The organism is Yokenella regensburgei ATCC 49455 (assembly GCF_000735455.1).
Lineage (GTDB): Bacteria > Pseudomonadota > Gammaproteobacteria > Enterobacterales > Enterobacteriaceae > Yokenella > Yokenella regensburgei.
This window is the reverse complement of record NZ_JMPS01000007.1, coordinates 1-57,671: the sequence shown is the minus strand read 5'-3', so window position 1 is coordinate 57,671 and position 57,671 is coordinate 1. Positions and strand designations below refer to the sequence as shown.

Annotated in this window: 50 protein-coding genes; 34 read left to right on the top strand and 16 right to left on the bottom strand. The window is 55.0% G+C overall.

Annotated features, from left to right (window positions below):
- The first annotated feature begins 42 nt into the window (after positions 1-42).
- From hrpB to fhuB, 6 genes are all read left to right on the top strand, one after another.
- A complete protein-coding gene (gene hrpB / locus GYRE_RS00320) occupies positions 43-2,472 on the top strand; it encodes an ATP-dependent helicase HrpB (RefSeq protein ID WP_038252127.1) in 2,430 nt (809 codons plus the stop codon).
- A gap of 87 nt (positions 2,473-2,559) precedes the next feature.
- Complete coding sequence (gene mrcB / locus GYRE_RS00315; protein ID WP_006817195.1) at positions 2,560-5,088, top strand: bifunctional glycosyl transferase/transpeptidase; 2,529 nt, start codon at positions 2,560-2,562, stop codon at positions 5,086-5,088.
- A 221-nt stretch (positions 5,089-5,309) separates the two neighbouring features.
- Positions 5,310-7,511: a ferrichrome porin FhuA gene (gene fhuA, locus GYRE_RS00310; RefSeq protein WP_006817196.1), complete on the top strand. Its 2,202-nt coding sequence runs from the start codon at positions 5,310-5,312 to the stop codon at positions 7,509-7,511.
- 48 nt (positions 7,512-7,559) lie between these two features.
- Positions 7,560-8,357 carry a Fe3+-hydroxamate ABC transporter ATP-binding protein FhuC gene (gene fhuC, locus GYRE_RS00305; RefSeq protein ID WP_038252102.1) on the top strand — a complete coding sequence of 266 codons (798 nt, stop codon included), beginning with the start codon at positions 7,560-7,562 and terminating at the stop codon, positions 8,355-8,357.
- Positions 8,357-9,247, top strand: a complete 891-nt coding sequence (gene fhuD, locus GYRE_RS00300; protein WP_038252101.1) for a Fe(3+)-hydroxamate ABC transporter substrate-binding protein FhuD — start codon at positions 8,357-8,359, stop codon at positions 9,245-9,247. The genes fhuC and fhuD overlap by 1 nt, the downstream gene beginning before the upstream one ends.
- On the top strand, positions 9,244-11,226 hold the full coding sequence (fhuB, locus tag GYRE_RS00295) for a Fe(3+)-hydroxamate ABC transporter permease FhuB (RefSeq protein WP_038252100.1): 1,983 nt from the start codon (positions 9,244-9,246) through the stop codon (positions 11,224-11,226). Before fhuD ends, fhuB begins: the two co-directional genes overlap by 4 nt.
- A gap of 50 nt (positions 11,227-11,276) precedes the next feature.
- Here fhuB and hemL read toward each other — a convergent pair whose 3' ends face one another.
- On the bottom strand, positions 11,277-12,557 hold the full coding sequence (gene hemL / locus GYRE_RS00290) for a glutamate-1-semialdehyde 2,1-aminomutase (RefSeq protein ID WP_038252099.1): 1,281 nt from the start codon (positions 12,555-12,557) through the stop codon (positions 11,277-11,279).
- 177 nt (positions 12,558-12,734) lie between these two features.
- On the opposite strand from hemL, the gene clcA reads away from it, so the two are divergent.
- Together clcA and erpA are read left to right on the top strand one after the other, a co-directional pair.
- Positions 12,735-14,153, top strand: coding sequence for a H(+)/Cl(-) exchange transporter ClcA (gene clcA, locus GYRE_RS00285; RefSeq protein WP_038252098.1), 1,419 nt, complete (start codon positions 12,735-12,737; stop codon positions 14,151-14,153).
- Positions 14,154-14,227: 74 nt separating this feature from the next.
- Complete coding sequence (gene erpA, locus GYRE_RS00280) at positions 14,228-14,575, top strand: iron-sulfur cluster insertion protein ErpA (RefSeq protein ID WP_038252097.1); 348 nt, start codon at positions 14,228-14,230, stop codon at positions 14,573-14,575.
- Between the two features lie 65 nt (positions 14,576-14,640).
- Here the strand turns inward: erpA and GYRE_RS00275 are convergent, their stop codons facing one another.
- Genes GYRE_RS00275 through mtnN form a run of 3 tightly spaced genes read right to left on the bottom strand, consistent with a single transcriptional unit; the run spans position 14,641 to position 16,779 of the window.
- Positions 14,641-15,273 (bottom strand): TRIC cation channel family protein, encoded by a 633-nt coding sequence (locus GYRE_RS00275; RefSeq protein ID WP_006817204.1) that lies wholly within the window; start codon positions 15,271-15,273, stop codon positions 14,641-14,643.
- Between the two features lie 2 nt (positions 15,274-15,275).
- On the bottom strand, positions 15,276-16,088 hold the full coding sequence (gene btuF, locus GYRE_RS00270; protein WP_006817205.1) for a vitamin B12 ABC transporter substrate-binding protein BtuF: 813 nt from the start codon (positions 16,086-16,088) through the stop codon (positions 15,276-15,278).
- Entirely contained in the window at positions 16,081-16,779 is a 699-nt protein-coding gene (gene mtnN / locus GYRE_RS00265; RefSeq protein ID WP_006817206.1) for a 5'-methylthioadenosine/S-adenosylhomocysteine nucleosidase, read from the bottom strand. Before mtnN ends, btuF begins: the two co-directional genes overlap by 8 nt.
- Positions 16,780-16,861: 82 nt before the next feature.
- Here mtnN and dgt point away from each other — a divergent pair, with 82 nt between their 5' ends.
- Positions 16,862-18,376, top strand: a complete 1,515-nt coding sequence (gene dgt, locus GYRE_RS00260; protein ID WP_038252096.1) for a dGTPase — start codon at positions 16,862-16,864, stop codon at positions 18,374-18,376.
- Between the two features lie 135 nt (positions 18,377-18,511).
- Positions 18,512-19,948, top strand: coding sequence for a serine endoprotease DegP (gene degP / locus GYRE_RS00255; protein WP_038252094.1), 1,437 nt, complete (start codon positions 18,512-18,514; stop codon positions 19,946-19,948).
- Positions 19,949-20,007: 59 nt separating this feature from the next.
- On the opposite strand, the gene GYRE_RS00250 is transcribed toward degP, so the two are convergent.
- The 4 genes from GYRE_RS00250 to map all read right to left on the bottom strand — a co-directional run bounded on the left by GYRE_RS00250 (position 20,008) and on the right by map (position 24,862).
- Entirely contained in the window at positions 20,008-20,397 is a 390-nt protein-coding gene (locus GYRE_RS00250) for a DUF3461 family protein (RefSeq protein WP_006817209.1), read from the bottom strand.
- 110 nt (positions 20,398-20,507) lie between these two features.
- On the bottom strand, positions 20,508-21,332 hold the full coding sequence (gene dapD, locus GYRE_RS00245; RefSeq protein WP_006817210.1) for a 2,3,4,5-tetrahydropyridine-2,6-dicarboxylate N-succinyltransferase: 825 nt from the start codon (positions 21,330-21,332) through the stop codon (positions 20,508-20,510).
- A gap of 30 nt (positions 21,333-21,362) precedes the next feature.
- The gene (glnD, locus tag GYRE_RS00240; RefSeq protein ID WP_038252093.1) at positions 21,363-24,026 is read right to left on the bottom strand and encodes a bifunctional uridylyltransferase/uridylyl-removing protein GlnD; all 2,664 of its coding nucleotides are present in this window, start codon (positions 24,024-24,026) and stop codon (positions 21,363-21,365) included.
- 41 nt (positions 24,027-24,067) lie between these two features.
- Positions 24,068-24,862: a type I methionyl aminopeptidase gene (gene map / locus GYRE_RS00235; protein ID WP_006817212.1), complete on the bottom strand. Its 795-nt coding sequence runs from the start codon at positions 24,860-24,862 to the stop codon at positions 24,068-24,070.
- Positions 24,863-25,183: 321 nt separating this feature from the next.
- On the opposite strand from map, the gene rpsB reads away from it, so the two are divergent.
- The 20 genes from rpsB to tilS all read left to right on the top strand — a co-directional run bounded on the left by rpsB (position 25,184) and on the right by tilS (position 48,772).
- A complete protein-coding gene (rpsB, locus tag GYRE_RS00230) occupies positions 25,184-25,909 on the top strand; it encodes a 30S ribosomal protein S2 (protein WP_006817214.1) in 726 nt (241 codons plus the stop codon).
- A 127-nt stretch (positions 25,910-26,036) separates the two neighbouring features.
- On the top strand, positions 26,037-26,888 hold the full coding sequence (tsf, locus tag GYRE_RS00225) for a translation elongation factor Ts (RefSeq protein ID WP_006817215.1): 852 nt from the start codon (positions 26,037-26,039) through the stop codon (positions 26,886-26,888).
- A gap of 147 nt (positions 26,889-27,035) precedes the next feature.
- On the top strand, positions 27,036-27,761 hold the full coding sequence (gene pyrH / locus GYRE_RS00220) for a UMP kinase (RefSeq protein ID WP_006817216.1): 726 nt from the start codon (positions 27,036-27,038) through the stop codon (positions 27,759-27,761).
- A 268-nt stretch (positions 27,762-28,029) separates the two neighbouring features.
- The gene (frr, locus tag GYRE_RS00215; protein WP_038252091.1) at positions 28,030-28,587 is read left to right on the top strand and encodes a ribosome recycling factor; all 558 of its coding nucleotides are present in this window, start codon (positions 28,030-28,032) and stop codon (positions 28,585-28,587) included.
- Positions 28,588-28,689: 102 nt separating this feature from the next.
- On the top strand, positions 28,690-29,886 hold the full coding sequence (gene ispC, locus GYRE_RS00210; RefSeq protein WP_038252090.1) for a 1-deoxy-D-xylulose-5-phosphate reductoisomerase: 1,197 nt from the start codon (positions 28,690-28,692) through the stop codon (positions 29,884-29,886).
- 165 nt (positions 29,887-30,051) lie between these two features.
- Positions 30,052-30,810, top strand: coding sequence for a (2E,6E)-farnesyl-diphosphate-specific ditrans,polycis-undecaprenyl-diphosphate synthase (gene ispU / locus GYRE_RS00205; protein WP_006817220.1), 759 nt, complete (start codon positions 30,052-30,054; stop codon positions 30,808-30,810).
- Positions 30,811-30,822: 12 nt separating this feature from the next.
- Positions 30,823-31,680: a phosphatidate cytidylyltransferase gene (gene cdsA, locus GYRE_RS00200; protein ID WP_006817221.1), complete on the top strand. Its 858-nt coding sequence runs from the start codon at positions 30,823-30,825 to the stop codon at positions 31,678-31,680.
- A gap of 11 nt (positions 31,681-31,691) precedes the next feature.
- Positions 31,692-33,044 carry a sigma E protease regulator RseP gene (gene rseP / locus GYRE_RS00195; RefSeq protein ID WP_006817222.1) on the top strand — a complete coding sequence of 451 codons (1,353 nt, stop codon included), beginning with the start codon at positions 31,692-31,694 and terminating at the stop codon, positions 33,042-33,044.
- Between the two features lie 31 nt (positions 33,045-33,075).
- Positions 33,076-35,490: an outer membrane protein assembly factor BamA gene (gene bamA, locus GYRE_RS00190; protein WP_006817223.1), complete on the top strand. Its 2,415-nt coding sequence runs from the start codon at positions 33,076-33,078 to the stop codon at positions 35,488-35,490.
- 121 nt (positions 35,491-35,611) lie between these two features.
- Positions 35,612-36,106 carry a molecular chaperone Skp gene (gene skp, locus GYRE_RS00185; RefSeq protein WP_038252089.1) on the top strand — a complete coding sequence of 165 codons (495 nt, stop codon included), beginning with the start codon at positions 35,612-35,614 and terminating at the stop codon, positions 36,104-36,106.
- Between the two features lie 3 nt (positions 36,107-36,109).
- Entirely contained in the window at positions 36,110-37,135 is a 1,026-nt protein-coding gene (gene lpxD / locus GYRE_RS00180) for a UDP-3-O-(3-hydroxymyristoyl)glucosamine N-acyltransferase (protein ID WP_006817226.1), read from the top strand.
- Between the two features lie 106 nt (positions 37,136-37,241).
- Positions 37,242-37,697 (top strand): 3-hydroxyacyl-ACP dehydratase FabZ, encoded by a 456-nt coding sequence (fabZ, locus tag GYRE_RS00175; protein WP_006817227.1) that lies wholly within the window; start codon positions 37,242-37,244, stop codon positions 37,695-37,697.
- Positions 37,698-37,700: 3 nt separating this feature from the next.
- Positions 37,701-38,489, top strand: coding sequence for an acyl-ACP--UDP-N-acetylglucosamine O-acyltransferase (gene lpxA, locus GYRE_RS00170; protein WP_006817228.1), 789 nt, complete (start codon positions 37,701-37,703; stop codon positions 38,487-38,489).
- Entirely contained in the window at positions 38,489-39,637 is a 1,149-nt protein-coding gene (gene lpxB / locus GYRE_RS00165) for a lipid-A-disaccharide synthase (protein WP_038252088.1), read from the top strand. The genes lpxA and lpxB overlap by 1 nt, the downstream gene beginning before the upstream one ends.
- A complete protein-coding gene (gene rnhB / locus GYRE_RS00160; protein ID WP_006817230.1) occupies positions 39,634-40,230 on the top strand; it encodes a ribonuclease HII in 597 nt (198 codons plus the stop codon). The genes lpxB and rnhB overlap by 4 nt, the downstream gene beginning before the upstream one ends.
- 33 nt (positions 40,231-40,263) lie before the next feature.
- Complete coding sequence (gene dnaE, locus GYRE_RS00155; RefSeq protein WP_006817231.1) at positions 40,264-43,746, top strand: DNA polymerase III subunit alpha; 3,483 nt, start codon at positions 40,264-40,266, stop codon at positions 43,744-43,746.
- A gap of 12 nt (positions 43,747-43,758) precedes the next feature.
- The gene (gene accA / locus GYRE_RS00150) at positions 43,759-44,718 is read left to right on the top strand and encodes an acetyl-CoA carboxylase carboxyl transferase subunit alpha (protein ID WP_006817232.1); all 960 of its coding nucleotides are present in this window, start codon (positions 43,759-43,761) and stop codon (positions 44,716-44,718) included.
- A 98-nt stretch (positions 44,719-44,816) separates the two neighbouring features.
- Complete coding sequence (locus GYRE_RS00145; RefSeq protein WP_038252087.1) at positions 44,817-46,955, top strand: lysine decarboxylase LdcC; 2,139 nt, start codon at positions 44,817-44,819, stop codon at positions 46,953-46,955.
- Between the two features lie 61 nt (positions 46,956-47,016).
- Positions 47,017-47,406 (top strand): VOC family protein, encoded by a 390-nt coding sequence (locus tag GYRE_RS00140; RefSeq protein WP_006817234.1) that lies wholly within the window; start codon positions 47,017-47,019, stop codon positions 47,404-47,406.
- Between the two features lie 64 nt (positions 47,407-47,470).
- Positions 47,471-48,772: a tRNA lysidine(34) synthetase TilS gene (gene tilS, locus GYRE_RS00135; RefSeq protein ID WP_038252086.1), complete on the top strand. Its 1,302-nt coding sequence runs from the start codon at positions 47,471-47,473 to the stop codon at positions 48,770-48,772.
- Between the two features lie 20 nt (positions 48,773-48,792).
- Here tilS and rof read toward each other — a convergent pair whose 3' ends face one another.
- Both rof and GYRE_RS00125 read right to left on the bottom strand, forming a co-directional pair.
- Positions 48,793-49,053: a Rho-binding antiterminator gene (rof, locus tag GYRE_RS00130; RefSeq protein WP_038252085.1), complete on the bottom strand. Its 261-nt coding sequence runs from the start codon at positions 49,051-49,053 to the stop codon at positions 48,793-48,795.
- Positions 49,040-49,240, bottom strand: coding sequence for a YaeP family protein (locus tag GYRE_RS00125; protein WP_006817237.1), 201 nt, complete (start codon positions 49,238-49,240; stop codon positions 49,040-49,042). The genes rof and GYRE_RS00125 overlap by 14 nt, the downstream gene beginning before the upstream one ends.
- 197 nt (positions 49,241-49,437) lie before the next feature.
- Between GYRE_RS00125 and GYRE_RS00120 the strand changes: the two genes are divergently transcribed.
- From GYRE_RS00120 to nlpE, 3 genes are read left to right on the top strand one after another with little or no spacing between them, the layout of a single operon-like run.
- The gene (locus GYRE_RS00120) at positions 49,438-49,983 is read left to right on the top strand and encodes a YaeQ family protein (RefSeq protein WP_038252083.1); all 546 of its coding nucleotides are present in this window, start codon (positions 49,438-49,440) and stop codon (positions 49,981-49,983) included.
- Positions 49,980-50,396 (top strand): alternative ribosome rescue aminoacyl-tRNA hydrolase ArfB, encoded by a 417-nt coding sequence (gene arfB / locus GYRE_RS00115; protein ID WP_006817239.1) that lies wholly within the window; start codon positions 49,980-49,982, stop codon positions 50,394-50,396. The genes GYRE_RS00120 and arfB overlap by 4 nt, the downstream gene beginning before the upstream one ends.
- Before the next feature lie 39 nt (positions 50,397-50,435).
- Complete coding sequence (gene nlpE / locus GYRE_RS00110; protein WP_038252082.1) at positions 50,436-51,134, top strand: envelope stress response activation lipoprotein NlpE; 699 nt, start codon at positions 50,436-50,438, stop codon at positions 51,132-51,134.
- A gap of 48 nt (positions 51,135-51,182) precedes the next feature.
- Here nlpE and proS read toward each other — a convergent pair whose 3' ends face one another.
- The 6 genes from proS to metN all read right to left on the bottom strand — a co-directional run bounded on the left by proS (position 51,183) and on the right by metN (position 56,754).
- Positions 51,183-52,901 (bottom strand): proline--tRNA ligase, encoded by a 1,719-nt coding sequence (gene proS, locus GYRE_RS00105; protein WP_038252081.1) that lies wholly within the window; start codon positions 52,899-52,901, stop codon positions 51,183-51,185.
- Between the two features lie 111 nt (positions 52,902-53,012).
- Entirely contained in the window at positions 53,013-53,720 is a 708-nt protein-coding gene (tsaA, locus tag GYRE_RS00100; protein ID WP_038252080.1) for a tRNA (N6-threonylcarbamoyladenosine(37)-N6)-methyltransferase TrmO, read from the bottom strand.
- Positions 53,717-54,121: an Rcs stress response system protein RcsF gene (gene rcsF / locus GYRE_RS00095; protein WP_038252079.1), complete on the bottom strand. Its 405-nt coding sequence runs from the start codon at positions 54,119-54,121 to the stop codon at positions 53,717-53,719. Before rcsF ends, tsaA begins: the two co-directional genes overlap by 4 nt.
- 107 nt (positions 54,122-54,228) lie before the next feature.
- The gene (gene metQ / locus GYRE_RS00090) at positions 54,229-55,044 is read right to left on the bottom strand and encodes a methionine ABC transporter substrate-binding lipoprotein MetQ (protein WP_006817244.1); all 816 of its coding nucleotides are present in this window, start codon (positions 55,042-55,044) and stop codon (positions 54,229-54,231) included.
- A 32-nt stretch (positions 55,045-55,076) separates the two neighbouring features.
- The gene (locus GYRE_RS00085) at positions 55,077-55,730 is read right to left on the bottom strand and encodes a methionine ABC transporter permease MetI (protein WP_006817245.1); all 654 of its coding nucleotides are present in this window, start codon (positions 55,728-55,730) and stop codon (positions 55,077-55,079) included.
- Positions 55,723-56,754, bottom strand: a complete 1,032-nt coding sequence (metN, locus tag GYRE_RS00080) for a methionine ABC transporter ATP-binding protein MetN (RefSeq protein ID WP_038252078.1) — start codon at positions 56,752-56,754, stop codon at positions 55,723-55,725. Before metN ends, GYRE_RS00085 begins: the two co-directional genes overlap by 8 nt.
- A gap of 185 nt (positions 56,755-56,939) precedes the next feature.
- On the opposite strand from metN, the gene gmhB reads away from it, so the two are divergent.
- The gene (gene gmhB, locus GYRE_RS00075; protein ID WP_038252077.1) at positions 56,940-57,512 is read left to right on the top strand and encodes a D-glycero-beta-D-manno-heptose 1,7-bisphosphate 7-phosphatase; all 573 of its coding nucleotides are present in this window, start codon (positions 56,940-56,942) and stop codon (positions 57,510-57,512) included.
- Positions 57,513-57,671 lie beyond the last annotated feature (159 nt).

Below are 57,671 nucleotides of genomic sequence, written 5' to 3'. Positions count from 1 at the left end.
CTACAATGCATGACCCTGAATGTTAACTCTTCGGAGCGTTTTGTGTCCCTGTTACCGGTTGCTACAGTCCTTCCCGAACTTCTTCAGGCGCTGAGTCATGCGCCGCAGGTCTTGCTCAACGCGCCCACCGGCGCGGGGAAATCGACGTGGCTGCCGCTGCAAATTCTGGCTCAGGGCAACATTCAAGGTAAAATTATCCTCCTTGAGCCACGTCGGCTGGCGGCGCGTAACGTCGCGGAGCGGCTGGCAGAACAGCTCGGTGAAAAAACCGGACAAACCATCGGCTACCGGATGCGTGCCGAGAGCTGCACTGGCCCGGATACCCGCCTTGAAGTGGTAACGGAGGGGATCCTGACGCGCATGTTGCAGCACGATCCAGAGCTGAACGGCGTGGGGCTTGTGATCCTCGATGAGTTCCACGAGCGTAGCCTGCAGGCAGATCTCGCGCTGGCGCTGCTGCTCGACGTTCAGCAGGGGCTGCGGGACACGCTTAAGCTGCTCATCATGTCGGCGACGCTCGATAACGATCGTCTGCAGCAGCTGCTGCCAGAGGCGCCGACCATTATCTCCGAGGGGCGAAGCTACCCGGTGGAGCGCCGCTATCAACCACTGGCGGCGCATCAGCGCGCCGACGAGGCGATTGCTATCGCCACGGCCGAACTATTACGTCATGAATCCGGATCTCTGCTGCTGTTTTTACCGGGAGTAGGGGAAATTCTGCGCGTGCAGGAACAGCTCGCCTCACGCATTGCCGACGATACATTACTGTGCCCGCTGTACGGTGCTTTGCCGCTCAGCGAGCAGCGGAAAGCGATTCTGCCTGCACCTGCCGGTAAGCGTAAAGTGGTGCTGGCGACCAACATTGCGGAAACCAGCCTGACGATTGAAGGTATTCGCCTGATTGTCGACAGTGCGCAGGAACGGGTGGCACGTTTTGATGTGCGCACCGGGCTGACGCGGCTGGTCACGCAGCGCATCAGCCAGGCTTCGATGACCCAGCGCGCCGGGCGTGCCGGGCGCCTGGAGCCGGGTGTTTGTCTGCACCTGATAGCCAAAGAGCAGGCCGAGCGGGCGGCGGCGCAAAGCGAGCCGGAGATCCTGCAAAGCGATCTCTCCGGGCTGCTGCTGGAGCTTTTACAGTGGGGCTGTCAGGAACCGTCACAGCTCAGCTGGCTCGATCTTCCTCCGGCGGTCAACCTTGCGGCGGCGCGCCGACTGCTGGCGCAGCTACAGGCGCTGGAAGGCGAACGTCTGTCTGCGAAAGGCCGAAAGATGGCCGAGCAGGGTAACGATCCGCGTCTGGCGGCGATGCTGGTAGCGGCAGAGGGAGCCGATGAAATCGCCACGGCGGCGAAGGCGGTGGCGATCCTCGAAGAACCGCCGCGAAACGCCAGCACGGATCTTGCTCATGCCTTTTCCCGCAACCAGCCTAACTGGCAGCAGCGCGCCCGGCAGCTCGCGAAACGGCGTGGTGGATCGCCGGGTGAGGCGGATATTGAGCTGCTTCCGGCACTGCTGGCGCGGGCGTTTCCCGACCGTATTGCCCGTCGTCGGGGGCAGGAAGGTCGTTACCAGCTTGCAAACGGTATGGGGGCAATGCTCGACGCCGACGACGCGCTGGGCCGCCATGAATGGTTGATTGCGCCACTGCTGCTGCAGGGCAGCCAGTCGGCGGATGCCCGTATTCTGCAGGCGCTACCGGTAGAAGTTGATGTGCTGATCGCACGTTGTCCGTGGCTGTTAAGCCAGTCTGATACCGTTGAGTGGGACGACGAGCGCGGTACGTTAAAAGCCTGGCGCCGCCTGCGAATTGGTGAGTTAACCGTGAAGACTCAGGCGCTGGCAAAACCTTCGGAAGAGGAGCTGCACCAGGCGATGCTTAACGGCATCCGCGACAAAGGGCTCTCGGTGCTGAACTGGACGCCGGAGGCAGAGCAATTCCGTCTGCGTTTGATGAACGCGGCAAAATGGCTGCCGGAAGAGGAGTGGCCTGCGGTTGACGACGCGTCGTTACTGGCTTCGCTTGAGCGCTGGCTTCTGCCGCAGCTGACCGGGGTTCACTCGCTGCGGGCGCTTAAGGCGGTGAATATTCATGAAGCGTTACATAATCTGCTGCCATGGTCTTTACGTCAGCGGCTGGTGACTTCGCTTCCCACGCATTACACTGTGCCCACCGGAAGCCGAATCGTAATACGTTATCATGAGGATAATCCTCCGGCTCTGGCGGTGCGCATGCAGGAAATGTTTGGTGAAGCCACGACCCCAACGATAGCCGAGGGGCGTGTGGCGCTGGTGCTTGAGCTGTTATCGCCGGCACAGCGTCCGCTGCAGGTCACCCGCGATCTCAGCGCGTTCTGGAAAGGGTCTTATCGCGACGTTCAGAAAGAGATGAAAGGTCGTTACCCGAAGCATGTATGGCCCGACGATCCTGCAAATACTGCGCCCACCCGGCGCACAAAGAAATATTCATAGGCGAAAAATTGAGAGATTTCTTCTGGTTCGCCGAAATGAAAGAGATGAGAATCAGGCGGTTATGCCTGGAAAATGCGGAGAAAAAGCATGGCGGGGAATGACCGCGAGCCGATTGGACGGAAAGGAAAACCTTCACGTCCGGCGAAACAAAAGATAAGCCGTCGTCGGCTCAGAGATGAAGAGTATGACGACGAGTACGATGATGACGATGAGGATGAAGAGCCGATGCCGCGTAAGGGGAAAGGCAAAGGGCGTAAGCCTCGTGGTAAGCGCGGATGGTTCTGGTTCCTGGTGAAGCTTGGCATCGTCTTTGCGGTGCTTATCGCCATTTACGGTGTTTACCTCGACCAGAAAATTCGTAGCCGTATTGACGGTAAAGTGTGGCAGTTACCTGCCGCCGTATATGGCCGCATGGTTAACCTCGAGCCGGATATGCCGGTCAGTAAAAACGAGATGGTGCGTCTGCTGACGGCCTCCCAGTACCGCCAGGTGAGCGCGATGACGCGCCCGGGCGAGTTTACGGTGCAGGCTAACAGCATTGAGATGATCCGCCGTCCGTTTGACTTCCCGGACAGTAAAGAAGGGCAGGTGCGTGCGCGTCTGGACTTCGATAGCGATCATCTGGAAAGTATCACCAACATGGATAACAACCGCCAGTTCGGGTTCTTCCGACTCGATCCGCGATTGATAACCATGATGTCCTCGCCGAACGGCGAGCAGCGCCTGTTCGTGCCGCGCAGCGGGTTCCCGGACCTGCTGGTCGATACGCTTATCGCCACCGAAGACCGTCATTTCTATGAGCACGACGGTATCAGCCTGTACTCCATCGGGCGAGCGGTGCTGGCGAACGTGACCGCAGGGCGCACGGTGCAAGGGGCGAGTACCCTGACGCAGCAGCTGGTGAAGAACCTGTTCCTCTCCAGTGAACGCTCCTACTGGCGTAAGGCCAACGAAGCGTACATGGCGGTTATCATGGATGCCCGCTACAGCAAAGACCGGATCCTTGAGCTGTATATGAACGAGGTGTACCTCGGTCAGAGTGGCGATAACGAGATCCGCGGCTTCCCGCTGGCGAGCCTGTACTACTTTGGTCGTCCGGTGGAAGAGCTGAGCCTCGATCAGCAGGCGCTGCTGGTGGGCATGGTGAAAGGGGCATCAATTTACAACCCGTGGCGTAATCCGAAGCTGGCGCTCGAACGTCGTAACCTGGTACTGCGCCTGCTGCAGCAGCAGAAGGTGATTGACCAGGAGCTGTACGACATGCTCAGCGCCCGCCCGCTTGGCGTGCAGCCGCGCGGTGGGGTTATCTCACCACAGCCAGCCTTTATGCAGATGGTTCGCCAGGAGCTGCAGGCGAAGCTTGGCGATAAAGTGAAAGATCTCTCCGGCGTGAAGATCTTCACCACCTTCGACTCGGTCGCGCAGGATGCGGCAGAAAAAGCGGCAACCGACGGCATTCCGGAGCTGAAAAAACAGCGTAAGCTGAGCGATCTCGAGACGGCGATGGTGGTCGTCGACCGCTTTAGCGGTGAGGTTCGGGCGATGGTTGGTGGTGCGGAACCGCAGTTTGCGGGTTACAACCGTGCCATGCAGGCGCGTCGTTCGATTGGTTCTCTGGCAAAACCGGCGACCTATCTTACCGCGCTAAGCCAGCCGAACCGCTATCGTCTGAATACCTGGATCGCCGATGCGCCGGTGGATATTCGCCTGCCTAACGGTCAGACCTGGTCTCCACAGAACGATAACCGTCGCTTTACCGGTCAGGTGATGCTGGTGGACGCGCTGACCCGTTCGATGAACGTGCCAACCGTTAACCTCGGGATGGCGCTGGGTCTCCCGGCGGTTACCGATACCTGGTTGAAACTGGGGGCGCCGAAGGATCAGCTGAATGCCGTGCCGGCCATGCTGCTGGGGGCACTTAACCTGACGCCGATTGAAGTGGCGCAGGCGTTCCAGACCATTGCCAGCGGCGGTAACCGCGCAACGCTTTCTGCTCTGCGTTCGGTGATTGGCGAAGATGGTACGGTGCTGTACCAGAGCTATCCGCAGGCGGAGCGTGCGGTACCTGCGCAGGCGGCGTATATGACGCTGTGGACCATGCAGCAGGTGGTTCAGCGCGGTACCGGGCGTCAGCTTGGCGCTAAGTACCCGAACCTGCATCTGGCAGGGAAAACCGGGACCACCAACAACAACGTCGATACCTGGTTTGCCGGCATCGACGGCCGTGAAGTGGTGATCACCTGGGTTGGTCGTGACAACAACCAGCCGACGAAGCTCTACGGTGCCAGCGGTGCGATGTCTATCTACCAGCGCTATCTGTCCAACGAGTCACCGATCCCGCTGGATCTGACGCCGCCGGAAGATATTGCCAGCATGGGCGTTGACGATAACGGCAACTTTGTTTGCGGCGGTGGCGGTACTCGTATGCTGCCGGTCTGGACCACGGATCCGGACCAGCTTTGCCAGCAAAGTCAACCACAGCCGCAGAACGGCAACCCGTTTGAGCCGTCCTCTCAGCCGCAACAACAGCAGCAACAGCCGCAGCAGCAGCCTCAGCAGCAGGATAAAAGCGATGGCGTAGCGGGCTGGATCAAGGATATGTTCGGCAGTAACTAAGTCTGCATATTCCGCAGTCACTCCTCTCGCCCTTCGGGGCGAGAGATCCTCTTCTTAACCTTCCTCTAACTCCATAACAACACTCCGGTTATTTTTTATGCCCTTAGATTTGGTAGGGGCGCATTCCGCTTGCTATGCCTTCGGCGTTTCGCCTATTATGCTGCGGTCATAATAATAATTATCGTTTACGTTATCATTCACCATTACATCAGAGAACTGAAATGGCGCGTCCTAAAACTGCTCAGCCAGGCAACATTGCGCTGCGTAAAATCGCAGTCGTTGTAGCTACAGCGGTTAGCGGCATGTCTGTCTATGCGCAGGCGGCTGACAAACCGAAAGAAGAAACCATCACCGTCACCGCCGCACCGGCCGCACAGGAAAGTGCCTGGGGTCCATCCCCAACCATCGCCGCGAAACGCACCGCTACCGCGACAAAAACCGATACCCCAATCGAAAAAACACCGCAGTCTGTTTCCGTCGTCACGCGGGAAGAGATGGATATGAAGCAGCCAACGACGGTGAAAGAGGCGATCGCTTATACACCGGGCGTATTCTCAACGCGCGGTAGCTCCACCACCTATGATGTGGTCACCATTCGTGGTTTTACGACCTCTTCAACCGTAAACACCAACCAGTATCTTGATGGTATGAAACTGCAGGGTAATAACTACTCTGAAGTGTCGATGGATCCTTACTTCCTCGAGCGCGTCGAAGTGATGCGTGGACCGGTATCGGTACTGTACGGTAACAGCAACCCGGGTGGGATTGTTTCGATGGTCAGCAAACGCCCGACCACCGAACCGCTGAAAGAAGTGCAGTTCAAAATGGGCACCAATAACCTGTGGCAAACGGGTTTTGACTTCAGTGATGCGATTGATGATGCCGGTGTGTGGTCCTACCGCCTGACCGGGTTAGGTAGCAGCCAGGATGCCCAGCAGCAGATGGCGAAATCTACACGCTACGCGATTGCACCCTCTTTCAGCTGGCGCCCGGATGATAAAACCGACTTTACCTTCCTGAGCAACTTCCAGAGCGATCCGGATGCGGGCTACTACGGCTGGCTGCCGCGTGAAGGGACCGTCGTGCCATACACGGACGCTAACGGTAATCAGCACAAACTGCCGACCGACTTCAACGAAGGCGATCCGGATAACAAAATGTCCCGCCGCCAGCAGATGGTTGGCTACAGCTTTGCCCACCAGTTTGATGACACCTTCACCGTGCGCCAGAACCTGCGTTACGCTCAGGTTCACACGCTCTATCGCTCCGTTTATGGATACGGTTATCAGGCCCCGGGAATGATTAATCGTCAGTACGTACGTTCTGATGAAAACCTCAATACGTTTACCGTTGATACTCAACTGCAGTCCAGGTTTGCGACGGGTCCGGTCGATCATACCCTGCTGACCGGGGTTGATTACTCGCGTATGCGTAATGACATAAACGCGGAATACGGCTCTGCTGATCCTATCTCCATGCAGAACCCGCAATACAATAATCCGAACATTAACGTCACGTTCCCGTATGCGGTGCTGAACCGTATGGAGCAGACTGGTCTGTATGCTCAGGATCAGGCTGAATGGGACAAATGGGTGCTGACATTAGGCGGTCGTTACGATTACGCCACCACCTCTACGCTGACCCGCTCTTCGAACTCGATGGCAGAAAACCACGATCAGCAGTTCACCTGGCGTGGCGGTCTGAACTATGTGTTCGATAACGGTGTTTCACCTTACTTCAGCTACAGCCAGTCGTTTGAGCCGGTTTCTGGTTCGAGTGCGGGCGGTAAACCGTTCGATCCTTCCCATGGCGAACAGTATGAAACGGGCGTGAAATACGTACCGAAAGACATGCCTGTGGTGGTTACCGCAGCGGTCTACCAGCTGACCAAAGATAAAAACCTGACGGCTGACCCGAACAATCCGGGCTTCAGTATCCAGACCGGGGAAATTCGTTCTCGCGGATTTGAACTGGAAGCCAAGGCGGCAGTAAACGCCAATATCAACCTGACGGCGGCCTATACGTTTACCGATGCTAAATATACCAACGACACGGTATTTGAAGGTAAGCGCCCGGCGGAAGTGCCGCGCAACATGGCCTCTCTGTGGGCTGACTACACCTTCCACGAAACGGCGTTGAGCGGTTTAACGCTCGGGGCAGGAGCGCGTTATATTGGCTCGACGGTAAGCTATTACCAAAATGATCCAGTGAAGAAAAATCAGTCCTTCAACGTTGCCAGCTATGCGGTTGTCGATGCGACGGTGAAATATGATCTGGCACGCTTCGGACTGCCTGGTTCATCGGTGGGTGTGAACGTCAATAACCTGTTTAACCGCGAATACGTTTCCAGCTGCTACAGCGAGTATGCATGCTACTGGGGCGCAGAACGTCAGGTCGTTGCGACAGCAACCTTCCGCTTCTAAACCATTTTCAGGCGCGGCTTGCCGCGCCTTTTTTACACGTTGGTCGCTATGCAGGAAAACATCACGCAATCCGATACTACCTTTTCGCTTAGCAACGTCGCTTTTCATGTCCCTGGCCGGACGCTGCTGCATCCCCTCTCTCTGACTTTTCCTGCGGGCAAAGTGACCGGGCTTATCGGTCATAACGGTTCCGGTAAATCCACACTGCTTAAAATGCTTGGCCGCCATCAGCCGCCATCGCAGGGCGATATTCTGCTCGACGGGCAGCCGCTGGAGAGCTGGAACAGCAAGTCCTTCGCTCGCAAGGTCGCCTACCTGCCGCAGCAGTTGCCGATGGCGGAAGGGATGACGGTGCGCGAACTGGTGGCGATTGGGCGCTATCCGTGGCACGGTGCGCTGGGGCGCTTTGGTGCCGCCGACCGTGAGAAAGTGGAAGAGGCGATTAGCCTGGTTGGTTTGAAGCCTCTGGCGCATCGCCTGGTCGACAGCCTCTCCGGTGGCGAACGTCAGCGCGCATGGATTGCCATGCTGGTCGCCCAGGATACTCGCTGCCTGCTGTTGGATGAACCGACCTCCGCGCTCGATATCGCCCATCAGGTGGATGTACTGGCGCTGGTGCATCGCCTGAGCCAGCAGCGTGGCCTGACGGTTATCGCGGTGCTGCACGATATCAATATGGCGGCTCGCTACTGCGATTATCTGGTGGCACTGCGCGGTGGTGAAATGATTGCACAGGGAACCCCGGAAACGCTGATGCGTGGCGAAACGCTGGAGCAAATCTACGGTATTCCGATGGGGATCCTGCCGCATCCGGCAGGGGCTGCGCCGGTAAGTTTTGTCTACTGATGAATAATTCTCTGATGATTAGCCGCCGGCGCCTGCTGACGGCAATGGCGCTGTCGCCGCTGCTGCTGAAAATAGCTCCGGCACAGGCGGCGGCTATTGACCCTCGACGCATTGTCGCGCTCGAGTGGCTGCCGACGGAACTGCTGCTGGCACTGGGCGTCACGCCTTACGGCGTGGCGGATATTCCCAACTATCAGCGCTGGGTTAACGAGCCTGTTTTGCCAGACACGGTGATTGATGTCGGTCTGCGTACCGAGCCGAACCTTGAACTGCTTACCGAAATGAAGCCTTCTTACATGGTGTGGTCGTCAGGCTACGGCCCGTCGCCGGAGAAGCTCATGAAGATTGCACCGGGGCGCGGCTTTACTTTCAGCGATGGAAAAAGCCCGTTGGCGATGGCGCGAAAATCGCTGGTTGAGATGTCGCAGCTGCTGGGGCTGGAAGCGGCAGGGCGCCGTCATCTCGACGAATACGACCACTTTATTGCCCGGCACAAACCACGCTTTGCCAGGCGCGGCGGCCGTCCGCTGCTGATGCTGAGCCAGCTCGATGCCCGCCATATGCTGGTGTTTGGCCCGAATAGCCTGTTTCAGCCGATCCTCGATGACTATGGAATTGTGAATGCCTGGCAGGGGAAAACCAACTTCTGGGGTAGCCAGGTGGTGGGGATCGACAGGCTGGGCGAATTCAAGGATGTTGACGTCATCTGCTTTGAACACGGTAACACCCTGGCGATGCAAAAACTGCAGGCCACGCCGCTGTGGCAGGCGATGCCGTTTGTGCGTCAGCAACGTTTCCGGACGGCCCCGGCGGTGTGGTTCTACGGTGCGACGCTTTCGGCGATGAACTTCGTCACTATTCTGGATAATACGCTGGGAGGACAAGCATGAGGTCGCGCATCTCACTCTTCCCGGCGCTACTGTTACTGGTGCTGTTTATCGCCGCCCTGTGGCTCAACTGGGTGAACTTCAATGCCGCGCTGCCGCGTGCGCAGTGGGGTGAAGCACTCTGGCAGCCGAGCGTCGACAGTATTGCCCAGATGCTGTTTCACTTCAGCCTGCTGCCGCGTGTCGCGGTATCGCTGCTGGTGGGGGCTGGCCTCGGACTGGTCGGCGTGCTGTTCCAGCAGGTGCTGCGTAACCCACTGGCGGAGCCGACCACGCTGGGCGTTGCAACCGGCGCACAGCTTGGGATAACCATCACCACTCTCTGGGCGCTGCCCGGTGTGCTGACCGCGCAGTTTGCGGCGCTGGCTGGCGCCTGTATTGTTGGCGCGCTGGTATTCGGCGTCTCCTGGGGAAAACGCCTGTCGCCGGTGACGCTTATCCTCGCGGGTCTGGTTGTGAGCATGTACTGCGGTGCCGTGAACCAGCTGCTGGTGATTTTCCACCACGATCAGCTGCAGAGCATGTTTTTATGGAGCACCGGCTCGCTGACGCAAACCGACTGGAGCGTAGTGCAACAGCTGTGGCCACAGCTGTTGGGGGGCGTGATGCTCACGCTGCTTCTGCTGCGACCGCTAACCCTGATGGGGCTGGATGACGGCGTGGCGCGCAACCTTGGGCTGGCGCTGTCGCTGGCGCGGCTGGCAACGTTGACGCTGGCGATTATTATCAGTGCCCTGCTGGTGAATGCGGTTGGGATTATTGGTTTTATCGGCCTGTTTGCCCCGCTGCTGGCAAAAATGCTCGGCGCACGACGACTGCTTTCTCGCCTGATCCTGGCGACGCTGATTGGCGCGCTGATCCTCTGGCTTTCCGATCAAATGATCCTCTGGCTCTCACGAGTCTGGATGGAGGTCTCTACCGGTTCGGTGACCGCGCTGATTGGTGCTCCGCTGCTCCTGTGGCTGCTGCCGCGCCTGCGCAGCATCAGTGCTCCGGCTATGAACGCCGGTGACCGGGTGGCGGCAGAACGGCAGAAGGTGTTGATGTACTCCCTTATTGGCGCTGTCGTGCTGCTGTTGGTGATGCTGGCAGCGCTGTCGCTGGGGCGTGATTCCCAGGGCTGGCAGTGGGCTTATGGAGAACTGCTCGAGAGGCTGATGCCGTGGCGCGCACCGCGCATTATGGCGGCGTTAATCGCCGGTGTCATGCTGGCAGTGGCGGGCTGTATCATCCAGCGTCTGACGGGTAACCCAATGGCGAGCCCGGAGGTGTTAGGTATTTCCTCCGGTGCGGCGTTTGGCGTAGTGCTGATGCTGTTCTTTGTGCCGGGCAACGCCTTTGAGTGGTTCCTGCCGGCCGGCAGCATGGGGGCGGCGGCAACGCTGCTGATTATCCTGATTGCCGCCGGGCGCGGTGGTTTTTCGCCGCACCGCATGCTGCTGGCGGGGATGGCGCTCAGCACCGCCTTCACCATGCTGCTGATGATGCTGCAGGCAAGCGGTGACCCGCGGATGGCGCAAATTTTGACGTGGATCTCCGGTTCGACCTACAACGCTAACTGGCTGCAGGTTACGCGGACGGGGCTGATGATGCTGGTACTGTTAGCTCTGGTGCCGTTGTGCCGCCGCTGGATGACTATCCTGCCGTTAGGGGGAGATACTGCCCGCGCGGTGGGGATCGCGCTAACGCCATCACGTGTAGGGTTACTGTTGCTGGCCGCCAGCCTGACCGCTGCGGCGACGCTGATTATTGGCCCGCTCAGCTTTATTGGGCTGATGGCACCGCATATCGCGAGGATGATGGGATTCCGTCGAACGATGCCGCATATTGTTATGTCGGCCCTGACGGGGGGATTACTGCTGGTGGTGGCTGACTGGGGCGGACGAATGCTGCTGTTCCCGTATCAGGTTCCGGCGGGGCTGCTCTCAAGCTTTATCGGCGCGCCGTACTTTATTTATCTGCTGAGAAAGCAGAGCCGATAATTTCCCCGCACTCAGCCCCTCTCCCCACAGGGAGAGGGGTCTGCATTTCATTACAGCTTCGCGAACACCCGACGTGCAGCATCGATGGTGTTATCGATATCTTCTTCGCTGTGGGCGATGGACATAAAGCCCGCTTCAAACGCGGAAGGCGCCAGGTACACACCTTCTTCCAGCATCAGGTGGAAGAAGCGCTTGAATCGCTCTACGTCGCACTTCAGTACGTCCTGATAGCAGGTTACTTCTTTCGCATCGGTGAAGAAAATGCCGAACATACCGCCCACGTGGTTTACCACCAGTGGAATACCCGTTTCCTCAGCCGCTTCCAGCAGGCCATTAGCGAGCTGAGTGGTCAGTGCGGTCAGCGTCTCATGCACGCCCGGCTGAGCCACTTCGGTCAGACAGGCATAGCCCGCCGCCATGGCAATAGGGTTACCGGAAAGGGTACCCGCCTGATATACCGGACCGGTTGGCGCCAGCGCGTCCATCACGTCGCGGCGTCCGCCGAAAGCGCCCACCGGCATACCGCCGCCGATGATTTTGCCAAGGCAGGTGAGGTCTGGTTCTACGTCGTAGTAAGACTGTGCACCCGCCAGTGCAACGCGGAAGCCGGTCATGACTTCGTCGATGATAAACAGCGCGCCAAACTCATCACACAGGGCGCGCAGGCCCGGCAGGAAGTCCGGCTGCGGCGGAATACAGTTCATGTTGCCCGCGACCGGCTCGACGATGATGCAGGCGATTTCCTGCGGGTACTGTTCGAATGCTTCACGCACGGAAGCCAGGTCGTTATAGGTACAGGTCAGAGTATGCTTAGCGAAGTCCGCCGGTACGCCCGGAGAGTTTGGCTGGCCGAGGGTCAGCGCACCGGAGCCGGCTTTTACCAGCAGGCAGTCGGCGTGACCGTGGTAGCAACCTTCAAACTTGATGATTTTGTCGCGGCCGGTGAAGCCACGGGCCAGGCGAATGGCGCTCATAGTGGCTTCAGTCCCGGAGTTCACCATGCGAACCATATCCATGGTCGGCACCAGTTCGGTGACCAGCGCAGCCATAGTGACTTCCAGCTCGGTCGGTGCACCAAAGCTCAGGCCACGGTGAGCCGCTTCAATCACCGCATTACGGATCGCCGGGTGGTTGTGCCCAAGCACCATCGGGCCCCAGGAGCCAACATAATCAACATAGGCTTTGCCATCCACGTCATACAGATAAGCCCCGTCGGCGCGTTCAATAAAAAGTGGAGTTCCACCGACGCCGGTAAAAGCACGGACCGGGGAGTTCACGCCGCCGGGGATAAGTTCGCGCGCGGCGCTGTAGAGGTTTTCTGATTTGCTCATTGCCTGTTCCTGGTTCGGGTATGAGAATTGGCGTCTATTCTAAGTTATTCCGTAGACGTTATGAAAGTTTTGCTCAAATGAAAACAACAGTAACCAAAGGGATTTTCCAGGCGACAGCGCGGTGGCGGGATGATTACAATACGCCGGGCATTTGTATTACTTATTAATGATAATCGCATGAAAGCAGAATCTCCCTCTTTTGAAGCACAACAAGTTCTTCGCAGGCGCCGTCGTGATGTGATCCGGCGGATACTCAATCGTGACAAAACGCCGCTCGCTATTTTATTGATGGCAGCGGTCGTTGGCACGGTGACCGGATTGGTTGGGGTCGCGTTTGAAAAGGCCGTCTCCTGGGTGCAGAACTGGCGACTGGGGCACCTGACGCGCGCCGCTGACCACGATATTCTGGTCTGGCCGCTGGCATTTATTCTCTCGGCGCTATTGGCAATGGTCGGGTATTTTCTCGTCCGCCGTTTTGCACCTGAAGCCGGTGGCTCAGGCATCCCGGAGATCGAAGGGGCGCTGGAAGAACTGCGTCCGGTACGCTGGTGGCGCGTATTACCGGTAAAATTTTTCGGTGGGATGGGTACTCTCGGCGCGGGAATGGTGCTCGGACGTGAAGGGCCAACGGTGCAGATTGGCGGCAATATCGGGCGAATGATCCTCGATTTGTTCCGCTCACGAAGCCCGGAGGCGCGGCATACGTTGCTGGCAACCGGCGCGGCGGCCGGTCTCTCGGCGGCGTTTAACGCACCGCTCGCCGGGATCCTGTTTATCATCGAAGAGATGCGCCCGCAGTTTCGCTATAACCTGATCTCGATAAAAGCCGTCTTTACCGGCGTGATCATGTCGAGCATCGTATTCCGTATTTTCAACGGCGAAGCGCCGCTCATCGACGTGGGGCATTTATCAAATGCGCCGGTAAATACCCTGTGGCTGTATCTGATCCTCGGGATGGTTTTTGGCTGCGTGGGCCCGTTGTTCAATAACCTCGTGCTGCGTACCCAGGATATGTTCCAGCGTATTCACGGTGGTGAAATTAAAAAATGGGTGCTGGTCGGTGGGGTGATTGGCGGACTGTGTGGGGTGCTGGGGCTGATTGAGCCTGCGGCCTCCGGCGGCGGCTTTAACCTGATCCCCTTCGCGGCGGCAGGGAACTACACCATTGGATTGCTGCTGTTTATATTTATCGCGCGAGTAGTGACCACGCTGCTGTGCTTCTCCTCCGGCGCGCCGGGCGGTATTTTTGCCCCGATGCTGGCGTTAGGAACCCTGCTTGGTACCGCGTTCGGTATGGCGGCAATGGTCTACTTCCCGCAGTATCACCTGCAGGCCGGAACCTTTGCCATCGCCGGCATGGGGGCGCTGCTGGCGGCGTCCGTACGGGCACCGCTCACCGGGATTGTGCTGGTACTGGAGATGACGGACAACTATCAGCTCATTTTGCCAATGATTATTACCTGTCTTGGCGCAACACTACTGGCACAATTTTTAGGTGGCAAACCGCTATACTCCACGATCCTGGCCCGAACGCTTGCGAAGCAACAGGCAGAACAGGCGCGTAATACACCGCCGGTCGGTGGGGAGAATACTTGAACGATTTACTCGGGTATTAGATAATGGCTCAAAAGGTCGGGTTATTATTTGGCCTGTATTAACGGGAGTAAAAAATGAGTGATGACGTAGCAGCGCTGCCGCTGCAGTTTACCGACGCTGCAGCTAACAAAGTAAAAGCCCTGATTGCCGACGAAAACAATCCTGACCTGAAGCTGCGTGTATACATCACCGGCGGCGGGTGCAGTGGTTTCCAGTATGGTTTCACCTTTGACGATCAGGTGAACGATGGTGATATGACTATCGAGAAGCAGGGTGTTGGCCTGGTGGTCGACCCGATGAGCCTGCAGTATCTGGTCGGTGGTTCTGTGGATTACACCGAAGGTCTGGAAGGTTCCCGCTTTATCGTCTCTAACCCGAACGCTACCAGCACCTGCGGGTGTGGTTCTTCGTTCAGCGTCTGACGGCTATCATGCAGGCCCGGCAGGCATAGCGTGCCGGGCGGCTTCGCCTTACCCGGCATCCTTCTTTACTTCCCCTGGCGTCCGTTATCATCCAGCGTAAAGGTTGGCAGCTTCAGGTGCCAGCGAATAGCGGCAAGTCGGATAACAAGCGTCACCAGCATCCCAAGCATCGCCGACGTTTCCAGCGACATCGCAAACGTATAATGCGCCGTGGCGTGAACAATACCGCCAACAATACAGGCAGTGGCGTAGATTTCGGTGCGCAGAATCATCGGGATTTCGCGCGCCAGCACGTCGCGGATAATCCCGCCGCCGACGCCGGTAATAACACCCATACAAATCGCTACCAGCGGACCGGTTCCGGCGATAAAGGCTTTGTTTACCCCTATACCGACGAACACCGCAAGCCCGACGGCATCGAGAACCGGCAGGATCCATTTCGGCAGGCGGCGCGGTTGGCGCACCAGCAAAATGGTGAGCATGCTGGTTATCATCGCTACCACCAGATCGGTGGGATCTTTTACCCAAAAGACCGGGCCGTTTGCCAGCGCCATGTCCCTGATGGTTCCACCACCTACGGCGGTGACAACGCCCAGCACCAGTACACCGAACGGATCCATGCGCAGCTTTCCGGCCAGCAGAACGCCGGAAATAGCAAATACCGCGGTACCAACAATATCCAGCCAATACACGAGCATGGTTAGTTTCCTGCCTGATCCACCTGCGCAAGCGCAGTACAGAGTTGTTTTGCGGCGAGGATAATACGCGGGCTTGCGCGTTCAAACCAGTCACTATTGAGCGCAATAATCGGAACGTTGAGCTGGGTACGCCAGTAACCCTCTATTTTCGCGACTTCACGCTCATCGCCGGTCACTACGATGGCCTGCGGGGAACGCGCCAGCACCTGTTCACGGCTTACCTGCGGCCAGGGAACACGGCTACCGGCAAAGATGTTTTCTCCACCGCACAGCTCAAGGATCTCGTTTTGAATCGAGTTTTTCCCGGTCGTGAACAGCGGGTTGGCACCAAACTGTAGAAACACACGTTTTTTCGCATGGCTGCCGTACTGGGCTTTCAATTGAGTGTAGTCGTGCATCAATGTTTGCGCGGCCTGCTGAGCCTTTTTGGGCTGCGGGCTCCAGGCGGCCAGTTCGCGTAGCGACTGGGCGATATGGGCAACCGAAGTGGTATCGACCCACAGCACTTTAATGCCGAGTGAACTAAGCTGATTTACCTGACGCTCGGCATTGCCCTCGCGCCAGGCCAGCACCAGGTCAGGCTTCAGGGCGACGATGCGCTCAAGATTAATGCCTTGCCAGCTGGCGATTTGCTCAATTTTTTCCGCTTCAGGCGGATAGTCTGAATAGCTGCTGACACCGACCGGCGTGATGCCAGCGGCAAAGGCGAGTTCAGTATTGGACGGGGAGAGGGAAACTACCCGGGGCGCGGCGAAAAGCCACGCCGGGGTAAGCAGAAGCAGGGCAACAATGGCCCTGAAGCGCGACTTAGCCACGCGCCAGCTTCTGCACCAGAGCTTCCACCATCAGGGTTGACTGCCTGGCGGCAACCGCCAGGAACTCGTCAAAGCTAAGGTGAGATTGCTGATCCGCAACGTCGGAAATGGCGCGAACGACCACGAAAGGCACCTTAAAGTTGTGGCAGACATGGGCAATCGCAGTCGCTTCCATCTCAACGGCAATCGCCTGCGGGAAGTTATGGCGAATTTTGGCAAGGCCAACAGAGCCGTTAATGAAAGCATCACCGCTGACAATAAGGCCGCGAACAGAGTTCAGATTCAGCGCGCTGATGCAGCTTTCTGCGGCGGTAATCAGTTTGTCGTCGGCTTTAAAACCGGCCGGGCAGCCCGGAAGCTGGCCATACTCGTAACCGAACGCGGTAACGTCGGCGTCATGATAACGGGCTTCGTCGGAGACCACGATATCACCCACTTTCAGCGTCGGTGCCAGGCCACCGGCGGAACCGGTGTTGATGATTACGTCCGGCTTGCAGTGCTCCAGCAGCAGGGTTGCGCCCATGGCGGCAGCCACTTTACCGATACCGGATTTGAGTAACGCGACTTCTGTGCCATTCAGCGTACCGGTGTAAATCTCGCTTCCGCCAATAGACAGCGTCTGACGGTTCTCGATTTTGTCACGCAGCAGCGTAACTTCTTCTTCCATTGCACCAATAATGCCAATTTTCATAGATTTACTCGCGATATGTCAGGTTTAAAGGCATAGTTTATCATGCGCCCAGAGGATGCGCATATCCGGACCGGGAGAGGCTATGTCTGACATTAATTTTCGCAACAAGATTAACTGGCGTCGGCGGTTTCGTTCACCGCAGGGCGCGAAGACGGAACATGAGATCCTGCGGATTTTTGAAAGCGATCGCGGGCGGATTGTGAACTCTCCGGCCATTCGTCGCTTACAGCAGAAAACTCAGGTGTTTCCGCTGGAGCGCAACGCTGCGGTGCGCACGCGCCTGACCCATTCTCTGGAAGTTCAGCAGGTGGGGCGCTACATTGCAAAAGAAGTGCTGAGCCGTCTTAAAGAACAAAAACGGCTTGCAGCCTACGGGCTGGACGAACTCACCGGGCCGTTTGAAAGCATCGTCGAAATGGCCTGCCTGATGCACGATATTGGCAATCCGCCGTTTGGCCATTTTGGTGAAGCGGCGATCAACGACTGGTTCCGCCAGCGCCTGTTCCCTTCAGATGCCGCAAGCCAGCCGCAAAGCGATGACCGCTGCACGGTAGCGGCATTACGCCTGCGCGAAGGGGAGGAGAGCCTCAACGTGCTGCGGCGCAAGGTGCGTCAGGATCTGTGCCACTTTGAGGGCAATGCGCAGGGGATCCGTCTGGTGCATACCCTGATGCGGATGAACCTGACCTGGGCGCAGGTGGGTTGTATTCTGAAGTATACCCGCCCGGCGTGGTGGACAGGGCCGACGCCGGAAAGCCACAGCTACCTGATGAAAAAACCGGGTTTTTACCTCGCAGAAGAAGCCTATATTGAAAGGCTGCGTAAAGAGCTTTCTCTCGCACCTTACAGCCGCTTCCCGCTGACCTGGATAATGGAGGCTGCAGACGATATCTCTTATTGCGTCGCCGACCTGGAAGACGCGGTGGAAAAACGGATATTCAGCGTTGAACAGCTGTATCAGCATTTGCATGACGCGTGGGGGCACCATGAAAAAGGCTCACTATTCTCTCAGGTGGTTGAAAATGCCTGGGAGAAATCACGCTCAAATAGCCTAAGCCGGAGTACTGAAGATCAGTTCTTTATGTATTTACGGGTCAATACGTTGAATAAGCTGGTGCCCTATGCCGCCCAGCGTTTTATAGAGAATATTGAGCAGATATACACGGGGGATTTTAATCATGCCCTGCTGGAGGATGACAGCGACTTTAGTCAACTGCTTGATTTATATAAAACGGTGGCAATGAAGCAAGTGTTCAGCCATCCGGACGTAGAGCAGCTTGAATTACAAGGATACCGTGTTATCAGCGGCTTGCTGGAGATCTATAAACCGCTACTGCAACTTTCAACGGCGGATTTTTGTTCGCTGGTGGAAAATGAACGGCTGCGTCATTTACCCATTGAATCACGTCTGTTTCAGAAGCTCTCAACGCGCCATCGGCTGGCTTATATAGAAGCGGTGAATAAAATTTCGCGTCAGTCAGTTGAATTTCCGCTGATGGAATACTATTACCGTTGTCGGTTGATTCAGGATTATATCAGCGGCATGACAGATTTGTATGCCTGGGATGAGTATCGCCGGTTGATGGCTGTGGAATAAGCCTGAGTTTTGTAAAGACGGCCAATAAATATTTACTTTTTCCATAAACTTAATCCCGGAACTTCCCGCTATAAAATGAATCTGACAATCACGAACACAGCAATTTTGCGTAATCAGATATTGAGATTGAGACACATGAAAAAAACCACGTTAGCAATGAGTGCACTGGCTTTGAGTTTAAGTCTGGCTTTGTCGCCGCTGGCGACGGCAGCTGAAACGGCATCCTCGGCAACGACTGCGCAGCAGATGCCGAGCCTCGCGCCGATGCTTGAAAAAGTGATGCCATCAGTGGTTAGCATTAACGTTGAGGGTAGCACCAGCGTTAATACGCCGCGGATGCCGCGTAACTTCCAGCAGTTCTTTGGTGATGATTCACCGTTCTGCCAGGACGGTTCTCCGTTCCAGGGCTCACCGTTCTGCCAGGGCGGACCGGGTGCCGGAGCGGGTGGTAACGGCGGCGGCCAGCAGCAGAAATTTATGGCGCTGGGTTCAGGCGTAATTATTGATGCCGCAAAAGGCTATGTGGTAACGAACAACCACGTCGTGGACAACGCGACGACGATTAAAATTCAGTTAAGCGACGGGCGTAAGTTTGATGCCAAAGTCGTGGGCAAAGATCCGCGTTCCGATATCGCACTGATCCAGATTCAGGATCCGAAAAACCTGACCGCGATTAAGCTTGCTGATTCCGATGCGCTGCGCGTGGGTGACTACACCGTGGCTATCGGTAACCCGTTCGGCCTGGGAGAAACGGTGACCTCCGGTATCGTTTCTGCGCTGGGTCGTAGCGGCCTGAACGTGGAAAACTACGAGAACTTTATCCAGACCGATGCGGCGATTAACCGCGGTAACTCCGGCGGTGCGCTGGTGAACCTCAACGGTGAACTTATCGGTATTAACACCGCTATTCTGGCGCCGGACGGCGGCAACATCGGTATCGGTTTTGCTATCCCGAGCAACATGGTGAAAAACCTGACCGACCAGATGGTGAAGTTCGGCCAGGTGAAACGCGGTGAGCTGGGTATTCTGGGCACCGAGCTGAGCTCCGATCTCGCGAAAGCCATGAAGGTTGATGCACAGCGTGGCGCGTTTGTAAGCCAGGTTATGCCGAACTCTTCAGCCGCGAAAGCCGGTATCAAGGCGGGTGATGTGATAACCACCCTTGACGGTAAGCCTATCAGCAGCTTTGCAGCACTGCGTGCGCAGGTAGGGTCAATGCCGGTCGGCAGCAAAGTGAGCCTCGGCCTGCTGCGTGATGGCAAACCGGTTACCGTGACGCTGGAACTGCAGCAGAGCAGCCAGACTCAGGTTGACTCCAGCTCCATCTTCAACGGTATTGAAGGTGCAGAGATGAGCAACAAGGGTCAGGATAAAGGTGTGGTGGTCAGCAGCGTGAAAGGGAACACCCCTGCGGCGGCGATTGGCCTGAAAAAAGGTGACATCATCGTCGGTATCAACCAGCAGCCGGTGAAAAACATCGCTGACCTGCGGAAGATCCTTGAGAGCAAGCCTTCCGTTCTGGCGCTGAATATTCAGCGTGGCGACAGCACAATCTATCTGTTGATGCAGTAATCTCACGGCAGAAAAATAAAAGCCCCCTCCGGCAGGAGGGGGCTTTTTTTTAACCCGGATTATTTATTGCGAGTGAGCTTTTCCAGATCGGATTCAATTTCGCTGATCTTATTTGCCACCACGCTTTCCAGATGACGAAGGTCGTCAAGGATCTTACGCTTCAGATCGACTTCAGTACGATCGCGCTGGCAAATCTGATCCAGCTCATCAATGACGTAGCGAAGATTCGGGCTGATTTCCTGTACTTCTTTGTAGCCCTGACCTACGCCGTCTGCCACCACGGTCTTGCGCTGGCGCGGATATTTAAACTTCACGCTTTTTGCGAAGAACTCGCCTTTATCCTTTTGAAAATAGATTTTCAGGATATCGTTGTTGGCTTCCTGCCGGAGGCTGTAACGATCGATTTCTTCAGGATTGGTAATGCCCAAACTTTTCAGATTGTCGTACATAGCGGTACCCTTGATCTCAATATAACTATTGAATAATTAATGAAATAAACTATTTCCGCCAGCTCCGGATATAAAAAAAGCGGGGTGGCCCCCGCTTTTTGAATCTGCGCTTAGTCGATAGTGCGCAGCAGTTCGTTGATGCCCACCTTGCCGCGGGTTTTGGCATCGACCTTCTTCACGATAACCGCACAGTAGAGGCTGTAAGAGCCATCTTTTGACGGCAGGTTACCGGAGACCACGACTGAGCCCGCCGGTACGCGACCGTAGGTCACTGAGCCGGTTTCGCGATCGTAGATTTTGGTGCTCTGGCCGAGATAAACGCCCATCGAAATAACGGAACCCTCTTCGACGATAACGCCTTCAACGACTTCGGAACGCGCGCCGATGAAGCAGTTGTCTTCGATGATAGTCGGGTTTGCCTGCAGCGGCTCAAGGACGCCACCGATGCCGACGCCGCCGGACAGGTGAACGTTTTTACCGATCTGCGCGCAGGAACCTACGGTTGCCCAGGTGTCGACCATCGTGCCTTCATCAACGTAGGCGCCGATGTTAACGTAGGACGGCATCAGCACGGTGTTGCGTGCAATGTATGCACCCTGACGCACGGCGGCTGGCGGCACGACGCGGAAGCCTTCTTTCTGGAAGCGAGCTTCGTCGTAGTTGGCGAATTTCATCGGCACTTTATCGAAGTAGCGGCTTTCCGCACCATCGATAACCTGATTATCGTTAATACGGAAAGAGAGCAGGACCGCTTTCTTCAGCCATTGGTGGGTCACCCACTGTCCCTCAATCTTCTCAGCGACACGCAGCACGCCGGAATCGAGCAGAGAAATGACCTGGTTTACCGCTTCACGGGTCACGGTATCTACGTTAGCCGGAGTGATCTCGGCGCGACGCTCAAAAGCGGTTTCAATAACGTTCTGTAACTGCTGCATTGTTAAACTCTTTCCATATAAAAAAACACACTACCCTTTATTGTCTGGATTAAGGGCTGCTGTCAACCGCTGTTGCACTTCCAGCTGCAGGTCATTATTAAGGGCACGCCGGTCGGCGGTCGCGATTATAAATAAATCTTCTACTCGTTCACCAATTGTGGTGATTCTGGCCCCGTGGAGCGAAATATTGAGGTCAGCGAACACCTGACCAACGCGGGCTAACAAACCTGGCTGATCGAGTGCGATTAGCTCAAGATAAGATTTCCTGTCCGTATGGGTCGGCAGGAAATTAACCTCTGTATCGACGGTAAAGTGGCGCAATTTTGCCGCCTGACGACGTGGGGCAGGGGGCTGCCATGCGCGCTGGGTGATGGTCTGAATCAGCCCGTGGCGGATAACCTCGTGGCGGTCGGCGGAAAGCGGGCTGCCGTCCGGCTCCAGCACGATGAAGGTATCCATCGCCATGCCGTCGCGGGTCGTGAAGATCTGCGCGTCATGTACGCTGAGGTTACGCCGGTCGAGTTCGCCGCAGACTGCGGCAAACAGGTACGGGCGGTCCGGGCTCCAGATAAAGATTTCCGTGCCTCCGCGCGTCGCCTGCGGGCTGAGCAGGATAAGCGGCTGGGTGAGGTCGTGCTGGAGCAAATGTCGGGCATGCCAGGCGAGCTGGTTTGGCGTGTGACGCACAAAGTAGTTGGCCCGACAGCGTGCCCAAATCTGATGCAGTGCCTCTTCATCGATGTTGTCCATCCGCAGCAGCGCCAGCGCCTGAAGCTGGTGGTGACGCACGCGATCGCGCATGTCCGGCATGCTCTGGATCCCGCGGCGCAGCTGTTTTTCGGTGGCAAAGTAGAGCTCGCGCAGCAGGCTTTGCTTCCAGCTATTCCATAGCGTTTCGTTGGTGGCACAAATATCGGCGACCGTCAGGCACACCAGATAGCGCAGGCGGTTTTCGCTTTGTACCTCTTCGGCAAACTGCTTGATGACTTCAGGATCCTGAATATCGCGCCGCTGGGCGGTGACCGACATCAGCAGATGGTGGCGCACCAGCCAGGCGACTAGCTGGGTTTCCCGCGAGTTCAGGCCGTGCAGTTCGGCAAATTTCAGGATGTCCTGCGCGCCGAGGATCGAGTGGTCGCCGCCGCGCCCTTTGGCGATATCGTGAAACAGGGCGGCGATCAGAATCAGTTCCGGATGGTTCAACCTTGGCCAGAGTTCCACGCACAGCGGATGGCGCGCGCGGGTTTCCTCTTTGGCGAAGCTTTCGAGCTTCAGCAGGACGCGGATCGTATGTTCATCGACGGTATAGGCGTGGAACAGGTCAAACTGCATCTGGCCGACGATATGCGACCACTGTGGCATATAGGCCCACAGCACGCTGTGACGATGCATTGGCAGCAGGCCGCGGCTGACGGCACCGGGGTGGCGCAGCATGCTGAGAAAAATTGAGCGCGCTTCCGGGATGTAACACAGGGGTTGCACCAGATGGCGACGTGCGTGGCGCAAATGCCGCAGGGTGGTAGAGTAAATTCCGCTGATACTGCTGTTACGCACCATCATGTAGAACATACGTAAGATGGCCTGCGGCTCGCGAATGAACAGCGTATCGTCACGCAGGTCGATAAGCGTACCGCGCAGCTGGAAGTCATCATCCAGCGGACGAGGTTTTTCGTCGGCGGTCAGCGCCAGAATGGCTTCATCGAACAGCTGCAGCAGCATCTGATTCAGTTCACCTACGCGACGAGTCACGCGGTAGAAGTCTTTCATCATGTGCTCGACCGGCTCGTTGCCTTCTCCGGTATAGCTCAGGCGCTGGGCAACGCTGAACTGGCGGTCGAACAATAGACGGTTATCGTAGCGATTGACCTCGAGGTGCAGGGCAAAGCGAATGCGCCACAGCAGGTGCAGACATTCGTTTAGCTCAACGCGTTCAGCCTCGGTCAGAAAGCCAAAACCGACCATTTCGTCAAGCGAGGTGGCGCCAAAATGACGGCGGGCAACCCACTGCAGGGTGTGAATATCGCGCAGACCACCGGGGCTGCTTTTGATATCCGGCTCCAGGTTGTAGCTGGTACCGTGGTAGCGTTTGTGGCGATCCGCCTGCTCCTGCACTTTGGCGGCAAAAAACTTCTCCGAGGGCCAGAAGCCATCGCTGAAAATATGCTTTTGCAGTTCGAGGAAAAGCGCAACGTCACCAATCAGCAGGCGCGACTCAATCAGGTTGGTGGCAACCGTGAGGTCGGAAAGCCCTTCCAGCAGACACTCTTCCAGCGTGCGAACGCTGTGGCCGACTTCGAGCTTCACGTCCCACAGCAGGGTCAGCAGCTCACCGATTTTAAGCGCCTCTTCATCCGGCAGCTTTTTGCGGCTCAGTATAAGCAGGTCGATATCGGAGAGCGGGTGTAGCTCTCCGCGGCCATAACCGCCGACGGCGACCAGAGCAACGTCGCTCCGCTCGGCGAAACCGTAGTGGATCCACAGATGTTGCAGGAGCTGGTCGATAAACACGGTGCGGGCGGTAATGAGCTGTTCGGCAGAAACGCCGCTGTCGAACGCCGTGCCGAGCCAGCGCTGGAAGGTATCCAGATGAGCTTTGATGGTGGCACAGTTCAGATCGCTTTCCGGCCATGAAACCGGGTTGACGGGCTGATCGGGCAGAACAGGAAGTGTGGTGTCCGGTAAAGAAGTGCTCATAGCGCCACCATAAGAAAAGCCGGCTTACGCCGGCTTTTTCGTTAGTCGTTGTGCGAAATTATCGCCGGGATGGTGTCATCCTTACGGAGAGTCAATATCTCGCAGCCGTTATCTGTCACCACAATAGTATGCTCATACTGTGCAGACAAGCTCCGGTCTTTGGTTTTTACCGTCCAGCCGTCTTTCATCGTACGGATGCGGTAATCGCCGGCGTTGACCATCGGTTCAATCGTGAAGGTCATACCCGGTTGCAGTACCACGCCGCCGTCGTCGGCATCATAGTGCAGTACCTGCGGCTCTTCGTGGAAACCACGGCCAATACCGTGACCACAGTATTCGCGAACGACTGAGAAACCTTCTGCTTCAACGAATTTCTGGATAGCCGCGCCAAGGGTGCGCAGGCGAATGCCTGGTTTCACCATTTTCAGCGCCAGATACAGGCTTTCCTGAGTGATACGGCACAGACGTTCGCCCAGAATGGTCGGTTTACCGACGATGAACATCTTCGAGGTGTCACCGTGGTACTCATCTTTAATAACGGTGACATCGATGTTGACCACATCGCCGTCTTTCAGCAGCTTCTGGTCGTCAGGAATTCCGTGGCACACCACCTCGTTAATCGAGATACAGACGGATTTCGGGAAGCCGTGGTAGCCGAGGCAGGCGGAGATAGCCTGCTGCTCATTCACGATATAGTCGTTGCAGATGCGATCCAGTTCGCCGGTGCTGACGCCCGGTTTAACGAACGGCTCGATCATCTCCAGCACTTCAGCGGCCAGACGACCGGCAACGCGCATTTTTGCGATTTCTTCAGGGGTCTTAATTGAGATAGCCATGAATTCTGTCCATCAGGGCCGATTTTATCGGCAATTTGAGTCTAAGTGCTGCCAATGGTATCAGGACGGCATACTTCCTGCCAAACTGAGAATCATTAACAGCACGCAGCGCCAACAAATATTGGTTTCTGCCCGTGATTTGTGGTATAAAGCGCGCCGGACTTCCGTTCCATTTCGTATACACATGATGGAACGTAAGCGACAAATCTCACTTTGTGTAACAACACACACGTATCGGCACATATTCCGGGGTGCCCTTTGGGGTCGGTAATATGGGATACGTGGAGGCATAACCCCAACTTTTATATAGAGGTTTTAAACATGGCAACTGTTTCCATGCGCGACATGCTCAAGGCTGGTGTTCACTTCGGTCACCAGACCCGTTACTGGAACCCGAAAATGAAGCCTTTCATCTTCGGTGCGCGTAACAAAGTTCACATCATCAACCTTGAGAAAACTGTACCGATGTTCAACGAAGCTCTGGCTGAGCTGAACAAAATCGCTTCCCGTAAAGGTAAGATTCTGTTCGTTGGTACTAAGCGCGCTGCAAGCGAAGCGGTAAAAGACGCTGCTAACAGCTGCGACCAGTTCTTCGTGAACCATCGCTGGCTGGGCGGTATGCTGACTAACTGGAAAACCGTTCGTCAGTCCATCAAACGTCTGAAAGACCTGGAAACTCAGTCTCAGGACGGTACTTTCGACAAGCTGACCAAGAAAGAAGCGCTGATGCGCACTCGTGAGCTGGACAAGCTGGAAAACAGCCTGGGCGGTATCAAAGACATGGGCGGCCTGCCGGACGCACTGTTCGTTATCGACGCTGACCACGAGCACATCGCTATCAAAGAAGCAAACAACCTGGGTATCCCGGTATTTGCCATCGTTGATACTAACTCCGATCCGGACGGCGTTGATTTCGTTATCCCGGGTAACGACGATGCTATCCGTGCTGTCAGCCTGTACCTGGGTGCAGTAGCTACTACCGTTCGTGAAGGCCGTTCTCAGGATCTGGCTTCTCAGGCGGAAGAAAGCTTCGTAGAAGCTGAATAATAAGGTTCAACCCCTTATTTAACCAGGTAGTACTGAGTTTGGTTAGGGGCCTCTTTATGGCCCCTTTTTCACTTTTATATCTGTCTGGCTTATCGCCGGGCAGGTCACACCTCCCGAGGATTTAAGAATGGCTGAAATTACCGCATCCCTGGTAAAAGAGCTGCGCGAGCGTACTGGCGCAGGCATGATGGATTGCAAAAAAGCGCTGACTGAAGCTAACGGCGACATCGAGCTGGCAATCGAAAACATGCGTAAATCCGGCGCAATCAAAGCGGCGAAAAAAGCAGGTAACGTAGCAGCTGACGGCGTGATCATCACCAAAATCGATGGCACCTACGGCATCATTCTGGAAGTTAACTGCCAGACTGACTTCGTTGCTAAAGATGGCGGTTTCCAGGCTTTTGCTAACAAAGTTCTGGATGCAGCAGTTGCTGGCAAAATCACTGACGTTGAAGTTCTGAAAGCACAGTTCGAAGAAGAACGTGTTGCCCTGGTTGCTAAAATCGGTGAGAACATCAACATCCGTCGCGTTTCCGCTCTGGAAGGCGAAGTTCTGGGTTCTTACCAGCACGGCGCGCGTATCGGTGTACTGGTTGCGGCTAAAGGCGCTGACGAAGAACTGGTTAAGCAGCTGGCAATGCACATCGCTGCAAGCAAGCCAGAATTCGTTAAGCCGGAAGACGTGTCTGCTGAAGTGGTAGAAAAAGAGTACCAGGTTCAGCTGGACATCGCCATGCAGTCTGGCAAGCCGAAAGAAATCGCAGAGAAAATGGTTGAAGGCCGCATGAAGAAATTCACCGGCGAAGTTTCTCTGACCGGTCAGCCGTTCGTTATGGACCCGAGCAAATCTGTTGCTCAGCTGCTGAAAGAGCACAACGCTGACGTAACTGGCTTCATCCGCTTTGAAGTGGGCGAAGGCATCGAGAAAGTTGAGACTGACTTCGCAGCAGAAGTTGCTGCCATGTCCAAGCAGTCTTAATTTTTTTAAAGCAGCCGCCTGAGGGCGGCTTCTTTTTGCGCCCATCTGGAAAAATCAGCCAACCGCTATAGTGGCTGCGCTGGAAAGCGACGTACAATGTCGCCTGTTTTAACTCATCTCACTCGTTGACAGTCTCAGGAAAGAAACATGGCTACCAATGCAAAACCCGTCTACAAACGTATTCTGCTTAAGTTAAGTGGCGAAGCTCTGCAGGGTTCGGAAGGCTTCGGTATTGACGCAAGCATACTGGATCGTATGGCTCAGGAAATCAAAGAACTGGTCGAACTGGGTATTCAGGTTGGTGTGGTAATTGGTGGTGGTAACCTGTTCCGTGGTGCGGGTCTGGCAAAAGCGGGAATGAACCGCGTGGTGGGCGACCACATGGGCATGCTGGCAACCGTCATGAACGGCCTGGCAATGCGTGACGCATTGCATCGCGCCTATGTGAATGCTCGTCTGATGTCCGCGATTCCGCTGAATGGCGTGTGTGATAATTACAGCTGGGCCGAAGCTATCAGCCTGCTGCGTAACAACCGCGTGGTGATCCTCTCCGCCGGTACGGGTAACCCGTTCTTTACTACCGATTCCGCAGCGTGCCTGCGCGGTATCGAAATTGAAGCCGACGTCGTGCTGAAAGCGACCAAAGTGGATGGCGTGTTTACCGCCGACCCGGCAAAAGATCCATCAGCGACGATGTACGAGCAACTGACCTACGCGGAAGTGCTGGATAAAGAGCTGAAAGTGATGGATCTTGCGGCGTTCACGCTGGCTCGTGACCACAAACTGCCGATTCGCGTATTCAATATGAACAAGCCAGGCGCACTGCGTCGTGTTGTCATGGGCGAAAAAGAAGGCACTTTGATCACGGAATAATTTCCGTCAGGGTCAAATACGGGTAAGATTCCGCTTTATCTTCGCGGGTAACTTACCCTGGCATGATTTAAACGAGACTATACTTATACCCTAAATAATTCGAGTTGCAGGAAGGCAGCGACGCAGTGAATCCCCGGGAGCTTACATCGGTAAGTGACAGGGGTGAACGAGGAAAGCTAACGCACCTGCCACTTGAAGTATGACGGGTATAGCACACCTTAGTGGCTGTGCCTGGTCTGACCGAGACAAGTTTTCAAGGATTCGTAACGTGATTAGCGATATCAGAAAAGATGCTGAAGTACGCATGGACAAATGCGTAGAAGCATTCAAAAACCAAATCAGCAAAATTCGCACCGGTCGTGCTTCCCCAAGCCTGCTGGATGGCATTGTCGTTGAATACTACGGCACGCCGACTCCGCTGCGCCAGCTGGCAAGCGTCACCGTTGAAGACACCCGTACGCTGAAAATCAACGTGTTCGACCGCTCTATGGGCCCGGCCGTTGAGAAAGCGATCATGGCGTCTGACCTTGGTCTGAACCCAAGCTCTGCGGGCACCGACATCCGTGTTCCGCTGCCGCCGCTGACTGAAGAACGTCGTAAAGACCTGATCAAAGTCGTGCGTGGTGAAGCAGAGCAGGGCCGTGTTGCCGTGCGTAACGTTCGCCGTGACGCGAACGACAAAGTGAAAGCACTGCTGAAAGACAAAGAGATCAGTGAAGATGACGATCGTCGTTCACAGGATGACGTACAGAAGCTGACCGACGTTGCTATCAAGAAAATTGATGCGGCGCTGTCAGAGAAAGAAGCAGAACTGATGCAGTTCTAATCATCTCTGCGGCTTATATGATTAAACGCCGTACAGAAAGCCAGTGATGGCTTTGCTGGCGGCGTTTTGCTTTTACCCGTTTTACAATCTTCTGGACGCTTCATGAAGCAATTAACCATTCTTGGCTCCACCGGGTCTATTGGCTGCAGCACGCTGGATGTGGTGCGGCATAACCCTGACCGTTTCGCCATCACAGCCCTGGTGGCAGGCAAAAATGTTGACCGTATGGTTGAACAGTGTCTGGAGTTCGCTCCACGATTCGCCGTGATGGAAAACGAGGCCAGCGCTAAAGCATTGAAGGCCGCTTTACAGCTGCACGGTAGCCGGGTCGAGGTCATGAGCGGAGCGCAGGCTGCAAGCGAAGTGGCGGCGCTGGAAGAGGTTGATCAGGTGATGGCTGCCATCGTCGGTGCGGCGGGGCTGGTGCCGACGCTTGCGGCTATTCACGCCGGGAAAAAAGTACTGCTCGCTAACAAAGAGGCGCTGGTCACCTGCGGGCGTCTGTTTATGGACGCGGTAAAACACAGCGGTGCGCAGCTGCTGCCGGTCGACAGCGAACACAATGCGATATTTCAGAGTTTGCCGGAAACAATTCAGCAGAACCTGGGGTACGCTGACCTTGAGCAGAATGGCGTATCGTCAATTTTGCTTACCGGGTCTGGTGGCCCGTTCCGGGAGACAGCAGTTTCTGAACTGGCGGCAATGACGCCGGATCAGGCCTGCAAACACCCGAACTGGTCAATGGGGCGTAAAATCTCCGTCGACTCTGCCACCATGATGAACAAGGGTCTGGAATACATTGAAGCCCGCTGGCTGTTTAATGCGTCTGCGGCGCAGATGGAAGTGTTGATTCATCCGCAATCGGTCATCCATTCTATGGTGCGCTATCAGGATGGCAGCGTGCTGGCACAGCTTGGTGAACCGGATATGCGCACGCCTATCGCTCATACAATGGGGTGGCCCGCACGTGTGAACTCTGGCGTAAAACCTCTTGATTTCTGCCGTCTTGGATCGCTCACCTTCATGGAACCCGATTACGGTCGCTATCCATGCCTGAAGCTGGCGATGGACGCTTTCGGACAAGGGCAGGCCGCGACGACCGCGCTGAATGCCGCCAACGAAATCACCGTGGCAGCATTCCTGGCGTCGAAGATTCGATTCACTGATATTGCGGCGTTGAACCTGTCCGTTCTTGAAGCCATAAGTGTCGCAGAGCCACAAAGTATCGATGAGGTTCTGGCGGTAGATGCCTGTGCGAGAGAGATTGCGCAAAAACAGGTGAAGCGCATCGCAAGCTGATGATTCTCCGCCTATGATGAGTCGTGGCATTTGTTAGCGCTGGGCTTCGATGATATAGTCTGCGCCACTCATTCGCCGTGAATTTAGCACTGGTTGTGCACGGTGTAGTCAGGGGCGGGTATTCCAGAATACTGCTAATTCCTTTTCATGGATTATTAACGCGTTATGTTGTCTGCTAATCAACCAATCAGCGAAAAATTGCCTGCGCATGGCTGCCGTCATGTGGCTATCATCATGGATGGCAATGGGCGCTGGGCGAAGCGGCAGGGGAAAATTCGTGCTTTCGGTCATAAGGCCGGTGCGAAATCCGTACGTCGTGCTGTCTCTTTTGCAGCAAATAACGGGATTGATGCCTTAACGCTTTATGCGTTCAGTAGTGAAAACTGGAACCGTCCTGCCCAGGAAGTTACGGCGCTAATGGAGTTGTTTGTGTGGGCCCTCGATAGTGAGGTTAAAAGCCTGCACCGTCACAACGTCCGCCTGTGTATCATTGGTGATACCAGTCGCTTCAATGCTCGTCTGCGCGAAAGAATTCGCAAGGCGGAAACACTGACGCAAAATAATACCGGATTAACGCTCAATATTGCAGCGAACTACGGTGGACGTTGGGATATTATTCAGGGAGTCCGCCATCTGGCGGAACAGGTACAAAACGGCACGATGAGCCCCGATGAAATCACTGAAGATTTATTGGGTGAGCAAATCTGCATGCATGAACTGGCTCCTGTAGATTTAGTGATTAGGACAGGGGGAGAACATCGCATCAGTAACTTTTTGCTGTGGCAAATTGCCTATGCCGAACTTTACTTTACAGATGTTCTTTGGCCCGATTTCGATGAACAAGACTTTGAAGGTGCGCTGCATGCTTTTGCCAATCGTGAGCGTCGTTTCGGCGGCACTGAGCCTGCTGGTGAAAATACCTGATGGGGGTAGCTTTTGCTAAAGTATCGCCTTATTTCCGCTCTCGTTTTAGTACCCGTAGTCATTGCGGCACTCTTTTTACTGCCGCCGGGTGGCTTTGCCATTCTGACTCTGGTGATTTGTATGCTGGCCGCATGGGAGTGGGGTCAGCTTAGCGGGTTCACATCCCGCACACAGCGCGTCTGGCTGGCCCTGTTTTGTGGCCTGCTGTTGGCGCTGATGCTCTTGCTGATGCCTGAGTATCATCATAACGTCCAGCTGCCTTTGGTGCAGGGCTCTCTGTGGGCCTCGCTCGGCTGGTGGATTGTTGCGTTACTGATGGTGTTGACCTATCCGGGTTCTGCTTCGGTATGGCGCTCCTCAAAGACGCTGCGTCTGCTCTTTGGTCTGCTGACTATCGTGCCGTTCTTCTGGGGCATGGTAGCGCTGCGAGCATGGCATTATGACGATAACCACTACAGCGGGGCACTGTGGCTCCTGTATGTGATGATTCTGGTGTGGGGGGCTGACTCCGGCGCCTATGTCTTTGGTAAACTGTTCGGCAAGCACAAGCTGGCGCCGAAAGTTTCTCCGGGGAAAACCTGGCAAGGATTCATCGGCGGCCTGTTTACCGCAGCGGTAATTTCGTGGGCTTATGGTTTATGGGTCAATCTGGATGTTGCCCCGGTCACCTTACTGATCTGTTCCATCGTGGCAACGCTGGCTTCAGTACTGGGTGATTTGACCGAAAGTATGTTTAAGCGGGAAGCGGGAATTAAAGACAGTGGTCATTTGATTCCTGGACACGGCGGTATTCTGGACCGAATTGACAGCCTGACGGCTGCGGTCCCGGTCTTCGCCTGCCTGTTGCTGTTAGTTTTCAGGACGATTTAACGGACGGTGTTATGCTGAGCATTCTCTGGAATTTGGCTGCGTTTATTATTGCGCTGGGTGTACTTATCACCGTGCATGAATTTGGCCATTTCTGGGTCGCCCGCCGTTGTGGTATCCGTGTCGAACGTTTTTCGATTGGCTTTGGCAAGGCGCTGTGGCGCCGCGTCGATAAGCGTGGCACGGAGTTCGTCATTGCCCTGATCCCACTGGGTGGGTACGTCAAAATGCTGGATGAGCGCGTTGAGCCGGTTGCACCGGAAATGCGCCATTACGCCTTCAATAATAAAACAGTGGGGCAACGCGCCGCTGTCATCGCTGCCGGACCGGTGGCAAACTTCATCTTTGCTGTTTTCGCCTACTGGCTGGTTTTCATCATCGGTGTTCCCGGTGTGAAACCGGTGATTGGTGAAATAACGCCCAATTCCATCGCGGCAGAAGCACAAATTGCACCAGGCACGGAACTTAAAGCCGTTGACGGTATCGAAACGCCTGATTGGGATGCGGTTCGCTTAGCGCTGGTCGCCAAAATTGGTGATGAGCAAACAACGCTGACGGTTGCCCCTTTCGGAAGTACGCAACGCCAGGATAAAATCCTCAACTTGCGACATTGGGCTTTTGCGCCGGACAAAGAAGATCCTGTTACGTCACTGGGGATTCGTCCGCGCGGTGCACAAATTGAAACGACCCTTGCCGAAGTACAGGCAAATTCCGCAGCCAATAAAGCGGGTTTGCAAGCCGGCGACAGGATCGTTAAAGTCAATGGTCAGCCGCTGACAAGCTGGATGACGTTTGTCACCCTGGTGCGTGATAATCCGGGTAAACCATTGGCGCTAGAAATCGAAAGACAGGGAAGCCTCTTGTCTTTGACATTGATACCGGATACAAAACGCGGTAGCAATGCGACGGAAGGGTTTGCGGGCGTGGTCCCGAAAATCATTCCGCTGCCCGATGAGTACAAGACAGTACGGCAGTATGGACCGTTTGACGCTATTGTTCAGGCCACGGATAAAACCTGGCAACTGATGAAGCTGACGGTGCAGATGCTAGGAAAATTGATAACCGGTGACGTAAAACTGAACAACCTCAGTGGGCCGATCTCTATCGCTCAGGGGGCTGGGATGTCTGCGGAGTTTGGGTTGATTTACTATCTGATGTTTCTTGCGCTCATCAGTGTGAATCTTGGCATTATCAACCTGTTCCCGCTTCCCGTTCTTGATGGGGGTCATCTGCTCTTTTTGGCGATTGAAAAGCTAAAAGGCGGGCCGGTATCCGAGCGAGTTCAAGACTTTAGTTATCGCATTGGCTCTATCTTGCTGGTGCTGTTAATGGGGCTTGCACTTTTCAATGATTTCTCTCGGTTGTAAGAGAGATAGTTAGGAAGAACGCATAATAACGATGGCGATGAAAAAGTTGCTCATAGCGTCGCTGCTGTTTAGCAGCGCGACCGTATACGGTGCTGACGGGTTCGTAGTGAAGGATATTCATTTCGAAGGCTTGCAGCGAGTCGCTGTTGGTGCGGCCCTTCTTAGTATGCCCGTGCGCCCAGGCGATACGGTAACTGATGATGATATCAGTAACACCATTCGTGCTCTGTTTGCTACAGGGAACTTCGAGGACGTTCGCGTCCTGCGTGATGGCGATACGCTGCTGGTTCAGGTAAAAGAGCGTCCGACTATCGCGAGCATCACGTTCTCCGGTAACAAATCGGTGAAGGATGACATGCTGAAGCAGAACCTGGAAGCATCCGGCGTTCGTGTGGGCGAATCTCTTGACCGTACCACCCTCTCTGACATTGAGAAGGGACTGGAAGACTTCTACTACAGCGTCGGTAAATACAGCGCTAGCGTGAAAGCGGTGGTCACACCGTTGCCGCGTAACCGCGTTGACCTCAAGCTGGTCTTCCAGGAAGGCGTTTCCGCCAAAATCCAACAGATCAACATCGTGGGTAACCACGCGTTCAGTACTGATGAGCTGATCTCCAACTTCCAGCTGCGCGATGAAGTGCCGTGGTGGAACGTGGTGGGCGATCGCAAGTATCAGAAACAGAAACTGGCGGGCGACCTCGAGACCCTGCGCAGCTACTATCTGGACCGCGGCTACGCACGCTTCAACATTGATTCGACTCAGGTTAGCCTGACGCCGGACAAGAAAGGTATCTATATCACCGTTAACATCACCGAAGGCGATCAGTACAAGCTGTCTGGTGTTGAGGTGAGCGGTAATCTGGCGGGCCATTCTGCAGAAATCGAAAGCTTGACTAAAGTCGAGCCGGGCGAGCTGTATAACGGCACCAAAGTGACCAAAATGGAAGATAACATTAAGAAACTTCTCGGTCGCTATGGCTACGCCTACCCGCGTGTTCAGTCGCAGCCAGAAATCAACGATGCGGATAAAACCGTTAAGCTGCACGTGAACGTTGATGCCGGTAACCGTTACTACGTACGTAAGATCCGTTTTGAAGGCAACGACACTTCCAAAGATTCCGTACTGCGTCGCGAAATGCGCCAGATGGAAGGGGCGTGGCTGGGTAGCGATCTGGTCGATCAGGGTAAAGAGCGTCTGAACCGTCTGGGTTATTTCGAAACGGTTGATGTGGATACTCAGCGCGTACCGGGCAGCCCGGATCAGGTTGATCTGGTCTACAAGGTGAAAGAGCGTAACACCGGTAGCTTCAACTTCGGTATCGGTTACGGTACGGAAAGCGGCGTGAGCTTCCAGGTGGGTGTTCAGCAGGATAACTGGTTAGGTACCGGTTACTCTGTGGGTATCAACGGCACCAAAAACGACTACCAGACATATTCCGAGTTCTCTGTCACTAACCCGTACTTTACGGTGGATGGCGTTAGCCTCGGCGGACGTGTCTTCTACAATGACTTTAAAGCAGATGACGCTGACCTCTCCTCCTACACCAACAAAAGCTATGGTGTGGATGGGACGCTGGGCTTCCCGATCAACGAGTACAACACCCTGCGTGCAGGTTTAGGCTACGTCCACAACGACCTGTCTAACATGCAGCCGCAGGTGGCGATGAACCGTTACCTGAACTCTATTGGTCAGAGTGCCAGTACGACAACGGATAACAACGGCTTCTCCGCTGATGACTTCACCTTCAACTACGGTTGGACGTATAACAACCTCGATCGCGGATTCTTCCCGACCGACGGTAACCGCGTCAACCTTAGCGGTAAAGTCACCGTACCTGGCTCTGACAACGAGTTCTACAAGGTCACGCTGGATACCGCGTCTTACTTCCCAATCGATAACGATCACAAGTGGGTCGTGTTAGGTCGTACACGTTGGGGCTACGGCGATGGTCTGGGCGGCAAAGAAATGCCGTTCTATGAGAACTTCTATGCCGGTGGTTCCAGCACCGTGCGTGGCTTCCAGTCTAACAACATTGGTCCGAAAGCGGTGTATTACGGCGCTCCGGGGCTGAATGAATGTAATCAGGCAAGCGGCACTGTATGTAAGTCTAACGATGCGGTGGGCGGTAACGCCATGGCGGTGGCGAGCCTTGAGCTGATTGTGCCGACGCCGTTTATCAGTGATAAGTATGCTAACTCTGTCCGTACCTCCTTCTTCTGGGATACGGGTACCGTCTGGGATACTCACTGGGATAATACCGCGCAAATGCAACAGGCGGGAATTCCGGACTATAGTGATCCGAGCAATATCCGCATGTCTGCAGGTATCGCATTACAATGGATGTCTCCTCTGGGGCCGTTGGTCTTCTCCTACGCCCAGCCGTTCAAGAAATACGAAGGGGACAAAGCCGAACAATTCCAGTTTAACATTGGTAAAACCTGGTAATTGTTCAGCGCAAAGGAATGTATGTGCAGTGTAGCGATGACTCAGGTGAACACTTCGGTGGTCACCAGGCCACGCAAAAAACGGTACCTCCGGGTACGAATGGGATGGTAAGGAGTTAACTGTGAAAAAGTGGTTAGTAGCTGCAGGTTTGGGTTTAGCAATGGCGGCATCTGCTCAGGCAGCAGATAAAATTGCAATTGTTAACATGGGTAGCCTGTTCCAACAGGTTGCACAGAAAACAGGTGTTTCCGCTACGCTGGAAAACGAATTCAAAGGCCGTGCATCCGAGCTGCAGCGTCAGGAATCTGACCTTCAGTCCAAAATGCAGCGTCTGCAGCGTGATGGCTCCACCATGAAAGCGGCGGATCGTAGCAAGCTGGAAAAAGACATCATGTCTCAGCGCCAGGCTTTCTCTCAGAAAGCACAGCAGTTTGAGCAGGATCGTGCTCGTCGCTCTAACGAAGAGCGCGGCAAGCTGGTGACTCGTATCCAGACCGCAGTGAAAAGTGTGGCATCCAGCCAGAGCATCGATCTGGTTGTTGACGCGAACACCGTTGCTTACAACAGCAGCGATATCAAAGATATCACCGCTGATGTGCTGAAACAGGTTAAATAAGTAATGCCTTCAATTCGACTGGCTGATTTAGCACAGCAGTTGGATGCAGAATTACACGGTGATGGCGATATCGTCATCACCGGCGTTGCGTCCATGCAATCCGCTAAAGCAGGCCAAATTACGTTCATGGTAAATCCTAAGTACCGTGAACACCTGGCCCTTTGCCAGGCTTCTGCTGTCGTCATGACGCAGGATGATTTGCCTTTTGCTAAAAGCGCAGCTCTGGTGGTGAAAAATCCTTACCTGACCTACGCTCGCATGGCTCAAATTCTTGATAGCACGCCGCAGCCGGCGCAGGATATCGCCCCAAGCGCGGTGATTGATGCGACGGCAACGCTCGGTAACAACGTGTCTGTCGGTGCTAATGCCGTGATTGAATCTGGCGTGGTACTGGGCGACAACGTAGTGATTGGCGCGGGGTGCTTCGTTGGTAAAAAAACCAAAATCGGTGCCGGCTCCCGCTTGTGGGCCAACGTTACCGTTTACCACGAGATTGAAATCGGCGAAAATTGCCTGATCCAGTCCAGTACCGTGATCGGTGCTGATGGTTTCGGATATGCCAACGATCGTGGTAACTGGGTGAAGATCCCGCAGCTTGGTCGCGTCATTATTGGCGATCGTGTAGAGATCGGTGCCTGTACCACCATCGACCGTGGCGCGCTTGACGACACGGTGATCGGCAACGGTGTTATCATTGATAACCAGTGCCAGATTGCACATAACGTGGTAATTGGCGACAATACCGCGGTTGCAGGCGGCGTCATCATGGCGGGCAGCCTGAAAATTGGTCGTTATTGCATGATTGGCGGCGCCAGCGTGATTAACGGGCACATGGAAATTTGCGACAAGGTGACGGTCACCGGGATGGGCATGGTAATGCGCCCGATAACCGAACCTGGCGTATACTCCTCCGGTATTCCGCTGCAAGCCAATAAAGTGTGGCGTAAAACCGCAGCCCTGGTGATGAATATTGATGATATGAATAAGCGTCTCAAGAGCATTGAGCGCAAGGTCAATCAGCAAGACTAAGAATTCATCATTCTGACGCCTGCATTTCCCGGCCTGCGGCATTCATACGATTGCGGCAGGCCGTGTTATTATTGCTATTCAGTATATTTTTGACAGGAAGAGTATTTTGACTACTGACACTCATACTCTGCACATTGAAGAGATTTTAGAACTTCTGCCGCACCGTTTCCCGTTCTTGCTGGTTGACCGCGTGCTGGATTTTGAAGAAGGTCGTTTTCTGCGCGCAGTGAAAAATGTTTCCGTGAACGAACCGTTTTTCCAGGGGCATTTCCCTGGTAAGCCGATTTTCCCAGGCGTTCTGATCCTCGAGGCGATGGCGCAGGCTACCGGTATTCTGGCGTTTAAAAGCGTTGGTAAACTGGAACCGGGCGAGCTGTACTACTTTGCGGGTATCGACGAAGCGCGCTTCAAGCGTCCGGTCGTGCCAGGCGATCAGATGATCATGGAAGTGACCTTTGAGAAAACCCGTCGTGGCCTGACCCGTTTTAAAGGTGTAGCGCTGGTTGACGGTAAAGTGGTTTGCGAAGCGACAATGATGTGTGCGCGTAGCCGGGAGGCCTGATACGTGATTGATAAAACTGCCTTTATTCATCCTACCGCTATTGTGGAAGAAGGTGCTGTTATCGGCGCTAACGTCCACATTGGCCCGTTTTGTCTTGTTGGCCCGAATGTCGAAATCGGAGAAGGCACCGTACTGAAATCTCACGTGGTAGTTAACGGCCACACGACCATCGGTCGTGACAATGAGATCTATCAGTTCGTGTCCATCGGTGAAGTTAACCAGGATCTGAAGTACGCAGGCGAGCCGACTCGCGTGGAAGTGGGTGATCGCAACCGCATTCGCGAGAGCGTCACTATTCACCGCGGTACAGTGCAGGACGGTGGATTGACGAAGGTAGGCAACGATAACCTGCTGATGATCAATGCGCACATCGCGCATGATTGCGTCGTGGGTAACCGTTGCATCCTCGCAAACAACGCGACGTTGGGCGGGCACGTATCTATTGGTGATTTCGCTATCATTGGCGGTATGACCGCAGTTCATCAGTTCTGCATCATTGGTGCACACGTGATGGTCGGCGGCTGTTCTGGCGTTGCTCAGGACGTACCTCCGTATGTGATTGCGCAGGGCAACCATGCCACGCCGTTTGGCGTGAATATCGAAGGCCTGAAGCGTCGTGGCTTTAGCCGCGAAGCGATTACGGCTATCCGTAACGCGTACAAGCAATTGTACCGCAGCGGTAAAACGCTGGAAGAAGCCAAACCAGAGATTGAAGCTCTGGCTGAACAGCACCCGGAAGTCAAAGCGTTCACTGAGTTCTTCGAACGCTCGACGCGCGGTCTGATTCGTTAATGGCAGAACAGCGTCCCCTGACGATTGCCCTGGTCGCCGGAGAAACCTCCGGCGACATCCTTGGCGCAGGTCTTATTCGCGCCCTGAAGGCTCGCGTACCCAATGCACGCTTTGTTGGGGTTGCCGGTCCGCTGATGCAGGCGGAAGGCTGTGAAGCCTGGTACGAAATGGAAGAACTGGCGGTGATGGGGATTGTTGAAGTCCTGGGTCGTCTGCGTCGTCTGTTGCACATTCGAGCCTCTCTTACTCAACGTTTTACCGAGCTGAAACCCGACGTTTTCGTCGGTATTGATGCGCCTGATTTTAATATTACCCTTGAGGGAAATCTTAAAAAGCAGGGGATCAAAACCATTCATTACGTCAGCCCGTCCGTGTGGGCCTGGCGACAAAAACGCGTTTTCAAAATCGGCAGGTCCACCAATCTGGTGCTGGCCTTCCTGCCTTTCGAAAAAGCGTTTTACGATCGTTTCAACGTGCCGTGCCGTTTCATCGGTCATACCATGGCGGATGCGATGCCGCTCGACCCGGATAAAAATGCCGCTCGTGACGTGCTGGGTATTGCGCACGACGCTCACTGCCTGGCATTGCTGCCCGGGAGCCGCGGGGCTGAAGTCGAGATGCTGAGCGCCGACTTCCTGAAGACGGCGCAGATCCTGCGGGAGCACTACCCGAATCTTGAAGTCGTGGTGCCGCTGGTGAACGCCAAACGACGTGAACAGTTTGAACGAATTAAAGCTGAAGTGGCGCCAGACCTGCATGTGCATTTACTTGATGGTAAAGGCCGTGAAGCGATGGTGGCGAGCGATGCCGCGCTGCTGGCTTCCGGTACGGCGGCGCTCGAGTGCATGCTGGCCAAGTGCCCGATGGTGGTGGGTTATCGGATGAAGCCATTTACTTTCTGGCTGGCAAAGCGGCTGGTGAAAACCGATTACGTTTCCCTGCCAAATCTGCTCGCTGGCCGGGAACTGGTAAAAGAGCTGCTGCAGGATGAGTGCGAGCCACGGCGGCTTGCCGAGGCGCTTCTGCCACTGTTGGCGGACGGTAAAACCAGCCACGATATGCACGACACCTTCCGGGCGCTGCATCAGCAAATCCGCTGTAACGCGGATGAGCAAGCCGCCGATGCGGTTCTGGAGTTAGCACAATGATTGAATTTATCTATCCGCATACCCACCTGGTCGCGGGTGTGGATGAAGTGGGGCGTGGCCCGCTGGTTGGCGCCGTGGTCACCGCTGCGGTGATCCTCGATCCGGCCCAGCCCATCGTTGGCCTCAACGATTCCAAAAAATTATCTGAAAAGCGTCGTCTCGCGTTATTTGACGAAATCAAAGAAAAGGCACTGAGCTGGAGCCTTGGCCGCGCGGAGCCGCACGAGATCGACGAACTGAATATTTTGCACGCCACGATGCTGGCGATGCAGCGTGCCGTGGCTGGCTTACATATTCCACCTGAATATGTGCTGATAGACGGCAACCGTTGCCCGGCGCTGCCGGTGCCGTCGATGGCGGTCGTTAAAGGCGACAGCCGGGTGGCTGAAATCAGCGCCGCGTCGATTCTGGCGAAGGTTACCCGTGATGCGGAGATGGCCGAGCTGGATCTCACTTTTCCCCAGTATGGCTTTGCTCAGCATAAGGGGTATCCTACCGCTTTCCATCTGGAAAAGCTGGCTCTGCACGGTGCGACTGAGCATCATCGTCGCAGTTTTGCTCCGGTAAAACGCGTACTGGGTCTCGTGTCCTGAACCGGGCATTATTAAGCAACGCGGAAATTTAAGATGGCTGAACCACGTTTCGTACACCTGCGGGTGCACAGTGACTACTCCATGATTGATGGGCTGGCGAAAACCGGGCCGCTGGTAAAAAAGGCGGCCGCACTCGGTATGCCTGCGCTGGCGATCACTGATTTCACCAACCTGTGCGGTCTGGTGAAGTTCTACGGAGCGGGACACGGTGCTGGTCTTAAACCCATCGTTGGCGCTGACTTCCACGTGCAGTGCGATCTGCTGGGTGATGAGTTTTCTCAACTGACGGTGCTTGCTGCCAATAACGTCGGCTATCAGAACCTGACGCTGCTGATTTCCCGCGCTTACCAGCGCGGTTATGGTGCTCCTGGACCGTGGATTGACCGCGACTGGCTGGTAGAGCTTCAGGAAGGACTTATCCTGTTGTCTGGAGCCCGCATGGGCGACGTCGGTAAAGCGCTGCTGCGCGGCAATATGCCGCTGGTAGAGCAGCTCGTCTCGTTCTATGAGACGCATTTCCCTGACCGCTACTATCTTGAACTCATCCGTACCGGTCGTGCCGATGAAGAGAGCTATCTGCATGCTGCTGTTGACCTGGCACAGGCGCGCGGTCTGCCGGTGGTGGCCACGAACGACGTTCGTTTTATTGATTCAGGCGACTTCGACGCGCATGAGATCCGCGTTGCTATCCACGATGGATTTACGCTCGACGACCCTAAGCGTCCGCGTAACTATTCGCCGCAACAATATATGCGCAGCGAAGACGAGATGTGCGAGCTGTTTGCCGACCTCCCTGAGGCGCTGGAAAACAGCGTTGAGATAGCCAAGCGTTGTAACGTCACCGTACGCCTTGGCGAATACTTCCTGCCGCAGTTCCCGACCGGTGAAATGAGCACCGAAGACTTCCTCGTCATGAAGTCAAAAGAGGGGCTGGAGGAGCGCCTTGAGTTCCTGTTCCCGGATCCGCAGGTGCGGGCGGAACGTCGGCCGGAATACGACGAGCGCCTGGATATCGAACTGAAGGTGATAAACCAGATGGGGTTCCCGGGCTACTTCCTCATCGTAATGGAATTTATCCAGTGGTCGAAGGACAACGGCGTGCCGGTAGGGCCGGGGCGTGGCTCCGGTGCGGGCTCGCTTGTCGCCTACGCGCTCAAAATCACCGACCTCGATCCGCTGGAATTTGACCTGCTGTTCGAACGTTTCCTTAACCCGGAACGTGTCTCGATGCCTGACTTCGACGTTGACTTCTGCATGGAGAAACGTGACCAGGTGATTGAACACGTGGCGGACATGTACGGCCGTGATGCGGTATCGCAGATTATCACCTTTGGTACCATGGCAGCGAAAGCGGTTATCCGCGACGTAGGCCGCGTGCTGGGTCACCCGTATGGCTTCGTTGACCGCATCTCTAAGCTGGTGCCGCCTGACCCGGGTATGACGCTGGCGAAAGCGTTTGAAGCGGAGCCGCAGCTGCCAGAAATTTACGCCGCCGATGAAGAGGTTAAAGCCCTGATCGATATGGCGCGTAAGCTCGAAGGCGTCACGCGTAACGCCGGTAAGCACGCCGGTGGGGTGGTTATCGCCCCGACCAAAATCACCGATTTTGCGCCGTTGTACTGCGACGAAGCGGGGATGCACCCGGTTACCCAGTTTGATAAAAACGACGTGGAATACGCGGGGCTGGTGAAGTTCGACTTCCTCGGCTTGCGTACGCTCACCATCATCAACTGGGCGCTTGAGATGATCAACGCCCGTCGTGAGAAGCAGGGTGAACCGCCTCTCGACATTGCGGCGATCCCGCTCGACGATAAGAAAAGCTTCGACATGCTGCAGCGCTCGGAAACCACCGCGGTATTCCAGCTTGAATCGCGTGGCATGAAAGACCTCATTAAACGTCTGCAGCCTGACTGCTTCGAAGATATGATAGCCCTGGTGGCCCTGTTCCGTCCGGGGCCGTTGCAGTCGGGGATGGTAGATAACTTTATCGACCGTAAGCACGGCCGCGAAGAGATTTCCTACCCGGACGTACAGTGGCAGCATGAGTGTCTAAAACCGGTACTGGAGCCGACCTACGGCATTATCTTGTACCAGGAACAGGTTATGCAGATTGCCCAGGAGCTCTCTGGCTATACGCTCGGCGGCGCGGATATGCTGCGTCGTGCGATGGGTAAGAAAAAGCCGGAAGAGATGGCCAAGCAGCGCGGCACCTTCGAGGAAGGGGCGAAAAAGAACGGCGTTGACGGCGAACTGGCGATGAAAATCTTCGATCTGGTGGAAAAATTCGCCGGATACGGGTTTAACAAATCGCACTCCGCAGCCTATGCGCTGGTCTCCTACCAGACGCTGTGGCTGAAGGCGCACTATCCGGCGGAGTTTATGGCGGCGGTAATGACTGCCGATATGGACAACACCGAGAAGGTGGTTGGCCTGGTGGATGAATGCTGGCGCATGGGGCTTAAAATTCTGCCGCCAGATATCAACTCCGGGCTGTATCATTTCCACGTTAACGACGACGGTGAAATTGTTTACGGTATCGGCGCGATCAAAGGCGTCGGTGAAGGGCCGATTGAAGCTATCATCGAGGCCCGCAATAATGGCGGCTATTTCCGCGAGCTGTTTGACCTGTGCGCGCGGACCGACATTAAAAAGCTGAACCGTCGGGTACTGGAAAAACTGATTATGTCCGGGGCGTTTGACCGCCTTGGGCCGCACCGTGCAGCACTGATGAACTCGCTGAACGATGCTTTAAAGGCAGCGGATCAGCACGCCAAAGCCGAGGCGATAGGGCAGGCAGATATGTTCGGCGTTCTGGCGGAAGAGCCGGAGCAGATTGAACAATCCTATGCCAGCTGTCAGCCGTGGCCAGAACAAACGGTACTGGATGGTGAAAGGGAAACGCTGGGGCTGTATTTGACCGGGCACCCGATTACCCAGTATCTGAAAGAAATTGAGCGCTATGTCGGAGGCTGTAGGCTGAAAGACATGCATCCGACCGATCGTGGTAAAGTCACCACGGCGGCGGGGCTCGTGATTGCCTCGAGGGTTATGGTCACCAAACGCGGCAATCGTATCGGCATCTGTACGCTGGATGACCGTTCCGGACGCCTTGAAGTGATGTTATTCACGGATGCTCTGGATAAATATCAGCACCTGCTGGAAAATGACCGCATACTTATCGTCAGCGGACAGGTCAGCTTTGATGACTTCAGTGGGGGGCTTAAAATGACCGCCCGCGAAGTCATGGACATTGACGAAGCTCGCGAAAAATACGCGCGCGGGCTTGCTATCTCGCTGACGGACAGGCAAATTGATGACCAGCTTTTAAACCGTCTCCGTCAGTCTCTGGAACCCCACCGCTCGGGGACCATTCCAGTACACCTCTATTATCAGAGGGCTGATGCACGCGCACGGTTGCGTTTTGGCGCGACATGGCGTGTCTCTCCGAGCGATCGTTTACTCAACGATCTGCGTAGCCTTATCGGCACGGAGCAGGTGGAACTGGAGTTTGACTAATACAGGAATACTATGAGTCTGAATTTCCTTGATTTCGAACAGCCGATTGCCGAGCTGGAAGCGAAAATCGATTCCCTGACGGCAGTGAGCCGCCAGGATGAAAAACTGGATATTAACATCGACGAAGAAGTGCATCGTCTGCGTGAAAAAAGCGTAGAACTGACGCGTAAAATCTTCGCCGATCTTGGCGCATGGCAGGTTGCCCAGCTGGCACGCCATCCGCAACGTCCATATACCCTGGATTACGTCCGCCTGGCCTTCGACGAGTTTGACGAGCTGGCAGGTGACCGTGCCTATGCCGACGACAAAGCGATTGTCGGCGGGATTGCGCGCCTCGACGGACGTCCGGTGATGATCATTGGTCATCAGAAAGGCCGTGAAACCAAAGAGAAGATCCGTCGTAACTTTGGTATGCCGGCACCGGAAGGCTACCGCAAAGCGCTGCGCCTGATGGAAATGGCAGAACGTTTCAACATGCCGATCATTACCTTCATCGACACCCCAGGGGCATACCCGGGCGTGGGCGCGGAAGAGCGTGGTCAGTCCGAAGCGATCGCCCGTAACCTGCGTGAAATGTCACGTCTGAGCGTACCGGTTATCTGCACCGTTATTGGTGAAGGTGGTTCCGGCGGCGCGCTGGCGATTGGCGTGGGCGATAAAGTGAATATGCTGCAGTACAGCACCTATTCCGTTATCTCTCCGGAAGGCTGTGCTTCCATTCTGTGGAAAAGCGCCGATAAAGCTCCGCTGGCTGCCGAAGCCATGGGTATCATCGCGCCGCGTCTGAAAGAGCTGAAGCTTATTGATTCTATCGTTCCAGAGCCGCTGGGTGGCGCACACCGCAACCCGGAAGCGATGGCCGCGAGCCTGAAAGCGCAGCTGATTTCTGACCTGGCTGAACTCGACACCATGAGCAAAGAAGAGCTGACCAATCGTCGCTACCAGCGTCTGATGGGTTACGGCTACGCGTAATTGCCGGATCCTTCTGAAAAGCCGCACATTGTTGCGGCTTTTTTTATGCCCGAAGAAGCGCCAGGCTATGATTAATAAAACGTTTTCAGGAGGAACATGTGAATATTATCGCCATCATGGGGCCGCACGGAGCCTGGCATAAAGACGAACCGATCAAAGAACTGGAAGCGGCGCTTACCCGGCGTGGGTTCAGGGCCATCTGGCCGCAGAACAGTGCGGATCTTATCAAGCTGATTGAGCACAACCCGCGCATCTGCGGGGTGATTTTCGACTGGGACGAATACGGTGTTTCGCTATGTAGTGAGATTAACCATCTGAACGAGCATCTTCCGCTGTTTGCCTTTATCGATACCCATTCGACAATGGACGTGACGGTCCAGGATCTGCGCATGGCGCTGTGGTTCTTCGAATATGCACTGGAGCAGTCGGAAGAGATAGCTGACCGCGTTCGTCAGTATATTGGCGAATACCTCGATAACATCACACCGCCGTTTACCAAAGCGCTGTTCACCTATGTGAAAGAGGGCAAATATACCTTCTGTACGCCGGGCCATATGGGCGGTACCGCGTATCAGAAAAGCCCGGTAGGTTGCCTGTTCTACGATTTCTTTGGCGGTAACACCCTGAAAGCGGATGTCTCTATCTCAGTAACGGAACTTGGCTCACTGCTCGACCACAGCGGACCGCACCTCGAGGCGGAAGAGTACATTGCCCGTACTTTTGGGGCCGAGCAAAGCTATATCGTGACCAACGGGACCTCTACCTCGAACAAGATTGTCGGGATGTACGCCGCGCCCACCGGCAGCACGCTGCTTATCGACAGAAACTGCCATAAATCGCTCGCTCATTTGCTGATGATGAGCGACGTCGTACCGCTGTGGTTAAAACCCACCCGCAACGCGCTCGGGATCCTGGGGGGCATTCCCCGGCGGGAATTTACCCGTGAAAGCATTACGCAGAAGGTAGCCGCCACGCCGCAGGCGCAGTGGCCGGTGCATGCCGTTATCACCAACTCCACCTACGACGGGCTGCTGTACAACACCACCTGGATAAAAAAGACGCTCGATGTTCCCTCTATCCATTTTGATTCTGCCTGGGTGCCGTACACGCATTTTCACCCCATCTATCAGGGGAAAAGCGGTATGAGCGGTGAACGCGTAGCGGGCAAAGTCATTTTTGAAACGCAGTCGACTCACAAAATGCTGGCGGCGCTATCGCAGGCTTCGCTAATCCATATCAAAGGTGATTATGACGAAGAGACGTTTAATGAGTCCTTCATGATGCACACCTCGACATCGCCAAGCTACCCGATTGTTGCCTCGGTGGAGACTGCGGCAGCAATGCTGCGGGGTAACCCTGGAAGACGTCTTATTCACCGTTCCGTTGAGCGTGCGCTGCACTTTCGCCGCGAGGTTCAGCGCCTGCGCGAAGAGTCCGACGGGTGGTTTTTTGATATCTGGCAGCCGGAGGAAGTAGAGAGCGCGGAGTGCTGGCCAGTTTCTCCCGGCGAGAGCTGGCACGGCTTTAGTGACGCCGACGCCGATCATATGTTTCTCGATCCGGTGAAGGTCACGATCCTCACGCCTGGCATGGATGAGCAGGGTACCATGAGCGAGGAGGGGATCCCGGCCGCGCTGGTGGCGAAATTCCTCGATGAGCGCGGCGTGGTCGTGGAGAAGACCGGGCCTTACAACCTGTTGTTCCTGTTCAGTATCGGTATTGATAAAACCCGGGCGATGAGCCTGCTGCGTGGCCTTACCGAATTTAAACGTGCCTACGATCTCAACCTGCGGGTGAAGAATATGCTGCCGGATCTGTATGCCGAAGATCCGGATTTCTATCGCAATATGCGGATTCAGGATCTGGCTCAGGGGATCCACCAACTGATTCGTAAGCATCAGCTTTCGCGCCTGATGCTGCAGGCGTTCGACGTGTTGCCGGAGATGAAAATGACGCCGCATCAGGCCTGGCAACGACAGATTAGAGGCGAGGTAGAAACGATTGAGCTGCAAAATCTGGTAGGCAGAGTATCAGCCAATATGATTTTGCCATACCCACCGGGTGTGCCTTTGCTGATGCCGGGCGAGATGATTACCGAAGAGAGTCGGGCAGTACTCGATTTTCTGCTGATGCTATGCTCGGTGGGGCAACATTACCCTGGTTTCGAAACCGATATCCACGGTGCCCGTCGCGGTGAGGATGGCGTTTATCGGGTACGGGTCTTAAAAAATCACTGAGGACTTGCGCAGTCGGGTCAGTGGCGAGTAACGTGTTTTCAAAACGTTAAGGAGGAAATCCATGCTGGGGTTAAAACAGGTTCACCATATTGCCATCATCGCGTCTGACTATGTGAAGAGCAAAGCGTTCTACTGCGATATTCTCGGGTTTACTCTGCAGAGTGAAGTGTATCGTGAAGCGCGTGATTCCTGGAAAGGTGACCTGGCGCTGAACGGGCAGTATGTGATTGAGCTGTTTTCGTTCCCGTTTCCTCCGAAGCGCCCATCACGCCCGGAGGCGTGTGGGCTGCGCCATCTGGCATTCAGCGTGGACGACATTGATCGCGCGGTGAAGCACCTGGAGGCCCACGGTGTTGCCTGTGAAGCCGTGCGTATCGATCCCTATACCGATAAGCGTTTTACCTTTTTCAACGATCCTGACGGCCTGCCGCTGGAGCTGTATCAGCAATAACGCTTGTCATCGTAAACATAGCCCGGTAACGTGCCGGGTTAGGTTTCTTTAACACCATACCATCATGAAAACCCCGGAAATCGCTCACTCACTTGCCCCCCGCCAGCGCTTTTTAGTGGCGTTCAGCGGCGGCCTCGACTCCACCGTGTTGCTTCATCAACTGATGTGCTGGCGCCAGCAAAACCCGGCTATTCAGCTCCGCGCTATCCACATCCATCACGGCCTTAGCGCCAATGCTGATGATTGGGTCATACACTGCCAACAGCTATGCCAGCAGTGGGATATCCCGCTAGAGGTGGTGCGCGTGACGCTGGTGGATGAAGGGAAGGGAATCGAGGCTCATGCCCGTGAGGCGCGCTATGCGGCGTTTCGCACCTCCCTGCGGGAGGGTGAAGCGCTGGTGACGGCACAACATCAGAACGACCAGTGTGAGACATTCCTGCTCGCGCTTAAACGCGGTAGCGGCCCGGCAGGGCTATCGGCAATGCCGACGGTCGCAGATTTTGCCGGTAGTGAACTGCTGCGCCCGTTGCTGAATTGTTCTCGCGACGAGTTACTGACGTGGGCGCAGCAGCACAACCTCTCATGGATAGAAGACGAATCTAATCAGGATGATGCCTACGACCGTAATTTCCTGCGCTTGCGGGTTGTACCTGTGCTTACCCGCCGTTGGCCGCATTTTGCCCCGGCTGTAGCTCGAAGCGCGGCGCTGTGCGGTGAACAGGAGCAATTGCTGGATGAACTGCTGGCGGCAGAGCTCAGTGCATTGGTCACCGATGAGGGGACGCTGCTGCTGGCACCGCTGGAAAGCATGAGTGCGGTGAAACGCGCCGCGCTGCTGCGCCGGTGGCTTAGCATGCACACGCGGCAGATGCCTTCGCGGGAGATGCTCGGGCGAATCTGGCAAGAAGTCGCACAGGCGCGTGAGGATGCGGCCCCTTGTCTACGGCTCGGTGATTTTGAAATTCGCCGCTATCAGCAACAGCTGTGGTGGCTGCCGCTGCAGCAGCGTTACGCCGAAGCCATTTTCCCCTGGGGTGACATTAGCGAACCACTTATTCTGCCATCTGCCATGGGCGCATTGGCTCTTGAGCCTGGCGGTACGCTGCGTGCGCCTGCCCATGATGAGGTTGTCACTATTCGCTTTAAGGCTTCCGGCGTGCTGCACATCGTGGGCCGTCAGGGGGGACGCAAGCTTAAAAAGATCTGGCAGGAGCTGGGGGTGGCGCCGTGGCGCCGGGATACCACGCCGCTGCTGTTTTATGGTGAGACCCTGATAGCCGCGGCTGGAGTATTTGTTACGCGTGAAGGGCTGGCTGATGAAGGGCAAGGCTTAGCGCTGACGTGGAGAAAGAACGGGCAGTAATCATCTGCCCGTTGAATATGTTATGACTCGCTAACCACCACCGTGCCGATTTCCGGGTGGCTGAAGCTGGTAATTTTGTCGAGACGCAGTTCGCGTTCTGCACCCTTGTGATCGACGATCAGGTATTCGACGTTTTTACGCGTAATTAAGTCGTTTGCCTTCGCTTGCAACTCTTCGCCGTCTTTTAGCAACAGCGTCAAAACCAGGTGATGCTGGCAGGCGAGCTCGAGATTGTCATAATCATCGCAATTGATGGGTTGATAAGTATCATTCATTGACATAATCGCTCACCAGTAAGTTTGCAGCGGCATAGGCTGCTTTTTCTCTGACCGATTCTGAAAGCGAACTATCAGAGGCAATCTCATTCATTGCTTTCAGCACACAACCCAGCGCATCCGGGATATACCCTAAGTCTCCGCTGGCAATTTCCGCATAACGTTTGCGTATTAACTCACAATATTTTTCCACATGCCCTCCTGTCAGCGTTCTGACTCAACCGTGGGATGCAAGTTTAAGCCTACGAAGATTAACTCTGTTTAGCAAGGTGACTATACCACACTCATTTAAGCATTATCAGCAGGATGAATGAGTGCAACCGTAAATGCTAACAGCCTTTTGTCGCTGATTTCGCTACAATGTACGCCATTTTTCGCAGGAGTTAAGTCATGGCGCTGAAAGCGACAATTTACAAAGCAACGGTTAACGTAGCCGATATGGATCGCAACCAGTTTCTGGACGCAAACCTGACGCTGGCCCGTCATCCATCAGAAACGGAAGAGCGGATGATGCTGCGCCTGCTGGCGTGGCTGAAGTATGCCGATGAACGCCTGCAGTTCACCCGTGGCCTGAGCGCTGAAGACGAGCCGGAGGCGTGGCTGCTGAACGACCACCTGGCTATCGACCTGTGGATTGAGCTGGGGCTGCCGGATGAGCGGCGCATCAAAAAAGCCTGTTCACGAGCGCAGGATGTGGCTCTGTTTACTTATAACAGTCGCGCGGCAGAAATCTGGTGGCAGCAGAACCAGTCGAAGCTGGCTTCCTTCAAGAACCTGAGCATCTGGTATCTGGATGATACCCAACTGGAGCAGCTGTGTACGTTTGCCGCCCGGACGATGAACCTTCAGGCGACCGTACAGGACGGCATTATCTGGCTGTCGGATGATAAGAATAATCTGGAAATTAACTTCACTGCCTGGCAACAACCTGCATGATTGTCATCTCGCGAACCGTTTCTATTCCTGACGAAGAGGTCGTGATGACGGCGATCCGCGCACAGGGTGCGGGCGGGCAGCATGTGAACAAAGCCTCAACGGCAGTGCATCTGCGCTTTGACATTCGGGCCTCAAGCCTGCCAGAGTATTATAAGGAGCGTCTGCTCGAAGCCCGTCATCATCTTATTTCCGATGACGGAGTGATTATTATAAAGGCGCAGGAATACCGCAGTCAGGAGATGAATCGCGAAGCGGCGATTGCCCGGCTGGTGAGCATGATTCAGGAATTAACCGCAGTGCAGAAAAGTCGTAAAGCGACCCGACCAACTCGTGCCTCAAAAGAGCGCCGGTTGACATCAAAGTCACAAAAATCGTCGGTTAAAGCGCTGCGTGGGAAAGTTCGTCATGACTAGCGAATGACGAATGGCATATTTGAGAATAAGGAACTCAAGGTGAATAAAGCGATATTGTCAGTAGCGGTGGCGTGTACGCTATTTACGCTCATTGGCTGCAACAACCGGTCTGAAGTAGATACCATCAAGCCTGCCGCATCGGAAGAGTTAAAACCGATGCAACAAAGCTGGCGCGGCGTGTTGCCGTGCGCCGACTGTGAAGGCATTGAGACCTCGCTGTTCCTGGAAAAAGATGGTACCTGGGTAATGAATGAGCGCTATCAGGGCGTGAGTCACGAGCCCTCTTCCTTTGCTTCTTATGGCCGTTGGGCGCGTACAGCAGATAAGCTGGTGCTGACGGACAGCAAAGGTGAGAAATCCTACTACCGGGCGAAGGGTGACAAGCTGGTGATGCTGGATCGCGAAGGTAATCCGATCGAATCCTCGCTTAACTACACGCTGGAACCTGTAAAAGCGAGCCTGCCAACCACGCCAATGGCGATGCGCGGCATGTATTTCTACATGGCGGATGCGGCTATCTTTACCGACTGTGCAACCGGGCAGCGCGTGGCGGTAGCAAGCAATGCTCAGCTGGAGCGCGACTATGCGGCAGCGCGCGGGACAGAAACCAAGCCAATTCTGCTGGTGGTTGAAGGTCACTTCACGCTTGAGCCGAATCCGGACACCGGGGCGATGGTAAAAACGCTGATGGCGGACAAGCAGAGCAAATTTATTCCCGGCAAAGACTGCGACGAATAAAGCGAATGAAAAGAAAAAGCCTCGCGATGCGAGGCTTTTTTTATGGGCTTAGCCTTTAATGGCTTTGACCAGATAGTTGAGAATGTCGCCGGTCTTAATCAGTTCTTTCTCACCGTTACGACGGTATTTATATTCGATATCGTCGTTGTCGAGGTTACGGTCGCCAATTACGATGGTGTGCGGAATACCGATGAGCTCCATATCGGCAAACATCACGCCCGGACGCTCTTTACGATCGTCCATCAGCACTTCAATACCCTGTGCGCGCAGTTCAGCATACAGCTTCTCAGCCAGTTCCTGAACACGATAGGATTTGTGCATGTTCATCGGCAGGATTGCGACCTGGAACGGAGCGATGGCTTCTGGCCATACGATACCGCGATCGTCGTAGTTCTGCTCAATGGCGGCAGCCACCACACGAGTGACCCCGATACCGTAGCAGCCCATGGTCAGGATCTGGTTACGACCATCTTCGCCCTGCACCGAGGCGTTCAGCGCCTGGGAATACTTGGTACCCAGCTGGAAGATGTGACCGACTTCGATACCGCGTTTAATCAGCAGTGTGCCTTTGCCATCCGGGCTCGGATCGCCGGCCACCACGTTACGGATATCGGCGATTTCCGGAGTCGCAACGTCGCGATCCCAGTTGATACCGAAGTAGTGCTTACCGTCGATGTTAGCGCCAGCAGCGAAATCGCTCATGGCAGCAACGGTACGGTCGATAACCACCGGAACCGGCAGGTTAACCGGGCCAAGAGAGCCTGGGCCAGCGTTCACCAGCGCACGGATCTCTTCTTCAGTTGCGAAGGTCAGTGGGCTTGCGACCAGCGCCAGCTTCTCAGCTTTCACTTCGTTCAGCTCGTGATCGCCGCGAACCAGCAGGGCAACCAGCGGAGACTTGCTGTCTTCTACCGCTTTAACCAGCAGAGTTTTAACGGTTTTCTCAATCGGCAGATTGAACTGCTCAACCAGCTCGGCGATGGTTTTCGCGTTCGGCGTGTCGACCAGGGTCATTTCCTGAGTGGCCGCGGCGCGCGGAGTTGTCGGAGCCAGTGCTTCAGCAAATTCGATGTTAGCGGCGAAATCAGAGCTATCAGAGAAGATAACGTCATCTTCACCGCTCTGCGCCAGAACCTGGAACTCGTGGGACGCGCTGCCGCCGATGGAGCCGGTATCAGCCTGCACGGCGCGGAAATCCAGACCCATACGGGAGAAGATTTTGCTGTACGCGGCGTACATCGCATCGTAGGTCTCCTGCAGAGATTCCTGAGAAGTATGGAAAGAGTAAGCATCTTTCATCAGGAATTCACGGGAGCGCATTACGCCAAAGCGCGGACGAACTTCGTCACGGAACTTGGTCTGGATCTGGAAGAAGTTCAGCGGCAGCTGTTTGTAAGAGTTGAGCTCGTTACGAATCAGGTCGGTGATAACTTCTTCATGAGTTGGGCCGAGGACGAATGGACGCTCGCCACGGTCAACAAAACGCAGCAGTTCCGGGCCGTACTGCTCCCAACGACCACTCTCCTGCCACAGATCGGCTGGCTGCACCACTGGCATAGACACCTCGATGGCACCGGCGTTGTTCATCTCTTCACGCACGATGTTTTCGACTTTTTTCAGGACGCGCAGACCGGTCGGCAGCCAGGTGTATAACCCGGAGGCCAGTTTGCGGATCATCCCGGCGCGCAGCATCAGCTGGTGGCTGATGACTTCGGCGTCGGCAGGTGTCTCCTTCAGGGTGGAGAGCAGATATTGGCTAGTACGCATGTTGTTACGGTTCCATTTGGACGATCGGAACAGGCTGAAGGTCAGCCTGATTCAATAAAAGTGGTTTAGTCTATCAGCCTGGCAGAGATGCCAAAAGAGAGGACAATAAAATTAGCGCGGTTCCAGCGCAAAGACTTCAAATCCGAGGTCAGTTACCCGCCAGCGAACGTTGAAATCATACAGCCAGACGGCGTAGGTTTTGCCACTCTCTTCTTCTTTACGATAAGCCGGGCGCGGATCCTGAGCCAGAACTTCATGAATAAAGGTTCTGAGCTGCGGGTAATGCTTGTACAGCGTAGCCAGTTGCGTTTCTACATCAGCGGTAAAGCTGACCGCAACGTCTGCCTGTGGAGCCTGCTGAGCATAGCTCGCCGTAGCCTCCGGCAGCGCTTCGGCGAAGGGCAGGTAAGGTTTGATATCAACAACCGGTGTGCCATCAACCAGATCCAGACTACCGAGCTGCAGGATCACCTGATCCTTCTCGCAGCGAATGCCCTTCAGCTCAACCAGTGACATACCAATCGGGTTGGGACGAAAGGTTGAACGCGTAGCGAACACGCCCATGCGGGCATTCCCACCCAGTCGCGGAGGCCTGACCGTTGGACGCCAGCCGCCATCCATCGTCTGATGGAAGACAAACAGCACCCATAAATGGCTAAAGCCTTCGAGACCGCGAACGGCGTCAGCCTGATTATATGGAGGGAGCAGACGAAGTTCCCCGCTGGCGCTTTTCACTAACCCGGGCTGGCGAGGAACGGCAAACTTCTCTTTATAAGGTGAGCAGATAACGCCTATCTGCTCAAACTCAAATGCACTCATTTCGCCGAAACGTTGAGCGCAGAGCCGGTGCACACGGCCTGACGATAGCAGCCCGGTGTTCCGCTGGTGACTTCACAGCTGTGCAGCAGTACCGCGTTGGCTTTCATTTTTGACGCGTTAATCTGCATGCGTTTGCGTGCGGTCGGAATGTTTGGCGGTGAATCCTGGTTAGTTGCCTGGCAGGAATCGCCGGAAACATCACCCAGTTCACGGAAAGGTTTACCCAGTAATGCTTCAGCGCTGGTGTAGATTTTTACCGGCACAGGGCGTGGCGCTTTGGGTTTTGCAGGCTCCGCTTTTGGCGGGGTTGCGGTGCTTTGTACGGGTTCTACAGGAGATCTGCTTAGCATGGAGCAGCCGCTCAACATAAGCGCCAATAAACAGATCGGTAAAGCACGCATAATATTTCCTCGGTGAATGATAAACCAGGCAGGTATTGAAGCAGTTGCTGGTTAAAATGACAAGACGGGCATATAGCCCGTCCTGATGATATTACAGCAAGAAAAGATTACCAGCCTTTAACAGCACCGCCGTTAAAGATTTTGTTCGCGCCTTCAGAGACTTCATCTGACTGGTAGGCCTCAACAAATTTCTTCACGTTTTCCGCATCTTTATTATCTTCGCGGGCTACAATCAGGTTCACGTACGGAGAGTCTTTATCTTCAACAAAGATACCGTCTTTTGCCGGAGTCAGACCAATCTGGCTGGCGTAGGTGGTGTTGATAACCGCGAGGGCAATCTGCGCATCGTCCAGAGAGCGCGGCAGCTGCGGAGCTTCCAGCTCAACAATCTTCAGGTTTTTCGGGTTCTCAGCAACATCCAGTACGGTTGGCAGCAGACCAACACCGTCTTTCAGCTTAATAAGACCGACTTTCTGCAGCAGCAGCAGGGAACGACCGAGGTTGGTCGGATCGTTAGGAACAGCAATCTGGGCACCCGGCTGCAGCTCATCCAGAGATTTGATTTTCTTGGAGTAGCCTGCGATTGGGTAAACGAAGGTATTGCCGACCGGTACCAGCTTGTAGCCACGATCTTTGATCTGCTGATCCAGATACGGTTTGTGCTGGAAGGCGTTAGCATCGATATCGCCTTTGCTCAGCGCTTCGTTCGGCAGCACGTAATCGTTGAAGGTTACCAGCTCAACGTCTAGGCCATATTTCTCTTTCGCGACTTTCTGGGCAATCTCAGCAACCTGCTGTTCAGCACCGACAATCACGCCAACTTTAATGTGGTTTGGATCTTTCTCGTCCTGACCGCAACCCACTAATGCCAGAGAACCAATCAGGGCGCCAACCGCCGCAAAGGTTTTGAATTTGAACGTCATGTCTCTTCCTTATTTATGTGTTGTGTGTAACGTTACTTGTGAGTGACAGCCCGGACGATGCGATCGCCGCTGAACTGAATTAAATAGACCAGAACCACCAACAATACCAGCACCGTATTCATCACCGTGGCGTTATAGCCGATGTAGCCGTACTGATAACCGATTTGTCCCAGCCCGCCTGCACCTACTGCACCACCCATTGCCGAGTATCCCACGAGGGTAATCAGGGTAATGGTGGCCGCATTGACCAGGCCCGGCAGCGCTTCAGGCAGCAGAACCTTGCGGATGATCTGCATCGGTGTTGCGCCCATGGCGCGCGATGCCTCTATCAGCCCGGTCGGGATCTCCAGCAGGGCGTTCTCCACCATGCGTGCGATGAAGGGCGCAGCACCTACCGTCAGCGGTACAATCGCTGCCTGCAGACCAATCGAGGTTCCAACAATCACGCGGGTGAACGGGATCATCCACACCAGTAAGATAATGAAAGGAATAGAACGGAAGATATTCACCAGCGCGGAGAGGGTGTTATAGAGCTTCGCGTTCGCAATAATTTGCCCCGGACGGGTGATGTACAGCAACACGCCAACCGGCAGGCCAATAACAAAGCCGAAAAATCCGGAAACGAACGTCATCGCCAGCGTCTCCCAGACGCCGCGGGCCAGCAACCACATCATTGCCTCAGACATAACCCAGCACCTCTACTTTTACATGGTGTTCCTGCAGCCAGGCAATGGCGGCTTGCGTATCTTCTTGTGAACCGTGCATCTCGGTCAGCATGATGCCGAACTTCACGCCGCCGGCGTAATCCATCTGCGCGCTAATAATGTTGTTGTTGACGTTAAAGCGGCGTGCGGTTTCGGAAAGCAGCGGGGCATCAACGGACTGACCGGTGAACTCCATGCGCAGCATCGGAACGCTGTCGGCGAGCGGTGCATCTTTCATGCGTGCCAGATAGTCTTCCGGAATATCGAGATGCAGCGTGGACTGAATGAACTGCTGAGCCAGCGGGGTCTTCGGATGAGAGAACACTTCGCTCACCGTATCCTGTTCAATCAACTGACCGTTACTGATCACGGCGACGCAGTCACAGATGCGTTTCACCACATCCATCTCGTGAGTAATAAGGAGGATAGTCAGGCCGAGGCGGCGGTTAATGTCTTTCAGCAGCTCAAGAATAGAGCGGGTGGTCGCCGGGTCGAGGGCGCTGGTGGCTTCATCGCACAGCAGTACCTTCGGGTTGCTTGCCAGCGCACGGGCAATCGCCACACGCTGTTTCTGCCCGCCGGAGAGGTTTGCCGGGTAGCTGTCGTGCTTATCGCTAAGCCCAACCAGCTCCAGCAGCTCGCTCACGCGGCGCTTAATTTCGTCTTTTGGCGTATTGTCGAGTTCAAGCGGCAGCGCGACGTTGCCAAATACCGTGCGTGATGCCAGCAGGTTAAAGTGCTGGAAGATCATGCCAATCTGGCGACGTGCTTTTGTCAGCGCAGACTCAGAAAGGGTAGTCAGTTCCTGACCATCGACCAGAACGCTTCCCTGGCTTGGGCGTTCAAGTAGGTTAACGCAGCGGATAAGCGTGCTTTTACCCGCACCGGAAGCGCCAATGACGCCATAAATTTGTCCGGCAGGGACATGCAGGCTCACATCGTTGAGTGCCTGGATGGTACGGGTCCCCTGTTGGAACACTTTGGTGATATTCGAAAGTTTTATCATTAGGTATTTATTATCGTTCAGAAGTTAGCCGTGGCATTTCTACTGCTGGATGCCGTCGTGGGCATCAACGAAATGGATGTTAAGGCATCCAGACGTCTAAATCAATCTGCCATTCAATAATGAGCACTTTCTTGCATCACGAAACATGCGATACTAGCGGCACAGGCTTATTTCAGGAGCATATCGTGGCAATGTCAGTCCCCGCAGTTTTTCTCGATCGTGATGGCACTATTAATGTTGATCATGGTTACGTCCATGAAATCGACGAGTTTGAATTTATAGAAGGTGTCATCGATGCCATGCGTGAGCTTAAAGCGATGGGCTTTGCTCTGGTGCTGGTGACCAACCAGTCCGGAATTGCGCGCGGTAAATTTACCGAAGCGCAGTTTGAAACGCTGACCGAGTGGATGGACTGGTCGCTTGCCGACCGTGGGGTTGATCTTGATGGTATCTATTATTGCCCGCATCACCCGCAGGGAAGTGTAGAAGCATTCCGTCAGGTCTGTGATTGCCGTAAGCCGCACCCGGGTATGCTCATCTCCGCCCGTGACTTTTTGCACATCGATATGGCCGCTTCTTATATGGTGGGCGATAAAGTAGAAGATATGCAGGCAGCAGCAGCAGCCGAAGTAGGGACTAAAGTTTTGGTTCGTACCGGTAAACCTGTCACCGAAGAAGCCGAAAATGCCGCTGACTGGGTGATTAATAGCCTTGCAGACCTGCCTGCAGCCATCAAAAAGCTGAGAAAACAGGCGTAATGATGAAAAGATGAGCGGTTGAAATAAAAATGCATTTTTCCGCTTGTCATTCCTCGGAAGCTCCCTATAATGCGCCTCCATCGACACGGAACAACGGCAAACAAGCCGCCGGGTTGAAAGAGAAAAACTTCTGAAAAATGGGGTTGACTCTGAAAGGGG

What these genes read in the sequence shown, in the direction of transcription:
- ispU (WP_006817220.1), top strand. Translation starts at nt 30,052, where the DNA reads ATGTTGTCTGCTAATCAACCAATCAGCGAAAAATTGCCTGCGCATGGC.
- dapD (WP_006817210.1), bottom strand. Translation starts at nt 21,332, where the DNA reads ATGCAGCAGTTACAGAACGTTATTGAAACCGCTTTTGAGCGTCGCGCC.
- GYRE_RS00120 (WP_038252083.1), top strand. Translation starts at nt 49,438, where the DNA reads ATGGCGCTGAAAGCGACAATTTACAAAGCAACGGTTAACGTAGCCGAT.
- tsaA (WP_038252080.1), bottom strand. Translation starts at nt 53,720, where the DNA reads ATGAGTGCATTTGAGTTTGAGCAGATAGGCGTTATCTGCTCACCTTAT.
- GYRE_RS00250 (WP_006817209.1), bottom strand. Translation starts at nt 20,397, where the DNA reads ATGTACGACAATCTGAAAAGTTTGGGCATTACCAATCCTGAAGAAATC.
- GYRE_RS00085 (WP_006817245.1), bottom strand. Translation starts at nt 55,730, where the DNA reads ATGTCTGAGGCAATGATGTGGTTGCTGGCCCGCGGCGTCTGGGAGACG.
- bamA (WP_006817223.1), top strand. Translation starts at nt 33,076, where the DNA reads ATGGCGATGAAAAAGTTGCTCATAGCGTCGCTGCTGTTTAGCAGCGCG.
- degP (WP_038252094.1), top strand. Translation starts at nt 18,512, where the DNA reads ATGAAAAAAACCACGTTAGCAATGAGTGCACTGGCTTTGAGTTTAAGT.
- rpsB (WP_006817214.1), top strand. Translation starts at nt 25,184, where the DNA reads ATGGCAACTGTTTCCATGCGCGACATGCTCAAGGCTGGTGTTCACTTC.
- fhuA (WP_006817196.1), top strand. Translation starts at nt 5,310, where the DNA reads ATGGCGCGTCCTAAAACTGCTCAGCCAGGCAACATTGCGCTGCGTAAA.
- accA (WP_006817232.1), top strand. Translation starts at nt 43,759, where the DNA reads ATGAGTCTGAATTTCCTTGATTTCGAACAGCCGATTGCCGAGCTGGAA.
- tilS (WP_038252086.1), top strand. Translation starts at nt 47,471, where the DNA reads ATGAAAACCCCGGAAATCGCTCACTCACTTGCCCCCCGCCAGCGCTTT.
- erpA (WP_038252097.1), top strand. Translation starts at nt 14,228, where the DNA reads ATGAGTGATGACGTAGCAGCGCTGCCGCTGCAGTTTACCGACGCTGCA.
- lpxD (WP_006817226.1), top strand. Translation starts at nt 36,110, where the DNA reads ATGCCTTCAATTCGACTGGCTGATTTAGCACAGCAGTTGGATGCAGAA.
- lpxB (WP_038252088.1), top strand. Translation starts at nt 38,489, where the DNA reads ATGGCAGAACAGCGTCCCCTGACGATTGCCCTGGTCGCCGGAGAAACC.
- pyrH (WP_006817216.1), top strand. Translation starts at nt 27,036, where the DNA reads ATGGCTACCAATGCAAAACCCGTCTACAAACGTATTCTGCTTAAGTTA.
- metQ (WP_006817244.1), bottom strand. Translation starts at nt 55,044, where the DNA reads ATGACGTTCAAATTCAAAACCTTTGCGGCGGTTGGCGCCCTGATTGGT.
- clcA (WP_038252098.1), top strand. Translation starts at nt 12,735, where the DNA reads ATGAAAGCAGAATCTCCCTCTTTTGAAGCACAACAAGTTCTTCGCAGG.
- map (WP_006817212.1), bottom strand. Translation starts at nt 24,862, where the DNA reads ATGGCTATCTCAATTAAGACCCCTGAAGAAATCGCAAAAATGCGCGTT.
- GYRE_RS00275 (WP_006817204.1), bottom strand. Translation starts at nt 15,273, where the DNA reads ATGCTCGTGTATTGGCTGGATATTGTTGGTACCGCGGTATTTGCTATT.
- ispC (WP_038252090.1), top strand. Translation starts at nt 28,690, where the DNA reads ATGAAGCAATTAACCATTCTTGGCTCCACCGGGTCTATTGGCTGCAGC.
- metN (WP_038252078.1), bottom strand. Translation starts at nt 56,754, where the DNA reads ATGATAAAACTTTCGAATATCACCAAAGTGTTCCAACAGGGGACCCGT.
- hemL (WP_038252099.1), bottom strand. Translation starts at nt 12,557, where the DNA reads ATGAGCAAATCAGAAAACCTCTACAGCGCCGCGCGCGAACTTATCCCC.
- rof (WP_038252085.1), bottom strand. Translation starts at nt 49,053, where the DNA reads ATGTCAATGAATGATACTTATCAACCCATCAATTGCGATGATTATGAC.
- rnhB (WP_006817230.1), top strand. Translation starts at nt 39,634, where the DNA reads ATGATTGAATTTATCTATCCGCATACCCACCTGGTCGCGGGTGTGGAT.
- dgt (WP_038252096.1), top strand. Translation starts at nt 16,862, where the DNA reads ATGTCTGACATTAATTTTCGCAACAAGATTAACTGGCGTCGGCGGTTT.
- GYRE_RS00140 (WP_006817234.1), top strand. Translation starts at nt 47,017, where the DNA reads ATGCTGGGGTTAAAACAGGTTCACCATATTGCCATCATCGCGTCTGAC.
- fhuD (WP_038252101.1), top strand. Translation starts at nt 8,357, where the DNA reads ATGAATAATTCTCTGATGATTAGCCGCCGGCGCCTGCTGACGGCAATG.
- arfB (WP_006817239.1), top strand. Translation starts at nt 49,980, where the DNA reads ATGATTGTCATCTCGCGAACCGTTTCTATTCCTGACGAAGAGGTCGTG.
- glnD (WP_038252093.1), bottom strand. Translation starts at nt 24,026, where the DNA reads ATGAGCACTTCTTTACCGGACACCACACTTCCTGTTCTGCCCGATCAG.
- mrcB (WP_006817195.1), top strand. Translation starts at nt 2,560, where the DNA reads ATGGCGGGGAATGACCGCGAGCCGATTGGACGGAAAGGAAAACCTTCA.
- fhuC (WP_038252102.1), top strand. Translation starts at nt 7,560, where the DNA reads ATGCAGGAAAACATCACGCAATCCGATACTACCTTTTCGCTTAGCAAC.
- rseP (WP_006817222.1), top strand. Translation starts at nt 31,692, where the DNA reads ATGCTGAGCATTCTCTGGAATTTGGCTGCGTTTATTATTGCGCTGGGT.
- mtnN (WP_006817206.1), bottom strand. Translation starts at nt 16,779, where the DNA reads ATGAAAATTGGCATTATTGGTGCAATGGAAGAAGAAGTTACGCTGCTG.
- fhuB (WP_038252100.1), top strand. Translation starts at nt 9,244, where the DNA reads ATGAGGTCGCGCATCTCACTCTTCCCGGCGCTACTGTTACTGGTGCTG.
- tsf (WP_006817215.1), top strand. Translation starts at nt 26,037, where the DNA reads ATGGCTGAAATTACCGCATCCCTGGTAAAAGAGCTGCGCGAGCGTACT.
- dnaE (WP_006817231.1), top strand. Translation starts at nt 40,264, where the DNA reads ATGGCTGAACCACGTTTCGTACACCTGCGGGTGCACAGTGACTACTCC.
- rcsF (WP_038252079.1), bottom strand. Translation starts at nt 54,121, where the DNA reads ATGCGTGCTTTACCGATCTGTTTATTGGCGCTTATGTTGAGCGGCTGC.
- proS (WP_038252081.1), bottom strand. Translation starts at nt 52,901, where the DNA reads ATGCGTACTAGCCAATATCTGCTCTCCACCCTGAAGGAGACACCTGCC.